The organism is Pseudoduganella sp. GW821-FHT05F09, assembly GCF_059419605.1.
In genome coordinates this window covers 56,557-112,726 of the sequence record NZ_JBWKSD010000003.1, presented here as the reverse complement: position 1 = coordinate 112,726, position 56,170 = coordinate 56,557, and the positions used below count along the sequence as shown (strand labels likewise).

At 66.7% G+C, this 56,170-nt stretch carries 54 protein-coding genes (2 of these 54 running past the window's edge); 37 read left to right on the top strand and 17 right to left on the bottom strand.

All coding sequences use genetic code 11. The features are described 5' to 3' along the window. The 4 genes from AC07S4_RS10290 to AC07S4_RS10275 all read right to left on the bottom strand — a co-directional run. A protein-coding gene (locus AC07S4_RS10290; RefSeq protein WP_494986554.1) for an alpha-amylase family protein crosses the window boundary here: on the bottom strand, positions 1-149 show its 5' end (the start). It extends 1,765 nt beyond the left edge of the window; only the first 149 of its 1,914 coding nucleotides appear in the window; its start codon is at positions 147-149; its stop codon lies off the left edge, out of view. A gap of 25 nt (positions 150-174) precedes the next feature. Continuing rightward, positions 175-2,535, bottom strand: coding sequence for a TonB-dependent receptor domain-containing protein (locus tag AC07S4_RS10285; protein ID WP_494986553.1), 2,361 nt, complete (start codon positions 2,533-2,535; stop codon positions 175-177). Between the two features lie 172 nt (positions 2,536-2,707). Next, complete coding sequence (locus AC07S4_RS10280; RefSeq protein WP_494986552.1) at positions 2,708-3,745, bottom strand: LacI family DNA-binding transcriptional regulator; 1,038 nt, start codon at positions 3,743-3,745, stop codon at positions 2,708-2,710. Positions 3,746-3,763: 18 nt separating this feature from the next. Continuing rightward, the gene (locus AC07S4_RS10275; protein WP_494986551.1) at positions 3,764-4,372 is read right to left on the bottom strand and encodes a glutathione S-transferase family protein; all 609 of its coding nucleotides are present in this window, start codon (positions 4,370-4,372) and stop codon (positions 3,764-3,766) included. A 132-nt stretch (positions 4,373-4,504) separates the two neighbouring features. Here AC07S4_RS10275 and purB point away from each other — a divergent pair, with 132 nt between their 5' ends. From purB to AC07S4_RS10255, 4 genes are all read left to right on the top strand, one after another. Continuing rightward, entirely contained in the window at positions 4,505-5,881 is a 1,377-nt protein-coding gene (gene purB, locus AC07S4_RS10270) for an adenylosuccinate lyase (RefSeq protein ID WP_494986550.1), read from the top strand. A gap of 139 nt (positions 5,882-6,020) precedes the next feature. Next, the gene (locus AC07S4_RS10265; RefSeq protein ID WP_494986549.1) at positions 6,021-6,557 is read left to right on the top strand and encodes a cytochrome b; all 537 of its coding nucleotides are present in this window, start codon (positions 6,021-6,023) and stop codon (positions 6,555-6,557) included. Between the two features lie 25 nt (positions 6,558-6,582). Then, entirely contained in the window at positions 6,583-7,137 is a 555-nt protein-coding gene (locus AC07S4_RS10260) for a YceI family protein (protein WP_494986548.1), read from the top strand. Between the two features lie 36 nt (positions 7,138-7,173). Next, positions 7,174-7,740 carry a YceI family protein gene (locus AC07S4_RS10255; RefSeq protein WP_494986547.1) on the top strand — a complete coding sequence of 189 codons (567 nt, stop codon included), beginning with the start codon at positions 7,174-7,176 and terminating at the stop codon, positions 7,738-7,740. A gap of 51 nt (positions 7,741-7,791) precedes the next feature. On the opposite strand, the gene AC07S4_RS10250 is transcribed toward AC07S4_RS10255, so the two are convergent. After that, entirely contained in the window at positions 7,792-8,952 is a 1,161-nt protein-coding gene (locus tag AC07S4_RS10250) for an AraC family transcriptional regulator (RefSeq protein ID WP_494986546.1), read from the bottom strand. Between the two features lie 216 nt (positions 8,953-9,168). Between AC07S4_RS10250 and AC07S4_RS10245 the strand changes: the two genes are divergently transcribed. Further along, the gene (locus AC07S4_RS10245) at positions 9,169-10,131 is read left to right on the top strand and encodes an HD-GYP domain-containing protein (protein ID WP_494986545.1); all 963 of its coding nucleotides are present in this window, start codon (positions 9,169-9,171) and stop codon (positions 10,129-10,131) included. 6 nt (positions 10,132-10,137) lie between these two features. Here the strand turns inward: AC07S4_RS10245 and AC07S4_RS10240 are convergent, their stop codons facing one another. Together AC07S4_RS10240 and AC07S4_RS10235 are read right to left on the bottom strand one after the other, a co-directional pair. Continuing rightward, the gene (locus tag AC07S4_RS10240; RefSeq protein WP_494986544.1) at positions 10,138-11,256 is read right to left on the bottom strand and encodes an acyl-CoA dehydrogenase family protein; all 1,119 of its coding nucleotides are present in this window, start codon (positions 11,254-11,256) and stop codon (positions 10,138-10,140) included. A 39-nt stretch (positions 11,257-11,295) separates the two neighbouring features. Next, positions 11,296-11,835, bottom strand: a complete 540-nt coding sequence (locus AC07S4_RS10235) for a glycine zipper 2TM domain-containing protein (RefSeq protein ID WP_494986543.1) — start codon at positions 11,833-11,835, stop codon at positions 11,296-11,298. Positions 11,836-12,062: 227 nt separating this feature from the next. On the opposite strand from AC07S4_RS10235, the gene AC07S4_RS10230 reads away from it, so the two are divergent. Further along, positions 12,063-12,332, top strand: a complete 270-nt coding sequence (locus tag AC07S4_RS10230; RefSeq protein ID WP_494986542.1) for a GlsB/YeaQ/YmgE family stress response membrane protein — start codon at positions 12,063-12,065, stop codon at positions 12,330-12,332. 130 nt (positions 12,333-12,462) lie between these two features. Then, positions 12,463-14,619 carry a S46 family peptidase gene (locus AC07S4_RS10225; protein WP_228894014.1) on the top strand — a complete coding sequence of 719 codons (2,157 nt, stop codon included), beginning with the start codon at positions 12,463-12,465 and terminating at the stop codon, positions 14,617-14,619. 88 nt (positions 14,620-14,707) lie between these two features. Here AC07S4_RS10225 and AC07S4_RS10220 read toward each other — a convergent pair whose 3' ends face one another. After that, complete coding sequence (locus AC07S4_RS10220) at positions 14,708-15,025, bottom strand: DMT family transporter (protein WP_494986541.1); 318 nt, start codon at positions 15,023-15,025, stop codon at positions 14,708-14,710. Between the two features lies 1 nt (position 15,026). Then, positions 15,027-15,641, bottom strand: coding sequence for a glutathione S-transferase family protein (locus AC07S4_RS10215; protein ID WP_494986540.1), 615 nt, complete (start codon positions 15,639-15,641; stop codon positions 15,027-15,029). A gap of 89 nt (positions 15,642-15,730) precedes the next feature. Here AC07S4_RS10215 and AC07S4_RS10210 point away from each other — a divergent pair, with 89 nt between their 5' ends. The 6 genes from AC07S4_RS10210 to AC07S4_RS10185 all read left to right on the top strand — a co-directional run bounded on the left by AC07S4_RS10210 (position 15,731) and on the right by AC07S4_RS10185 (position 22,169). After that, positions 15,731-16,639 (top strand): LysR family transcriptional regulator, encoded by a 909-nt coding sequence (locus AC07S4_RS10210; protein ID WP_494986539.1) that lies wholly within the window; start codon positions 15,731-15,733, stop codon positions 16,637-16,639. Positions 16,640-16,677: 38 nt separating this feature from the next. Further along, positions 16,678-17,241 (top strand): NADPH-dependent FMN reductase, encoded by a 564-nt coding sequence (locus AC07S4_RS10205; RefSeq protein WP_494986538.1) that lies wholly within the window; start codon positions 16,678-16,680, stop codon positions 17,239-17,241. 103 nt (positions 17,242-17,344) lie between these two features. Then, positions 17,345-19,033 carry a M14 family zinc carboxypeptidase gene (locus tag AC07S4_RS10200; protein WP_494986537.1) on the top strand — a complete coding sequence of 563 codons (1,689 nt, stop codon included), beginning with the start codon at positions 17,345-17,347 and terminating at the stop codon, positions 19,031-19,033. Between the two features lie 7 nt (positions 19,034-19,040). Continuing rightward, a complete protein-coding gene (locus AC07S4_RS10195; RefSeq protein WP_494986536.1) occupies positions 19,041-21,227 on the top strand; it encodes an FUSC family protein in 2,187 nt (728 codons plus the stop codon). A 72-nt stretch (positions 21,228-21,299) separates the two neighbouring features. Further along, positions 21,300-21,806: a hypothetical protein gene (locus AC07S4_RS10190; protein WP_494986535.1), complete on the top strand. Its 507-nt coding sequence runs from the start codon at positions 21,300-21,302 to the stop codon at positions 21,804-21,806. Between the two features lie 69 nt (positions 21,807-21,875). After that, entirely contained in the window at positions 21,876-22,169 is a 294-nt protein-coding gene (locus AC07S4_RS10185; protein ID WP_494987129.1) for an addiction module antidote protein, read from the top strand. Here AC07S4_RS10185 and lhpI read toward each other — a convergent pair. Next, positions 22,143-23,084, bottom strand: coding sequence for a bifunctional Delta(1)-pyrroline-2-carboxylate/Delta(1)-piperideine-2-carboxylate reductase (gene lhpI / locus AC07S4_RS10180; protein ID WP_494986534.1), 942 nt, complete (start codon positions 23,082-23,084; stop codon positions 22,143-22,145). The two genes, AC07S4_RS10185 and lhpI, sit on opposite strands and share 27 nt — an antisense overlap. Before the next feature lie 84 nt (positions 23,085-23,168). On the opposite strand from lhpI, the gene AC07S4_RS10175 reads away from it, so the two are divergent. Then, complete coding sequence (locus AC07S4_RS10175; protein WP_494986533.1) at positions 23,169-23,492, top strand: YkgJ family cysteine cluster protein; 324 nt, start codon at positions 23,169-23,171, stop codon at positions 23,490-23,492. Here the strand turns inward: AC07S4_RS10175 and AC07S4_RS10170 are convergent. Continuing rightward, on the bottom strand, positions 23,489-25,399 hold the full coding sequence (locus AC07S4_RS10170; protein WP_494986532.1) for a sensor domain-containing diguanylate cyclase: 1,911 nt from the start codon (positions 25,397-25,399) through the stop codon (positions 23,489-23,491). The genes AC07S4_RS10175 and AC07S4_RS10170 overlap by 4 nt on opposite strands. A gap of 182 nt (positions 25,400-25,581) precedes the next feature. Between AC07S4_RS10170 and AC07S4_RS10165 the strand changes: the two genes are divergently transcribed. Both AC07S4_RS10165 and AC07S4_RS10160 read left to right on the top strand, forming a co-directional pair. Beyond that, positions 25,582-25,812, top strand: a complete 231-nt coding sequence (locus tag AC07S4_RS10165; RefSeq protein ID WP_494986531.1) for a hypothetical protein — start codon at positions 25,582-25,584, stop codon at positions 25,810-25,812. Next, entirely contained in the window at positions 25,812-25,937 is a 126-nt protein-coding gene (locus AC07S4_RS10160) for a hypothetical protein (RefSeq protein WP_494986530.1), read from the top strand. The genes AC07S4_RS10165 and AC07S4_RS10160 overlap by 1 nt, the downstream gene beginning before the upstream one ends. A 47-nt stretch (positions 25,938-25,984) precedes the next feature. Here AC07S4_RS10160 and AC07S4_RS10155 read toward each other — a convergent pair whose 3' ends face one another. From AC07S4_RS10155 to AC07S4_RS10145, 3 genes are all read right to left on the bottom strand, one after another. After that, positions 25,985-27,940, bottom strand: a complete 1,956-nt coding sequence (locus tag AC07S4_RS10155; protein ID WP_494986529.1) for a S9 family peptidase — start codon at positions 27,938-27,940, stop codon at positions 25,985-25,987. A 4-nt stretch (positions 27,941-27,944) separates the two neighbouring features. After that, a complete protein-coding gene (locus tag AC07S4_RS10150; protein WP_494986528.1) occupies positions 27,945-29,417 on the bottom strand; it encodes an APC family permease in 1,473 nt (490 codons plus the stop codon). 135 nt (positions 29,418-29,552) lie between these two features. Next, entirely contained in the window at positions 29,553-30,665 is a 1,113-nt protein-coding gene (locus AC07S4_RS10145; RefSeq protein WP_494986527.1) for an NADH:flavin oxidoreductase/NADH oxidase, read from the bottom strand. A 170-nt stretch (positions 30,666-30,835) separates the two neighbouring features. Here AC07S4_RS10145 and AC07S4_RS10140 point away from each other — a divergent pair, with 170 nt between their 5' ends. The 19 genes from AC07S4_RS10140 to AC07S4_RS10050 all read left to right on the top strand — a co-directional run bounded on the left by AC07S4_RS10140 (position 30,836) and on the right by AC07S4_RS10050 (position 48,905). After that, positions 30,836-31,126, top strand: coding sequence for a hypothetical protein (locus AC07S4_RS10140; protein WP_494986526.1), 291 nt, complete (start codon positions 30,836-30,838; stop codon positions 31,124-31,126). 258 nt (positions 31,127-31,384) lie between these two features. Next, a complete protein-coding gene (locus tag AC07S4_RS10135; protein WP_494986525.1) occupies positions 31,385-32,176 on the top strand; it encodes an ABC transporter ATP-binding protein in 792 nt (263 codons plus the stop codon). Positions 32,177-32,206: 30 nt separating this feature from the next. Further along, a complete protein-coding gene (locus AC07S4_RS10130) occupies positions 32,207-33,184 on the top strand; it encodes an ABC transporter substrate-binding protein (protein ID WP_494987128.1) in 978 nt (325 codons plus the stop codon). Further along, positions 33,185-34,021, top strand: a complete 837-nt coding sequence (locus AC07S4_RS10125) for an ABC transporter permease (protein ID WP_161071039.1) — start codon at positions 33,185-33,187, stop codon at positions 34,019-34,021. It begins immediately after the preceding gene. 25 nt (positions 34,022-34,046) lie between these two features. Next, positions 34,047-34,808, top strand: coding sequence for an SDR family oxidoreductase (locus AC07S4_RS10120; RefSeq protein ID WP_494986524.1), 762 nt, complete (start codon positions 34,047-34,049; stop codon positions 34,806-34,808). A 13-nt stretch (positions 34,809-34,821) separates the two neighbouring features. Then, positions 34,822-35,361 carry a cupin domain-containing protein gene (locus tag AC07S4_RS10115; RefSeq protein ID WP_494986523.1) on the top strand — a complete coding sequence of 180 codons (540 nt, stop codon included), beginning with the start codon at positions 34,822-34,824 and terminating at the stop codon, positions 35,359-35,361. A gap of 1 nt (position 35,362) precedes the next feature. Beyond that, complete coding sequence (locus AC07S4_RS10110) at positions 35,363-36,274, top strand: alpha/beta fold hydrolase (protein ID WP_494986522.1); 912 nt, start codon at positions 35,363-35,365, stop codon at positions 36,272-36,274. A 25-nt stretch (positions 36,275-36,299) separates the two neighbouring features. Further along, positions 36,300-37,136 carry an IclR family transcriptional regulator gene (locus tag AC07S4_RS10105; protein WP_494986521.1) on the top strand — a complete coding sequence of 279 codons (837 nt, stop codon included), beginning with the start codon at positions 36,300-36,302 and terminating at the stop codon, positions 37,134-37,136. A gap of 36 nt (positions 37,137-37,172) precedes the next feature. Next, positions 37,173-37,976 (top strand): SDR family oxidoreductase, encoded by an 804-nt coding sequence (locus AC07S4_RS10100; RefSeq protein WP_494986520.1) that lies wholly within the window; start codon positions 37,173-37,175, stop codon positions 37,974-37,976. Further along, positions 37,969-39,651 (top strand): thiamine pyrophosphate-binding protein, encoded by a 1,683-nt coding sequence (locus tag AC07S4_RS10095; protein WP_494986519.1) that lies wholly within the window; start codon positions 37,969-37,971, stop codon positions 39,649-39,651. Before AC07S4_RS10100 ends, AC07S4_RS10095 begins: the two co-directional genes overlap by 8 nt. Before the next feature lie 9 nt (positions 39,652-39,660). Continuing rightward, positions 39,661-40,461, top strand: coding sequence for an aspartate dehydrogenase (locus AC07S4_RS10090; RefSeq protein ID WP_494986518.1), 801 nt, complete (start codon positions 39,661-39,663; stop codon positions 40,459-40,461). A 10-nt stretch (positions 40,462-40,471) separates the two neighbouring features. Continuing rightward, on the top strand, positions 40,472-41,956 hold the full coding sequence (locus AC07S4_RS10085) for an aldehyde dehydrogenase (RefSeq protein WP_494986517.1): 1,485 nt from the start codon (positions 40,472-40,474) through the stop codon (positions 41,954-41,956). Then, the gene (locus tag AC07S4_RS10080; RefSeq protein ID WP_494986516.1) at positions 41,956-42,927 is read left to right on the top strand and encodes a VOC family protein; all 972 of its coding nucleotides are present in this window, start codon (positions 41,956-41,958) and stop codon (positions 42,925-42,927) included. The genes AC07S4_RS10085 and AC07S4_RS10080 overlap by 1 nt, the downstream gene beginning before the upstream one ends. 13 nt (positions 42,928-42,940) lie before the next feature. Then, the gene (locus AC07S4_RS10075; RefSeq protein ID WP_161071049.1) at positions 42,941-43,165 is read left to right on the top strand and encodes a recombinase-like helix-turn-helix domain-containing protein; all 225 of its coding nucleotides are present in this window, start codon (positions 42,941-42,943) and stop codon (positions 43,163-43,165) included. 16 nt (positions 43,166-43,181) lie between these two features. After that, the gene (locus AC07S4_RS10070; RefSeq protein WP_494986515.1) at positions 43,182-44,207 is read left to right on the top strand and encodes a Rieske 2Fe-2S domain-containing protein; all 1,026 of its coding nucleotides are present in this window, start codon (positions 43,182-43,184) and stop codon (positions 44,205-44,207) included. 27 nt (positions 44,208-44,234) lie between these two features. Beyond that, the gene (locus AC07S4_RS10065) at positions 44,235-45,188 is read left to right on the top strand and encodes a PDR/VanB family oxidoreductase (RefSeq protein WP_494986514.1); all 954 of its coding nucleotides are present in this window, start codon (positions 44,235-44,237) and stop codon (positions 45,186-45,188) included. A 120-nt stretch (positions 45,189-45,308) separates the two neighbouring features. Beyond that, positions 45,309-46,397 carry a porin gene (locus tag AC07S4_RS10060; protein WP_494986513.1) on the top strand — a complete coding sequence of 363 codons (1,089 nt, stop codon included), beginning with the start codon at positions 45,309-45,311 and terminating at the stop codon, positions 46,395-46,397. Between the two features lie 85 nt (positions 46,398-46,482). Further along, positions 46,483-48,108 carry a methyl-accepting chemotaxis protein gene (locus tag AC07S4_RS10055; protein ID WP_494986512.1) on the top strand — a complete coding sequence of 542 codons (1,626 nt, stop codon included), beginning with the start codon at positions 46,483-46,485 and terminating at the stop codon, positions 48,106-48,108. Between the two features lie 17 nt (positions 48,109-48,125). Further along, entirely contained in the window at positions 48,126-48,905 is a 780-nt protein-coding gene (locus AC07S4_RS10050; protein ID WP_494986511.1) for an FRG domain-containing protein, read from the top strand. Between the two features lies 1 nt (position 48,906). Here AC07S4_RS10050 and AC07S4_RS10045 read toward each other — a convergent pair whose 3' ends face one another. Beyond that, entirely contained in the window at positions 48,907-49,413 is a 507-nt protein-coding gene (locus tag AC07S4_RS10045) for a DUF1993 domain-containing protein (protein ID WP_494986510.1), read from the bottom strand. A gap of 85 nt (positions 49,414-49,498) precedes the next feature. Here AC07S4_RS10045 and AC07S4_RS10040 point away from each other — a divergent pair, with 85 nt between their 5' ends. Together AC07S4_RS10040 and AC07S4_RS10035 are read left to right on the top strand one after the other, a co-directional pair. Next, positions 49,499-49,954, top strand: a complete 456-nt coding sequence (locus AC07S4_RS10040) for a hypothetical protein (protein ID WP_494986509.1) — start codon at positions 49,499-49,501, stop codon at positions 49,952-49,954. Then, positions 49,951-50,871, top strand: a complete 921-nt coding sequence (locus AC07S4_RS10035) for a DUF2145 domain-containing protein (RefSeq protein WP_494986508.1) — start codon at positions 49,951-49,953, stop codon at positions 50,869-50,871. The genes AC07S4_RS10040 and AC07S4_RS10035 overlap by 4 nt, the downstream gene beginning before the upstream one ends. A 16-nt stretch (positions 50,872-50,887) precedes the next feature. Here AC07S4_RS10035 and AC07S4_RS10030 read toward each other — a convergent pair whose 3' ends face one another. Together AC07S4_RS10030 and AC07S4_RS10025 are read right to left on the bottom strand one after the other, a co-directional pair. Further along, positions 50,888-51,886: a succinylglutamate desuccinylase gene (locus AC07S4_RS10030; RefSeq protein ID WP_494986507.1), complete on the bottom strand. Its 999-nt coding sequence runs from the start codon at positions 51,884-51,886 to the stop codon at positions 50,888-50,890. 4 nt (positions 51,887-51,890) lie between these two features. Beyond that, on the bottom strand, positions 51,891-56,170 hold the 3' portion of the coding sequence (locus tag AC07S4_RS10025) for an NAD-glutamate dehydrogenase domain-containing protein (RefSeq protein ID WP_494986506.1). It continues 457 nt past the right edge of the window; 4,280 of the gene's 4,737 nt are visible here — the last part of the coding sequence; its start codon lies beyond the right edge, outside the window — the gene reads right to left on this strand; its stop codon occupies positions 51,891-51,893.

Sequence of the window (56,170 nt, the reverse complement as noted above, 5' to 3'; positions counted from 1 at the left end):
CCGGGCTGCTGCCCGTACAGGCCGGACAGGCGCTGGTGCAGCACGGCTTCCTGTTCGCCATAGCGGCGCGCGAATTCGGCACGCCGCGCTTCGGGCAGCGCCGGCATGGCGGCCAACAGGGATTGCAAAGGCAGGGACATCTTGGTCATCTTCTTCCAGTGGGTTGCGGGTGAATCAGAAGCTGTAGCTCAGGCTGGCCTTGACGGCGCGGCCGGTGATGGCGCGCGCGGCGTGGCCGTCGCCTTCCACCTCGGTGTAGCCCAGCTTGTTGAACAGGTTGTTGGCGGTCAGCGACAGCACGGTCTGCGGATTGAGCTGGTACTTCACGAACGCATGCACCACGCGGTAGGCCGGCATGGCTATGGTGCTGGCGTCGTCCGCCCAGGAGCGGCCGGTGCCGATGATGCTGGCGCCGACGGTGACGTCGCCGATTTCATAGCTTGGCGCCAGCTGGTACACCACCTTGGCCTGGCGGCGCGGGGTGTGGCCGACCACCGCTTCCTGGCCGGGCGCGGTGCCGGTGATCTCGGCGTCGGTGTAGGTCAGGCCGCCAGTGACGCGCAAACCGCCCATGCTCCATGCGGCTTCCAGTTCGGCGCCCTTGGCTTCGTAGCGGTTGGCGGTGCTGAGCTGCGTGGTCGCCTCGAAATTGCTTTCATTGGTCTTGGCCTGGAACAGCGTGAGGAAGGCGCTGGCGCCGCCCTGGCGCCATTTCACGCCGCCTTCCACCTGCTTCACCGTGTTCAGGCTGACCGGCGCGCTGCCGTCCAAGGGGCTGCCGAACAGGATGCGGTCCGCATTGAAGGACACGCCGTCGCTGACGCGGGCGAACAGCGCCAGGCTGCGCTGCAGCTGGTAGTTGCCGCCCACCGAGTACGAGGTGTGGTCGGCCTTGTAGTTCACCAGTTGCTGCGTGGCGGCCTGGTAGCGCAGCGGGCCGCCGGCGGCGCCGCTGGCGATGTTCGCGCTGCCGGTGGCGCGCTGGTTATCCTTGCGCACGCTGGCGTCGATGTTCAGCGGGCCGCTTTCCCAGCCCAGGTTGGCGTAGGGCGAGGTGAGCTTGTATTCCATGTCCACGGCGCGCGAGCAGCAGGCGCCGAAGGCGGGGCCGATCAGGCCGGGGGTCGCGTTGGCACCGGTGCTGGCCGTTTGCAGCAGCGCCGGGCTGTCGCCCTTGGCCTGCATCAGGTACTCGTTGAAGTTCCAGGTCAGTCCCAGCTTCTGCAGGGAGTTGTACAAGCCGGCCGTGCCGGTCAGCTTGGCGCCGCCGACGGCCAGCGATTTGGACAGCTTGACGTCGTTCAGCGTATTGCCCGCGTCGTCGATGGACGTATTGAACACCACGGCGTTGAAGGCGCGGCCGTTGTAGGCCTGGCCCTTCTGCGGACCGCTGGCGATGGTGTAGCTGCCCATCACCCCATTATTCGAGGGGAACACGCCGATGAAGCGGCCGCTGTTGTCGCTCTTGCGGAAGTTCTCGCTCAGCGTCACGCCCTTGCCCAGGTCCAGCGACAGGGCGACGCCGAAGCTGTCGCTCTTGACGGCCAGGCCGTCGTTGACGTTGCTCGATACCTGGCCGTTGCCCTTGTCCAGCGACACGTCGCGCACCCAGTACGGCGAGTAGAAGCTGACGCTGCGCGGGTCGATGCCCGGAATCTGCGCGATGCGCCCGTTGTTCACCTGCACCGGCACCGGCAGCGCGGTGGGCGACTTGTCGTCCAGGTGCTTGAAGGACAGGCGGATGTAGCCGCGCTCGAATTCATGCGTCAGGTTGCCGCGGATCTGGCCGCCCTCTTCCGTGCTCATGCCGGTGCGGCGGATGCCTTCGCCGGTGCGGTAGTGGCCGCCGATGAAGAAGCGGGTCTTGTCGCTCAGCGGGGCGCCGTAGCTGAAATCGTAGCGGGTCTGGTCGTAGCCCAGGCCGCGCGCGATGCCGATGCTGCCGCCCTTGGTGTCGCCGGTCTTGCCGATGAAGTTGATGATGCCGCCCGGCGAATTGCTGGCCAGGGTGGAGGCCGAGCCGCCGCGCACCACTTCCAGGTGGTCCAGCGTGCCGTCGATCTTCACGTAGCTGTCCGGCGTGATGAAGTTGAAGTCGCCCGACTGCAGGATGGGCAGGCCATCTTCCTGCATCTGCACGTAGCGCGAGCCGCCGGCCGAAATCGGCACGCCGCGCACGGTGATGTTGGCGTTGCCCTCGCCGCCGGACGATTCCGAACGCAGGCCGGGCACCGAGCGCAGCACCTCGGCGGCGCTGGTGGGCGCGGCCAGGGCGATGGTGTCGGGGTCCATGGTGCTGACGGAGACGCTGGACTTCATCTTGGAGCTGCCGCGCGCGGTGCCGGTGACCACCACGCGCTCCATGTTCAGGCCGTCCGCTGCGGCAGCCGGGGCGGCGGCAGGGGTGGCGTTGGCGGCGGCTTCGGTGGCGGCGGCTTCGGTGGCGGCGGACTGGGCGGCGGCGCCCAGGTGCATCAGGGCGGCTGCGACGGCCGCAGCCATGCAACCCAGTTTTGCTGGATGGTTTTGCATCATGTCTCCTGGTTTTTCTCGGTGGCGCCGCATCGTTGGCGGCAAGTCTGCGGTGTGCAGTTGCCTCATTATTCACCAGTTCCAAATTTATTGCAATCGATTGCAATAAATTTTGCACAGACGTTGCAATGCCTTTGTCTTACGCATTGCAAACGGTTGCAGTGTAGGCGGAGAGTCAGGCGCTGGCGCGCTGCACCAGTTCAGTGGGAAGCTGCTGCGAGGCGGCATCATGGCCGTCGGCCAGGGCCAGCAGCGCGCCGACCAGCGCGCGTCCGGCGGCGGCGATGGGCTGGCGCACCGTGCTCAAGGGGGGATGGAAATAGGAAGCCAGCTCGATATCGTCGTAGCCCACCACGGCCACGTCGTCCGGCACGCCGCGTCCCAGCGCGCGCAAGGTGTTGATGGCCGCCATGGCCAGCAAGTCGCTGCAGGCGAACAGGCCGTCGAACTGCGCGCCCCGGCGCTGCAGTTCGCGCACGCCCTCCTCGCCGCCGCCCGGCAGGAAGGACACCGGCACCATCAGCTGCGGATCGGCCTGCAGTCCGTGCGCGGCCAGCGCCTGGCAATAGCCCTGGTAGCGCTGCGCCACCTCCGGCAAATTGGTGTCGCCCAGGAAGGCGATGCGCTTGCGGCCCCGCGCCAGCAAGTGGCCGGCGGCCAGCGCGCCGCCGGCCACGTTGTCGCCGCCGACGGTGCAATATAACTGCTGCGGCAGCTGCGCGCCCCACACCACGATGGGCACGCGGCGCGCGGCCAGCTGGTTCAGCTGGTCATGGTGGCGCCACTGGCCGATCAGGATCACGCCGATCACGCGGCCGCTGTCGAAGGGCTGCGCGGCGGCGTCCAGCGTGCCGGCGTCGACCCGCGTCAGCAGCATGTCCAGCCCCTGCTCGGTGAGCGCGTCGGCCAGGCTGCCCAGCATGGCCAGGAAGAACGGATCGGTGAGCTGCTGGCGGGTGTCCGGGTCGTACGGCACCACCACGCCCACGGTGCGGTTCTGCTTCAGGCGCAGGTTCTGCGCGCCGATGTTGATGGAGTAGTTGAGCGAGCGCGCCAGCTCCATGACGCGCTGGCGCGTCTCGTCGTTGACCAGCTTGCTGCCCGCCAGCGCGCGCGACACGGTGGACGTGGACACGCCGGCCAGGCGCGCGATGTCGGCCATCTGCAGGCGGCGCTGCTGGGCGCTGGGCGCGTCCGGCTTGGTGGGCGGCATGGGGGCGACGGGTTGCCGTTACTGCGGCGCGGTGTCGCGGAACGACGGCCGTTCGGACAGCTTGTCGTACAGGCGCGCCAGGTTGGGATGGGCGCCGCGCCAGTCGATCTCGGGGAAGCGGAAGGCCAGCCAGCCCAGGCAGCAGCCCACGGCCACGTCGGCCAGCGAATAGTGGATGCCGGCGCAATACGGCGACTCGTCCAGCTTGCGCGCCATCTCGGCCAGGCCCAGTTCCACTTTTTTCAGCTGGCGCGCGATCCATTCCTCGCTTTGCTGCTCGGGCGGGCGCTGGGCGCGCTCCAGGCGCATCAGCACGCCGGCGTCGGTCACGCCGTCGGCCAGCGCTTCCCAGCACTTGATGTCGGCGCGGTCGCGGCCGTTGGGCGGCAACAGCTTGCAGACCGGCGTCAGCGTGTCGAGGTATTCCACCATCACGCGCGAATCGATCATGGCCTGGCCGTCTTCCATGATCAGGCAAGGCACTTTGCCGAGCGGATTGACCTCATTGATGCGGGTTTCGGCCACCCACACGTTTTCCAGCTCGAATTGGTAATCCAGCTTTTTTTCTGCAAACACAACGCGCACTTTGCGCACATACGGACTGGCAAGGGAACCAATAAGTTTCATAGGGGCCAACAAGGAAGAAGGTGGGCCCAGTATAGCATTGCCTCCTGCGGGCGGGCGCCGGCGGCGGGGCGCGGCGCGCCAGTGGTAAAATGGCAGACTGCACCGTCTTCCTTAACCTTGCTTCCCGCCTCCATGACTACTACGCCCTATTCCACTTTGTCGGCCCTGTCCCCGCTCGATGGCCGCTACGCCTCCAAGACCGACAAGCTGCGCCCCATCCTGTCCGAGTCCGGCTTCATGCACAACCGCGTGAAGGTCGAGATCAACTGGCTGCAAGCGCTGTCGCAAGCCGGTTTCGCCGAGATCAAGCCGTTCTCCGCCGCCGCCACCGCGCTGCTGGACAAGCTGGTGTCGGACTTCACGGAAGCCGACGCCGCCCGCATCAAGGAAATCGAAGCGGTCACCAACCACGACGTGAAAGCCGTCGAGTACTGGCTCAAGGAGCAAGTGAAGGACGTGCCGGAACTGGTGGCCGCTTCCGAGTTCATCCACTTCGCCTGCACCTCGGAAGACATCAACAACACCTCGCACGGCATGATGCTGAAGGACGCCCGCGACAGCGTGATGCTGCCGTCGCTGAAGGCCGTGATCGCCAGGCTGACCGAGATCGCCCACGTCAACGCCGAGCTGCCCATGCTGTCGCGCACCCACGGCCAGACCGCGTCGCCGACCACGCTGGGCAAGGAATTCGCCAACGTGGTGGCCCGCCTGCAGCGCGCCGTCAAGCGCATCGAGCAGGTTGAAATGCTGGGCAAGATGAACGGCGCCGTGGGCAACTACAACGCCCACCTGTCGGCCTACCCGTCGTTCGACTGGGCCACGTTCTCGCAGAACGTGATCGAGCAGCGCCTGGGCCTGGTGTTCAATCCCTACACCATCCAGATCGAACCGCACGACTACATGGCCGAGCTGTTCGACGCCTTCGCGCGCGTGAACACCATCCTGCTGGACCTGAACCGCGACATCTGGACCTACGTCTCGCTGGGCTACTTCAAGCAGAAGCTGAAGGCCGGCGAAATCGGTTCCTCCACCATGCCGCACAAGGTCAACCCGATCGACTTCGAAAACTCGGAAGGCAACCTGGGCCTGGCGAACGCCGTGCTCAAGCACCTGTCCGAGAAGCTGCCGGTGTCGCGCATGCAGCGCGACCTGACCGACTCGACCGTGCTGCGCAACATCGGCGTGGGCTTCGGCTACACCCTGCTGGCCTACGACAGCTGCCTGCGCGGCCTGAACAAGCTGGAAGTGAACCCGGCCCGCCTGGCGGCCGACCTGGACGCGAGCTGGGAAGTGCTGGCCGAGCCGGTGCAGACCGTGATGCGCCGCTACGCCATCGAGAACCCGTATGAGCAGCTGAAGGAGCTGACGCGCGGCAAAGGCATCTCGAAAGAGGCGCTGCGCGACTTCATCACCGGCCTGGCGATTCCGCAGGACGCCAAGGACCTGCTGCTGGCCATGACGCCGTCCAACTACATCGGCATCGCCGACAAGCTGGCCAAAGCCATCTAAACGCCGCAATGGCGGGTTACGGCGCTGCGCGCCTGACCCGCCCCTTCCGCAACATCCCCCAATCTAAGGTAGTCTTAAGCGCGATTCAGTTTTCTTTGGTATATTAGTCCTAACACGTACTAATTTCTGAAAGACACCGATGCAACGCTACTCCAAAACCGCAATGCTGCTGCACTGGCTGGTTGCCATCCTGATCATCGCCGCCTTCTTCCTGGGGCTGACGATGGTGGATATCAAAGGCTTCTCGCCGACCAAACTCAAGTACTACTCCTGGCACAAGTGGATGGGCGTGACCGTGCTGCTGCTCGCGGCCGTGCGCATCCTGTGGCGCAAGGCCAATGTGCCGCCGCCGCACCCGGCCGGCATGCCGCAATGGCAGGTCCTGGCGGCCGACTATATGCACTACGCGCTGTACTTCTTCATGTTCGCCGTGCCCGTCTCCGGCTACCTGTACACCACGGCCGCCAACGTGCCGGTGGTCTACCTCGGCCTGTGGCAGATCCCGGCCCTGTTCGAAGGCACGCCCGAGCTGAAGGAGCTGTTCAAGCCCATCCATTACTGGCTGAACATGGCCATGGCCGCCGCCGTGCTGGCCCATGCCGGCGCCGCCCTCAAGCACCATTTCATCGACCGCGACGACGTGCTCAAGCGCATGCTGCCGTCCCTGCGCAAATAACCCTTCCACCTACCCAGGAGTCACCATGAACACCACGCAACGCGCCGTACTCGTTTCCCTGCTGGGCCTGTCGCTGGCCGCCAGCGCCGCCGTCCTCAAGACCGACGCCGCCAAGTCCACCGTGTCGGCCACCTTCAAGCAGATGAACGTGCCGATCGAGTCCAAATTCAAGAAGCACAGCATCGCCATCGACTACAGCGCGGCCACGCCGGAAGCCTCCAAGGCCACGGTGGAGATCGACACCGCCAGCATGGACCTGGGCGACGCCGACATGAACAAGGAAGTGGCCAAGAAGGAATGGTTCAACTCGGCCCAGTTCCCGAAAGCCACCTTCACCTCCACCGCCATCAAGAGCGCCGGCGCCGGCAAGCTGACCGTCACCGGCAAGCTGACCATCAAGGGCAAGTCGGCCGACGTGAGCTTCCCGCTGACCGTGAAGGCCGACGGCAAGAACCAGGTCTTCGACGGCTCCCTGCCGATCAAGCGCCTGGCCTTCAATATCGGCGAAGGCGAGTGGAAGGACACCGGCATGGTGGCCGATGATGTTACGATCAAGTTCCATGTAGTGGCAGCACCGTAATTAGCAGCAGCCCCCATCCATCCAGACGGAGACACAATGAAATTCAAAGTTTTGATCGCAGCCCTGATTGCCGCCAGCGCCACCTCGGCCATGGCCGACACCTTCAACATCGACCCGAACCACACCTACCCGAGCTTCGAGGCTGACCACATGGGCCTGTCCGTCTGGCGCGGCAAGTTCGGCAAGACTACCGGCACCGTGGAGCTGGACCGCGCCGGCAAGAAGGGCAGCCTGGACATCGTGATCGACGCCAAGTCCATCGACTTCGGCCTGGAAGCGATGAACACGCACGCGCGCAAGCCGGAAATGTTCAACGTCGAGCAGTTCCCGCAGGTGACCTACAAGAGCACCTCGCTCAAGTTCGACGGCGACAAGCTGGTGGCGGTGGAAGGCAATCTGACCCTGCTGGGCGTGACCAAGCCGGTCACGCTGAACGTGAGCAAATTCAAGTGCATCATGCACCCGCGCCTGAAGCGTGAAGTGTGCGGCGCCGACGCCACCGCCGAATTCAAGCGCAGCGATTTCGGCCTGAACTACGGCCTGCCGAACTTCTCGCCGGAAGTGAAGCTGGCCATCCAGGTGGAAGCGATCAAGGCCCAATAAGCCTCGCCGCGAGCCCTCGTGCACGCCCCCGCCGCCGCAAGGCCGCGGGGGCTAGTCGTTTTTGGACGGCCGGTAATGGCTGGGCGGCGCGCCGGCCCAGGAAACGAATGCGCGCCTGAAATTGGTGGCGTCGCTATAACCCAGGCGCGCCGCGATCTCATTATTACTCAGGCCGCTGGTCTTTAAATAACTGAGCGCCAGCTGCATGCGGTGGCGCGACAGGATTTCACTGTAGGTCGTGCCTTCCGCCTCCAGCCGCCGGCGCAGCGTGCGCGCGTTGACGGCCAGTTCCTGCGCAATCTCGTCTATATTCGGAAACGCCCCCGCGCAGCCCAGCAATATCATCTGCACCGCCCCGGCGGCGGTGGCGTTGCGCGTCATCTTCTGCAGGGACTGCTCGCACAAGTCCAGCAGCATGGCGTGGGTAATCGCATCCGCTTCCGGTCGCTGTTTTACCGTCTGTATTTCGCTGAAAACGATTTCATTTCTTTCCTGCTCAAATAATATATCGCAGTTAAAAAATGCCATATATTCACCGGCATGCGGCGGGGCGGGAAAGCGCAAGCGGATACTATTAAATTCAAAACCATCGCCATATAAATCCCGCGTCATGGATTTGAAACACGACATTTTCAGCTCGATAATAAACTGGTATAAAGGATCGGTCGGGGCGCAAGCCAGATTCGGTTCAAACTCCCATTTGGCCCAGCCGCCGCTGCCGGCATAGCGCATGGTGGTCAGCGGATCGATAAGGCGGTTGTATTTGAGGACGGTTTGCAGCAGCGCGACGCGGCTGGGGCTGCTCAACAGGGCAAAGCCGAAAATACCGCAGGCGGAAGCGTTGAAGCAAGTGCCCACTTGCAGCGAAATGCTCGGTGCGTAAGCGATGGCGTTGCGCAGCACGGCCTGCATCTGGAGCACGGAAAAACGGGTGGAGGCGACCCGGATCTCCTCTGTGCCTATGCCGCTGCCTTCCAGCGCCAGCCGTGCCGGCACGCCGCGCCGCTCCAGCTCGCCGAGCAGGAATACGACCAGGTGGGCGGGGTAGCAGCGCACGCCGTGGCTGTAGGGCGCGGGCGGGGGAAAAGGCGTGGATGGGCTGGATACTGACTGATTCATCTCTCTGTTGACCTGTCCTGAATTGACCTGAAGAATGTCCGGCATAGACCTATGAGTATTTCCAAAAAGGAAGTATATTGGTCTTTCGTACAATTCAGCGCCAACTGAACCAGGCAAAAATTATAGCATTCCACGCCAAAAGACTTAACAATTTGTATCTTGTATTTTACAAATCACATTAAATAACCCGGCCGGCATTGCTGGCCGGTTTCGCAATTGATCAATTCGATGACTGTTATCAGAGCTTGTCTTTGGGGCTTGTTTGTGATCGCCTTGATACTGATCTGACGCGATTGAAAGAAGCCGGACATGCTCAAGAAAATCACGCGCGAACAGGCCCGCATCGGCATGTACGTCCACCAGCTGTGCGGCAGCTGGTACGCCCATCCGTTCTGGCAGCGCGCCTTCCTGATACGCGACGCGGCCATGCTGGCCCGGATCCAGGGCGGCGAAGTCAAGGAAATGTGGATAGACACCAGCAAGGGCATCGCCGCCGGCGACGGCCCGGCGGAAGCGGCCGCGCTGGTGGCGCGCTCGCGCGCGGCGGTCAGCCGCTTGTTCGACGCGGCCGGCCAGGCCGCCGCCCAGCTGCCCGATTCCTTGCCCTCCGCGCTGCCCGAGGCGGTGTCGTCCGCCCTGCCCGTGGTGGAGGACATCATCGGCTCCATCACCCACCATCCCGGCGCCATGCTGAGCCTGGTGCGCCTGCGCAGCAGCGACGACTACACCTATATGCATTCGGTGGCAGTGTGCGCCCTGATGGTAGCGCTAGCCAAACATATGGGCATGGAGGCCGGCGCGGTGCGCGAGTGCGGCCTGGGCGGCCTGCTGCACGACATCGGCAAGGCGGCGGTGCCGTCCGAGATCCTGAACAAGCCGGACCGGCTGAGCCGCGCCGAGTTTGAAGCCGTCAAGCTGCACCCGGTGGCGGGCCACGCGCTGCTGTGCGCGGCGGGCGGCCTGCCGGACGTGGTCACCGATATCTGCCTGCACCACCACGAGCGCTACGACGGCCGTGGCTACCCGTCCGGCCGGGCCGGCGCGGCCATCAGCCTGGAGGCGCGCATGGGCGCCGTGTGCGACGTCTACGACGCCATCACCTCGCACCGGCCCTACAAGGCGCCGTGGAGCCCGCCGGACGCGCTGCGCCGCATGGCGGACTGGACCCGCGACGGCCATTTCGATCCGGCCGTGTTCGCCGCCTTCGTGCGCTGCCTCGGCATCACGCCGGCCGCGCACTTCACCTGCGCCACCGACCCGCAGGGCGCGTGAGCGGCTTCACGGCAGCAGCAGCGAATGCTGGCTGGCCGTGTGGAAGTCGCGCCAGACGCGGTTGATTTCGCTCGCTTCGTGGGCCGCGTACAGGCCGCAGTAGGGATACAGCTCGTCCACCGCCTGGCGCGACACGGCCACCAGCGCCAGGGACGCCGCCTGCAGCGCGCCGGCGCCGTCCGCATCCAGCTGCGCGCCCGCCGCCACCTGCGCCCAGGCCTCGTCCAGCAGCCGGTAGAAGTGCGCGCGCGCGGCGCCGTAAGCCTGCTCCTTGCTGTGCAGCAGTTCGGCCACGCCGGGCGCCTCCAGCAACGGCAGGCCGGACAGGGAATGCTTGCGGCGGCCGATGGCGGGCCGGGCCAGCTGCATGAAGTGCGCAGCCATGCCGGCCACGTTGGCGGCCAGCGTGACAAAGGCCAGCGAATAGAAGGGGAAACGGTACAGCGGCCCGCGCGAGGTGGCCGCGTCCGGGCGGATGGCGAAGCCGTGATCGCGGTGCAGCCACTGGCCCTCGACGCGGTAGCTGTGCGAGGCGCTGGCGCGCATGCCCACACTGCCCCACGACGGCTCCATCTGCACCTGCGCCGCCGGGATGATGAAGGCGCGGATGCGCGGCGCGCCATGCTCGTCGAGCAGGGGCTGGCCGTGTTCGCGCAGCACGGCGTTCAGCGTGAAATGGGTGGCCATGGGCGCGCCGCTGGCGTAGTCCCAGCGGCCGGTGATGCGGTAGCCCTCGCCTTCCAGCTCGGCATGCCCGGTGGGCGCGCCGCTGCCGCCCACGCATACGCGCCGCGTGCCGATGATGGCGCGCGCCGTCCGCGGCGGCAGGAAGCCGGCGAACCAGCCCGCGCCGGCGCACAGCGTGAGCACCCAGCCCATGCTGCCGTCGACGGCGGCCACCGCTTCTTCCAGCCGCACCGCATCCGGCAAGGCCAGCTCGGCGCCGCCGCAGCTGCGCGGCGCCAGCATCTTCAGCCAGCCGCGCTGGTGCAGCAGGGCTTGCTGGACGGGGTGCAGGAAGCGCGCCGCGTCGGCGGCTGCAGCGTGGCGCAGGATGCGCTGCGCGTCGCGCCCGGCCAGCGGCGCAGCGTGGGGATGGCGGGGAGATGCGGCGGTATCGGTCATGCTGGGCTGGGCGCAGTGGCTAAGCCCAGCATTCTCGCATTATTTCTGCTCAGGCGGCGTGCCGGCCTGGTTGCGCTTGGCCACCTCGTTGCCGATGTAGCCGCCGCCGATGGCGCCCGCCACCGTGGCCAGCGTGCGGCCTTTGCCGCCGCCCACCTGGTTACCCACCAGGCCGCCCACCACCGCGCCTATGCCGATGCCGAGCGCGCTGTTCTGCGGCGCCGGTGCCGGGGCCGGGGCCGGCTGCTGGGCTACCTGCTGGCTGGCCTGCTCCTGCGCCGCAGGCTTGGCGTACTCGTGATGCACCACGGTCTTGTGGTGCACCACTTCCTTGGGCGCGGGGGCGGGAACCGGCGCCGCAGCGGGCTGCGCAGCCAGCGCGCCCGGCGCGGCGGCGCTCAACTCGGCCGGCGAACCTGCTTGCACCGCCGCAGTCACGGGCACGGTCTCCACGCTGGTTTTTGTACCAGGCAGCAAGCCGGCGAAGGCGGCGGCGCCGACCAGGCTGGCGATGGTGACCGAGGCGGCGGCAACAGCCATCAGCGGGTGGATGCGGGTGGTGGTCGAGGTGTTTTCCATTTTTATTCTCCGTAGGACAGGCGCACAATCGCGCCGATACGGTGATAACGCGCCGGAAACGCAGCCGGCTGTTGGAAAAATGTTTCCTGAGTAATCAAATGTAAGCGCCAAGTCAAAGCCGCCTGTGTACGCTGGCGCACGGACCTGCCGCCCCTTCCCACCGAGAATAGCCCCAAGGGCCAGACCCGGCCGGGCTGTCCTGTCAGTCAACCGTGAAGGGGAGCAACATGAACTTTATAATCTGGATCGTAATCGGCGGCATTATCGGCTGGCTTGCCAGCATGGTCATGAAGACCGACGCGCAGCAGGGCATCTTCCTCAATATGGTGGTGGGGATCGTGGGCGCGCTGCTGGGCGGCTGGCTGCTGTCGCCGATGTTCGGCGCCGGCACCATCAACGCCGACGACTTCAGCGCCCTGTCGCTGCTGGTTTCCTTCCTGGGCGCGGTCATCCTGCTCGGCATTGTCAACCTGATATTCCGGGGCCGCCTGCGCTAGCTTCGGCCGGCATGCACAAAAAGCCAACGTTTGTGTTGGCTTTTTGTGCACAGCAACCAAGAATATCGTTGACGGAATAGCACTCCATCAGGATACTCGGCATTTTTCCGCCCCTTGAGTGTCCTATTCAATGAATAAAACCCTGATCGCGCTCGCCATCCTGAGCACCGCAGCCCACGCCGACGAAGGCATGTGGATGCCGCAACAGCTGCCACAAGTAGCCAAGCAACTGAAAGCCGCCGGCCTGAAGCTGGACCCGTCCAAACTGACCCAGCTGACCGAGTTCCCGATGGGCGCCATCGTCAGCCTGGGCGGCTGCTCGGCCTCCTTCGTGTCGCCGCAAGGCCTGGTCGCCACCAACCACCACTGCGTCTACAACAGCGTGGCGCACAACTCCACGCCGCAGAACGACCTGCTGGCCAACGGTTTCCTGGCCAAGTCCTTCGCCGATGAAGTGCCGGCCGTGCCGGGCACGCGCATCTTCGTGACCAAGGAAGTGGTGGACGTCACCTCCAAGATCATCACCCCGGAAGTGGCCAAGCTGAGCGGCAAGAAGCGCAGCGACGCGATCGAGAAGAACCAGAAGGCCATGGTGGCCGAGTGCGAAAAAGACGAGGGCCACCGCTGCACCGTCGCCGCCTACTACGGCAGCCTGGAATACTACAAGATCAAGCAACTGGAAATCCGCGACGTGCGCCTGGTGCACGCGCCGCCGGCCGGCGTGGGCAAGTTCGGCGGCGACACCGACAACTGGATGTGGCCGCGCCACACCGGCGACTACGGCTTCTACCGCGCCTACGTGAGCAAGGACGGCAAGGCCGCCGACTTCAGCAAGGACAACGTGCCTTACGTGCCCAAGCACGTGCTGAAGCTGGCCAAGGAAGGCGTGAAAGAAGGCGACTTCATCATGGTGGCCGGCTATCCGGGCCGCACCAACCGCCACCGCCTGCCGTCGGAAGTGGACTTCACCTTCGGCTGGAACTATCCGCAGTTCGTCAAAGCGTCGGGCGACAACCTGGCCATCATCGCCGCCGAGACCAAGGACAACAAGGACAGCGCGCTGAAATACGCGGGCCAGGTCGCCGGCATCAACAACTACTACAAGAACCGCCAGGGCATGCTGGACTCCTACGCCGGCAGCGACTTCCTGGCCCGCAAGACCAAGGAACACGAAGAGCTGAAAGCCTGGGTCAACAGCGACGCCAAGCGCAAGGCCGAGTACGCGGCCGGCATCGCCCAGGTGGAAGAGCTGATCACCAAGCGCGACGCCAACGTCAAGCGCGAATTCGAACTGAGCTACTCGCAGCCTCGCCTGCTGAGCACGGCCCGCTCGCTGTACCGCCTGGCCCAGGAATCGCAAAAGCCGAACGCCGACCGCAAGGCCGGCTTCCAGGAACGCGACCTGAAGCGCTTCGAAGCGTCGGTCTCGGCACTGGTGCGCAGCTACGACGAGAAAGTGGACAAGGCGCTGGTGCTGCACCACCTGGCCAAGTACGCCGCCATGCCGAAAGCCGAACGCAACGCCAACTGGGACGCCGCCATCGGCATCGTGGACGGCATGGACGCCGCCGCGCTGAAAGCCGCCATCGACAAGCTGTACGCCGGCAGCAAGCTGGGCGACGCAGCCGAGCGCAAGGCATGGCTGGGCAAGAAGCCGGCCGACTTCCAGGCCTCGAACGACAGCTTCATCAAAGCCGCCGTCGCCATGTATGACGTGGCGATGAAGGAAGAAGCGGAAGAAGAAGAGCTGGCGGGCAGCCTGCAGCAAGCCTACTCGAGCTACATGAAGGCCAAGATCGCCTACATGAAGACCAAGGGCCAGGCCGTCTACCCGGACGCCAACAGCACCCTGCGCGTAACCTTCGGCAAGATCGCCGGCCGCCCATGGGGCACGGCCGACGGCACCGCCTGGACCGCGTTCACCACCGTCAAAGGCGTGGCCGCCAAAGCCACCGGCGAAGGCGAGTTCAACGCGCCGAAAGCCCAGCTGGACGCGATCAAGAACAAGGACTTCGGCAAATTTGTCGATCCTGCGCTGAAATCGGTGCCGGTCAACTACCTGGCCACGCTGGACATCACCGGCGGCAACTCCGGTTCGGCCGCGCTGAACGCCAAGGGCGAGTTCATCGGCCTGGCCTTCGACGGCACGCTGGACTCCATCATTTCGGACTGGGACTTCAACAACGCCAACACGCGCGACATCCAGGTCGACCTGCGCTACATGCTGTGGAACATGAAGCACGTGGACAAGGCCGACAACCTGCTGAAAGAAATGGGCGCCGAGTAAGCACAGGCGTCTGACCCGGGGCGGCCACCCGCCCCTTGAAAGCCACGCGCGCCCGACTGCCCGCGTGGCTTTTTTTCGTCCGCACGCATCAGGCCGGGGCCAGCTTCAGGCCGGCGATGCAAGCGATGATGGCGGCGATCAGCAGCAGGCGCAACGGGCTGGCGCTCTCGCCGAAGGCGGCGATGCCGATCAGCGCTGCGCCCGCCGCGCCCAGGCCGGTGAAGACGGCGAAGGCCGTGCCTACCGGGAGCTGCCTGAGCGATATCGCCAGCAGGGCGATGGCGCCGTTGGCGAACACCAGGCCCGCCACGCTGGGCCAGAAGCGGGTCCAGCCTTCGGCGTACTTCAAGGCCACCGCCATCGCGATGTCCACCAGCGCGGCGGCCAGCAGTATCATCCAGGCCATGTCACTGCCCCTTGGCCTGCGCCATGCCGCGCCGCGTGGCGGGACGCTGCGCGATGCGCTCCAGCCATGCGGACACCGCCGGGTACTCGGCCATGTCCAGTCCCAGTTCGTGGTGCGAGGCCAGCCACGGCCAGGTGGCGATGTCGGCGATGCTGTAGCTGCCGCCCGCCAGCCAGGCACGCGAGGCCAGCCGCTGCTCGTACACGCCGTACAGGCGGCGCACTTCGCGGCCGTAGCGCTCCAGCGCCTGCCCGTTGGGCGGTGCGGTGCAAGCGCCGTGGCGGAACCACCAAAGCTGGCCCAGCATCGGCCCCACGCTGCCCACTTGCATGAACAGCCATTGCAGCACCTCGCTGCGCGCCGCGCCGTCCTTGGGCAGCAGGCGCCCGGCCTTGTCGGCCAGGTGTATCAGGATGGCGCCGGATTCGAAGATGGACTGGCCGTCATCGACCAGCAACGGGATCTTGTGGTTGGGGCTCATGGCGGCGAATTCCGGCTGGTGCTGCTGGCCGGCGTTCAGGTCCAGCAGGCGCAGTTCATGCGCCAGTTCCAGCTCTTGCAGGGCGATGGTGATTTTCTGGCCATTCGGGGTATCGGCGGTGTACAGCGTGATCATGGTGCGGCTCCTTGTGTAGTGACGGAGCCAGTATAGGTTCTGCAAAAACGCATTAAAATTAGCAAAAACTGCCAAATGGTTCTGCAAAAATGCACAACATGGATTGGGACGACCTGCGCTGCTTTATCGCCATGTGCCGGGGCGGCAGCGTGTCCGCCGCAGCGCGCGAGCTGGGCGTGAACCACTCGACCGTGCTGCGCCGCCTGGACAGCCTGGAGCGCGACCTGGCCGTGCGCTTGTTCGAGCGCTTCCAGTCCGGCTATGCGATCACGCCGGCCGGCGAGACGCTGCAGGCACGCCTGGCCGGCGTGGAGGAGCAGATCGCCTCGGCCCGCAGCGCCGTCGCCGGCCATGACCAGCAGCTGGAAGGCGAAATCCGCATCACCACCACCGACACGCTGGCGCGCAGCCTGCTCATGCCCAGCCTGGCGCGCTTCCGCCAGCGCCATCCCGGCGTGCGCCTGCAACTGGTGCTGAACAACGCCTTCCTGAACCTGAACCGGCGCGAGGCCGACGTGGCGCTGCGCCCGTCCAACACGCCGCCGGACACCCTGGTGGGCCGCCGCCTCGGCGCACTGTCCAGCGCCATTTACGCCTCGCACGGCTACCTGAAGGCTGCCGCGAAGCGTGGCGTCGGCGGCACAGGCCCGGACCACTGGGCCGCCCACGACTGGATCGGCCTGGATGACACGCTGGCCCACCTAGAGCAGTCCCGCTGGCTGGCGCAGGCGGTGCCGCCCGAGCGCATCCGCATGCGCGTGGACAGCCTGCTGGCCATGGTGGACGCGGCGCGCGACGGCATGGGCATGGCGCCGCTGCTGTGCCACCTGGCCGACGCCGAGCGCCGCCTGCAGCGCGTGGCCGGGCCGGACCCGCGCTTCGACACCGGCCTGTGGCTGCTGACCCACCGCGACCTGAAAGACACCGCGCGCATCAAAGCGCTGACCCGGTTCCTCTACGAAGACCTGGGCGCAGCGCTGGGCGGCGACTTGCGCTAAAGTTAGGCTTGCTCATACACCAACAACAGGAGAACCACATGTCCGCCAAAAAAATCGCCGTCCTGATCGGCAGCCTGCGCAAGGATTCCATCAACCGCAAGTTCGCCCACGAGCTGATCGCCCTGGCGCCCGCCTCGCTGGCATTCGAGTTCGTCGACATCGGCGGCCTGGCGCTGTACAACCAGGACCTGGACGACGAAGGCCAGGCGCCCGCCGCCTGGACCGCCTTCCGCGACACGCTGGCCAAGGTGGACGGCGTGCTGATCGTCTCGCCCGAATACAACCGCTCCATGCCGGCCGCCGTCAAGAACGCGCTCGACGTGGGCTCGCGCCCGGCGGGCAAGAGCATCTGGGGCGGCAAGGCCGGCGGCGTGGTGACGGTGTCGCCGGGCGGCGTGGGCGGCTTCGGCGCCAACCACGCCATCCGCCAGTCGCTGGTGGCGCTCAACGTGGCCACCATGCCCGCGCCGGAAGCCTATATCGGCGGCGCCACCAAGATGCTGGGCGAGGACGGCAAGGTGAACAACGAGCAGACCCGCGAAGTGCTGCGCAAATTCATCACCGCCTACGCCGCCTGGGTGGAAAAGAACGGCCCGCAGTAAGCCGCCGGCGCGGGGGAGCCGCCTCCCCCAATGCTACAATTCGGCTCTGATTCAGCGCCTACCCGGCGCGCTTTCACCACCATACCGCTGAGATCCAGACGCCATGCACCCAGAAATGCTCACGCCCTACGAAAAGGGCAACCGTAACCAGACCACCCTTTGGACCGACTGCATCGCCTTCTACGAGGAGCTGGCGCGCCGCTTCCCGCAGGTGCTGCGCTTTGAACAGATAGGCGTGTCGGACGGCGGCATTCCGGTGCACCGCGGCGTGGTGAGCGCCGACGGCGTGTTCGGCCGCGACGAGATCAAGGCCGCCGGCCGCACCGTCTTCTTCAACAACAACGGCATCCACCCCGGCGAGCCGGAAGGCGTGGACGCCTGCATGGCCCTGGTGCGCGACTTCTGCTACGAGCCGGCCAGGCTGGCCGCGCTGGGCGAAACCGTGTTCCTGTTCATCCCCGTGTACAACGTGGACGGCTGCCTGAACCGCGCCAACACCTCGCGCGTGAACCAGGACGGCCCCGAGCAGTTCGGCTTCCGCGGCAACAGCCGCCACCTGGACCTGAACCGCGACTTCGTCAAGTGCGACACCCTGAACGCCAGGCTGTTCAACCAGCTGATCGCATCGTGGCAGCCGGACGTGATGGTGGACACCCACACCTCCAACGGCGCCGACTATCCGTACACCATGACGCTGATCCACACCCAGGCCGACAAGCTGGGTTACGGCCTCGGCCCCTTCCTGCGCAACACCATGCTGCCCGCCATCTACGCGGAGATGGAGCAGCGCGGCTGGCCGACCTGTCCCTACGTGAATCCGGTGCAGGACACGCCGGACGACGGCATCGCCGAATTCCTGGAAGTGCCGCGCTTCTCCACCGGCTTCGCGGCGCTGCACCACGTGATCGGCTTCATGCCCGAGACGCATATGCTCAAGCCCTTCGCGGACCGCTACGACTCCATGCGCGCGCTGGTGGAAACCACGCTGGCCTTCACCGTGCAGCACGGCGCCGAGATCAAGCGCCTGCGCGCCGAAGCCAAGGCCGCAGGCCGCAAGCAGGCCGCCTGGCCGGTGATGTGGCAGATGGACGAGGACAAGCCTGCCACCTTCCGCTTCAAGGGCTACGCCGCCAAGCGCCATCCTAGCGTGATCGGCAACTACACCCGTTTGTCCTACGACCGCAGCCAGCCGTGGGAAAAGGACATCGCCTACTACAACAGCTTCCCCGCCAGCGTCACCGTGCGCGCGCCGAAAGCCTACGTGGTGCCGCAGCAGTGGCGCGAAGCCATCGAGCGCCTGCAGTGGAACGGCGTGCAGATGACGCGCGTTGAAAAAGCCGAAACGGTGGCAGCGCAGTACTACCACATCGCCTCCGTGCAATCGCGCCCCACCGCCTACGAAGGCCATATGTTCCACGACGGCGTGGAAGTGGAAGCGCGCAGCGGCAGCTTCCAGCTCAGCGTGGGCGACTACATCGTCTCCCTGGACCAGGACAACGCCCGCTACGCGGTCGAGACGCTGGAGCCGCAAGGCCACGACAGCTTCTTCCGCTGGGGCTTCTTCAACAGCGTGCTGGAAAAGAAGGAAGCCTTCTCGGACTACGTATTCGAAGACCTGGCGCTGGAAATGCTGGAGACCGAACCCGAGCTGAAAGCCAAGTTCGAAGCGTGGAAGCAGGCCAACCCGGCGCTGCTGTCCGACCAGGACGCGGTGCTGCACTTCATCTTCCATCACGGTAAACGGCACGCCGAACCGGAATGGCGCCGCTACCCTGTGCTGTCGATCCTGTAAGAGATCGATGCACTACGCACTCAACCTGCGGACCTTCTTCTACAGCCATTACTTCCACCTGGGCCTGCGCTTCGCGGCAGGCCTGGTCGGCGTCACCATCATCGCGCAGCAGTTCGCCGGCATGGCCGTCGCCATGACGGTGTGCATAGGCGCGCTGTGCACGGCGCTGATGGACATGCCCAGTCCGTTGAAGCACAAGTTCAACGAGATGCTGGCGTCGGTGCTGCTGTGTACCGCCGTGACCCTGCTCATCAGCCTGTGCGGCCCGGTGCCGTGGCTGCTGATGACCATGCTGGTGCTGGTGAGCTTCTTCGCCAGCATGATGGTGGTGTACGGGAAGAAGTCCATGCCCCTGCAGCTCGCCACGCTGTTCATCATGACCATGTCCATGGAACACCAGATGACGGCGCGCGAGTCCTTCCGCCACGCCGGCCTGTTCCTGCTCGGCAGCGTGGCCTATCTGGGCTACGCCATGGCGCTGGCCTGGCTGCTGCGCCACCGCATCAAGCAGCAGGTGCTGGCCGAGGCGCTGTTCGAGCTGGCGGCCTATATCGACATCAAGGCCGACTTCTACGACACGCGCTACAACCTCACCGAACAGTTCAACAAACTGGTGCGGCACCAGGCCTTGCTGGCGGACCGCCAGCAAGCCTCGCGCGACCTGATACTGCGCAGCCACCAGAACCGCAAGGACGCCATCGTGGTGCAGATCCACGTCTGCATGCTGGACCTGTACGAGCAGATCCTGTCCACGCACACCGACTACGCCCTGCTGCGCACCCACCTGGCCGACGCGCCGGTGCTGGCAACCCTGCACGACCTGGCCTACAAGGCCGCGCGCGATATTGAATCGGTGGGCTATGCGGTCACGCGCAAGCTGCCGTCGCACGCCGCCATCAGCTACGCGCCGGAGATGGAGGCGCTGGAAGCGGCCATCGCCCAGCTGCAGGCGGACGCCAACGCGGGCAAGCCCGCCGGAGAAGCGCTGGCCGTGCTGCGCGCGCAGCGCAACAAGATCCGCGCCATCATCCGCATGATAGGCGAGCTGCACGTGGCCAGCCAGAAGGAGTACGAAGGCACGCCGTTCTGGGTGGACGCCGACATGCAGCCCTTCCTGTCGCAGCAGAAGTACGAACTGCAGCTGATGCTGTCGCACTTCCGCATGGACTCGCCCATCTTCCGCTTTTCGCTGCGGGTGGCGATGGCGATCGCCGCCGGGCTGGCGGTGGGCCATGTGCTGCCGTATGCGGCGCACAGCTACTGGATCGTGCTCACCATCGTCATCATCCTCAAGCCCAGCTTCAGCATGACCAAGCAGCGGCGCAGCGACCGCATCGTCGGCACCATCATCGGCTGCGTCATCACGGCGCTGATACTGAAGTTTGTGGAGGCGCAGGCCGTCATCATCGGCATCCTGATCCTGGCCACGGTGGCCACGCCCACCTTCATCTATGTGCGCTACCGCTATGCGGCGATTGCGGTGTCCATCATGATACTGCTGCAGATGCACCTGATCGCGCCGGGTAACACCAGCCTGATCACCGAGCGCCTGGTGGACACCTTCATCGGCGCGGCGGTGGCCACCGTGTTCAGCTTCGTGCTGGCCAACTGGGAGTACCAGACCTTGCCGCGCCTGATACGGCAGGTGCTGGACGTGAACCTGCGCTACATGCAGGCCTCGTTCGACCTGCTGCAAGGGAAAAGCCGCAACGACTTCCCTTACCGCATCGAGCGCAAGCGGCTGATGGACAGCCTGGCGGGCCTGAGCGCGGCGCTGGTGCGCATGCTGGACGAACCGGCCAGCAAGCAGCGCGCGGCCGAGGACATCAACCTGTTCATCGTGCAGAACTACCTGCTGGTGGCGCATGTGGCGGCCCTGCGCGCCATCCTGCGGCGGCACGTGAAGGACATTCCGGCGGACGCGGTCAACGCCATGCTGGCGCACAGCCACGCGCAAGTGTTCCATACCCTGTCGCGCGCGCTGGCGCAGCACGGTCAGCCGATGTCGCCGCTGCCGGCGCAACCCACACAACCCGCGCCGCAGCCGGCAGCGGAAACCGGCGCGCAGACCGCCGTCGCCTGGTCCGGCTGGCCGGTGGTGCAGCGGCGCATCCGGCTGCTGCAGGCGGATGCGGACAAGATCATCGTTCACAGCGAGGCGATCGTCCGCAACGTCTCCATCAGCGCCATGTGATGTGTAGCGCACATAGCGCGCGGGAAGACGGGCCTACAATCAGCTAAGCCCAAACTGAACGGAAGCCATCCCATGAAACAGCTGATGCTAGTCTGCAGCGGCCTGCACGCCATGATCGCGCTGCTGTTCGGCGCCGGGGCGCTGTTCCTGGTTGCGATTGCAGCCCGCATGGGCTGGCACGCGGCGGGCGGCGACTTCGGGCTCACGGCGGCGCAGGAAGTGATCGAAGCGATCGGCATCCTGGCCGCCGCCGTGGTGGCGCTGCAAATCGCCGAAACCATCATCGAAGAAGAAGTGGTGCGCGACGCCGACATCAGCGCGCCGACCCGCGTGCGGCGCTTCCTGTCGCGCTTCTTCGTGGTGGTGGTGGTGGCGCTGGCCATCGAAGGCCTGGTCGCCACGTTCCGCGCCGTCCACGACGACGCCGGCGACCTGCTCTACGTCGCCGCGCTGATCGCCAGCGTCGGCGTGCTGCTGGCCTCCTGGGGCATCTTCATCCACCTGAACCGCTCAGCCGAAGAACTCGAACCCGCCGCCATGGAGCAGGCCCAGGCCGAGGACCACAAAGTCCAACCTTGAGTCCCTGCTGACCTTGAATAACCGTATCCCATGGAATACGGTTATTCATATTCAAACTCTAAAGAGCGGATGATGGCTGAGAAATTTTCCCGCTGGGAGCCGGCGGAGGATCTGCAGACCGACGAGGATATTGCGGCTTACTTCGCCATCTGCGTCGAGGAAGATCCCGGCGATGGCAGCCTGATACGCCTGGCGCTGGGCACTATCGCCCGCGCGCGCAGCATGACCCAGCTTGCCAGGGACACGGGGCTGGCCCGCGAGAGCCTCTACAAGGCTCTATCCGCTGAAGGCAACCCGGAATTCACGACCATCATGAAGGTTGTCAAGGCACTCGGTTTATCGTTTGGCCCCGGCCGTGCTTAGCGCGACGCGGGCGGCGGCGAGGTCCCAGGCGGCGCAGCCGACTGTCTTGAAGATCACCGCTTCCTTGTCGGCCATCGGGGATGCGTCCAGCGCCTGGGCGATGCCTTGCACCTGGGACCAGTCGGCGCCGGCTTGCAGCAGGTCGCCGGCTTCGTGGCGGGCGCCTTCGGGGTCGTCGACGTAGACGCGGCTGGCCAGCACGGTGGCGGGGGCGATTTCGGCGACGTCGGGCTTGAAGGCGCCGACGGCGATGATCAGCCGGCCGGCGCGCGCCGGGTGCAGGTAGACCGGCTGCTTGCTGGTGGTGCCGGTGATGACCACATCGATGTCGTCCGCCAGCTCGGCAACGTCGGCCGCCGCCGGCCGGTGCGCCGCATGCAGGTGCTCGGCGATGAAGCGCCCGGCGGAGGCGCCGGTGCGGCCGCCTATGCTGATGGCGGCGTGCGGGTAGACGACGGACAGCGCCTGCGCGTGGTTCAGCGCCTGCGTGCCGGTGCCGACCAGCAGCACGTGGCGCGGCGCGCGGCCCAGCAGCGTGGCGATGCCGAGCATGGACAGCGCGGCCGTGCGGCGCCCGGTGACGGTGGCGCCGTCCAGCGTGAGGACGATGGCGCCGGTGGCGGCGTCCAGCACGCTGACCTGGCCCGCAATGGTGGGCAGGCCGCGCGCGCTGTTGCCCGGCACGACGGTGATCAGCTTGTGGACGGCGATGTCGGGCGCGGTGGCGACCATGGACAGGATCACGCCGCCGCCGGCCAGCGGCACCACTTGCCGCGCCGGACAGGCTATGATGCCCTGCGCGGCCTGAGCCACGGCCAGGCGCAGCGCGTCCACCAGTGCGGGGAATGGAATCAGCGCGGCGGTGTCTGCGGCGCCGAGCGCGGGCTGCGGCTGCGGAGGAAGGGACTGCTGCATGGCGTCTCCAGGTGCGGCGCACGCTTGATCGCGTGCGGCGTCCTTATTATCATAACAGCCAGTATTGTTACCTTGCTATGGAAGATGTCCTCATTCTGTCAGAGCTGTGGCGCATGCTGCGCCAAATTCCGCGTGTCGTTCTATTGGGGTGAAACGGATGCCCATCCGGGCGGCACCGTGCCGCAGCGCATGGTGATCCCGATCTCGCCGCACCTGGTGGCGATGCGCGGCACCGAGCACCGGCCTTCGCGCTGCTCGGCGCTGGAAGGCGAAGTCGGCCAACAGGTCGGCTGTTCCATTTATCCCCTGCGCTCCAGCACCTGCCGCGAGTTCGAGGCGGGCACGCCGGCCTGCAACGCGGCGCGCGCCCATTACGGCCTGGCCGAGATCGAGGCCGAACCGGCCTAGGCGTGGCAGACGCGGTTGCGGCCGGATTCCTTGGCCTGGTACAGCAGCGCGTCCGCCTTTTGCAGCATGGCTTCGGCGGTGCCCACCGCGTAGTCGGCGAACACGCCCATGCTCATGGTGACTTTCAGGCCGGGCTCCACTTCGTGCCACGGGTGCTGCTCGATGATCTGGCGCAGCTTGTCGCACAGCGCGGCCGCTTGCGGCAGGTCGGTTTCCGGCAGCGCCAGCACAAACTCCTCGCCGCCGTAGCGCGCCACCAGGTCGCTCAGCCGCACGTGCTGGCGCAGGATGGCGCCCACCTGGCGCAGCACCGCGTCGCCGGTGGCGTGCGAGTAGTTGTCGTTGATCTTCTTGAAGAAGTCGATGTCGCCGATCACCAGGCTTAGCGGCCGCTTGTGGCGCACGGCCTGGTTGTACAGGCTGTTGGCCTGCTCGTCGAAGTGGCGGCGGTTGTACAGGTTGGTCAGCGCGTCGCGGATGCTCAGTTCCCGCAGCTGGTCGGCCTGCTCCAGTATGGTCTGGTGCGACGCTTGCAGTTCTTCGTGGCTGCGCGCCAGCTGTTCGCTCATTTCGTTGAAGGCGCTGGCCAGCGTGGCCACTTCGTCCTTGCCCTGCACCGGCACTTGCTGGCGCAGGGAGCCGCCGTGCATGGCGCGCACCGCGTTGGTGAGGTGGCTCAGGCGGCTGCTCAGGCCCCGGCTCAGCGCCAGGCCGAGGCCCAGCGCCAGCACGGCGGCGCCGGCGGCGCCCGCCGCCAGCGAGGAGCGCATCGCGTCCAGGAATTCGAGTTCCTGGCGGGTGGGCGTGACCACGCCTTCGGTGGAGACGTAAGCGGCCACTTTGCCGTTCACTTCGATCGGGCGGGCTTGGGCGCGGGCGCCTTCGGGCAGGATGGTGTCGCGGCCGTATTGGCCGGCGCCCAGCAGCACTTTGTAGTCGGCGTCGGTCAGCACGAAGCGGTAAGGGTGGGCGTCGCGCTGGCGGTCGGGGCCGCCACGGCCGCGTTCGGGATCGCCGTCGGGACCGCGCGGGCGCGGGCCGTCAGGGCGGTCGCCGCCTTCGCCGCGCGGGCCGTCGCGCTGGGCGTCCGGCTGGCCGTCGCGCGCGGCATCGGGCTGCTGCGGGCCGTGGGCGGGCGGCGACTGGCGGGCGGCGGCGCGCCAGATGCGGGGCGCGGCCAGGTCGTCCGCCTGCGATGAACGCTCGGCAGCCGGCTGCGCGCGGGTGTCCGGCGCAGCGCGGCGGTCGTCGGACTCGGGACGGCGGGGCGCGGGCTGGCCACGGCGCTCGTCGGAGTCGGGGCGGCGGCCGTCGGGCGGCGCACGCCGGTCATCGTATTCGGAGCGGCGGCCGTCTGGCGGGCCACTGCGCTCATCGGATTCGGGGCGGCGGCCATCGGGCGGGCCACGGCGTTCGTCGAATTCGGGGCGGCGGCCATCGGGCGGGCCACGGCGTTCATCGGATTCAGGGCGGCGGCCGTCGGGAGGAGCGCGGCGGTCGTCGGGGCGCGGCGGGCGGGCGCCGTTTTCGGCTGGCAGCGCATCTGCGCGCGGGCCGGGCGGCGGGAAGCCGGCGTCGGGCGCGGGCTTCCCGCGCGATTGCAGGTCGATGCCAGGCGGCATACGCTCCAGCAGGTCGCTCGGGCGTTCGCCGTCCGGCGCTGCATCGCCGTGGCGCTCGGTGCGCTGCAGGAAGCGGTCGAACGACTCGGTGGAAATCGCGGTTTTCCAGTCGCCGTACTCGGTCAGGTAGGCCGTCATGTACTTGTGGAAGTGTTCGGCGGCCTGCTTGCTCCGTATGGTGTCGAATTTCTTGTTGACGCTGGCATAAGTCAAGCCACCCACTACCGCCACCGCTGCCAGTCCGGTCAGCAGCAGCGCCAGCATCAATTTGATACGCAAAGACATTCCCTATCCCCTGTTTTTAATTGCTTTTGAGCTATCAATAATACAGCAGAGCCACACCCCTGCGCCTCTCTCTTGCGGAGAGATATAGCGATTATTTATAGGCCACATCACAAATGAAAAGTTTATTTATGGGCGTGCGGCACTTATACTGCACTGCAACATCGCACACATTGGAGCACATTATGAGCACCGCCAGCAATCTGACTTTCGACAGCTTCCCGCAAAATAGCTATTTCACCAACGTTGGCCGCGCAGCACGCGGCCTGGTCGCCGCCCTGCTGGCGCAGAAGCCTGCCGCCGCCCCGGTGCAGCGCAGCACGCCGCAGCCGACCCTGTTCGAGCTGGCTAGCCGCCCGCAGGCGAATATGCCCAACCTGATGAACGAGCTGCACTTCATGGCTTCGCGGGGTTGATGATGGAACTGATCGCACTGTTCACCACCGTCGTCGGCGCCGCCGTCGTGGCCGCCCGCATCTGCCTGCAGCCTGCGCTGGACCGCTCGCTGGAAGAGCTGGAAACGCTGGCCAAGGCGCACTAAGCCGCACCAGGCTTCACCAAGAAAAAACCGGCCGAGGCCGGTTTTTGTCATTTCAGGTAGCGGTCGAACCAGCCTATGGTGCGGCGGCGGATGTCCCGCTGGTTGTCCGGCTTGCGGATCGCGTGGCCCTCGCCTTCGTATATCGTCAGCGAGGTCGGCACGCCCATGGCGCGCAGGCCGTGCCAGAATTCCTGCGACTGCACCGCCGGCGTCTCCACGTCGCGCTCGCCCACATACATCATGGTCGGCGTCTTGGCCGCCTTGATCGATTCGATCGGCGAGGCGGCGCGGTAGATGGCCGGATCGTCATAGGCGGTGGCGCCGAAGAACGGCACCATCCACTGGTCGATGCCGTTCTGGCCGTAGTAGCTGATCCAGTTGGCGATGCCGGCGCCGGCCACGGCCGCCTTGAAGCGCTGGCTGTGCGTGACGGTCCACATGGTCATGAAGCCGCCGTAGGAATGGCCCACCATGCCTAGCCGCTCGCCGTCCACCGGCGCGGCCTTGACCACCGCGTCCACGCCGGCCAGGATGTCGCGCAGGTCGCCGCCGCCGAAGTCGCGCCGGTTGGCGCGCGTGAATTCCTGGCCCTGGCCGTAGCTGCCGCGCGGATTCGGCAGGAAGACGTAGTAACCCTTGGCGGTCAGCTCGCGGATCAGCGGATTGGCCTGCTCGCCGCCGGCCACATAGCGCGGCGACGCGGCGGCGGCAGGTCCGCCGTGCACCTGCACCACCATGGGATACTTCTTGCCCGGCTCGGTCTTCTCCGGTCCCAGCAGCCAGCCCTGCACGCGGAAGGCGTCGCTGCTCCAACCTATGCTCTGCACCGACACCTGCGGCGTGAAGGCCGCGTTGTCCTGCGTGACGGCTTTCAGCTGCGGCAGCCGGCCGGCAACGATGTGCGGCGCGGTGCGGAAGTCTTCCACCGCCGCCGCCGCCATCGTACCGTCCGCGCTGAAGGACATGCGTCCGTCCGCGCCCGAGGTGCTGGCCGGGGCCGACCACAGCACCGCGTGCTTGCCGCCGCTGGTGCTCAGTTCCAGCGCCGCGTGGTCCGCGCCGATCAGCGCGGTGGCCAGCAGGCGCTTGCCGCGCCACGCCAGGCCGTTGAAGCTGCCCGCGTAGCCGGGCGTGATGTTGACCGGCTCGCCGCCCGCCAGCGGCACGGTGTACACGTCGCCGCCGATGGAGCCGAAGTCGCTCATCAGGCCGCCGATATAGGCCACGGTCTTGCCGTCCTCCGACACGTGCGGCAGGTTGAGCTGCGTGTTCGGCGCGGCGATCACGCGCTCGTTCCCGGCCGCGTCGATATGCAGCAGCTTGGCCACCCACCAGTTGTTGTCGCCGTTGCCCTTGGCGCCGGTGGCCACAAAACCCTGCCCGTCCGGCGTCCAGTCGTATTCGTAGATGTAGCTGTCGGCCGGCGACAGCAGCTTCAATGCGCCGCCGGCGGCGGGCACGGTGCCGATGCGCTGCGCATCGTCCACTTCGCCGATCTCGCCCACTTGCGGCGCGCCCGCTTCCACCGCACCCACCTGCTTGCGCGCGTTCAGCGTGGCCAGCAGCGCCAGGCGCTGGCCGTCCGGCGACCAGCGCGCGGTGTTGGCCACGCCCTTGATGGTCAGCAGCTGTTTGGCTTTGCCCTGCTGCGCCACGAACAGCATGGCGGTGCCGGCCTTGCTGTCGGATGCGATGAAGGCCAGGCTGCGGCCGTCCGGCGCCCAGCTCGGGCGGTCGTAGGAGCAGGTGGCGCAAGGGTCGTACTCGTTCAGCACCTTGCCGCTGGCCGCGTCGCGCACCACCACGGTGGAATGCGGACGCTTGGGCAGGCCGCCCGGGTCATTAGCTTCCAGCGCCACCACGCGGTCGCCGGCGCCGGACAAGGCCAGGGCGCGGTAGTCGCGCAGGGCCGGCCCCTCGGCCTGGGCAAGTGCGGCGGACAGCGCAGCCGTGGCCAGGAAAACTGCTTGCGCAGCGACTTTTACCTTCGCTTGGACCTGCATGGGCTTATCCTTTTTTGAGACGCGAGTTGTGGATGCTGTAACCGAAGTAAGTCACCACCGCCACCACCATCCAGACGGTGAAAATCACCTTGGTGGCGTGCGACAGGTTGATCATCAGGTAGGCGCAGGCGGCGATGCTCAGCGCAGGCACCAGGTAGGCGCCGAAAGGCACGCGGAAGCCGCCCTTGGTCGGGATGCCGGCCGCGCGGTCTTTGCGGCGCAGCACAGGCACGGCCACCGAGACGATGATGAAGGCGGTCAGCGTGCCCATGGAGACCATGTCCCACAGGAAGGTGGAGTCCACCAGGCCGGCCACCACGCCCACCACCGCGCTCACGATCAGCGTGTTGCTGACCGGGGAATGGGTAGTCGCGTTCACGGTCTGGAAGGTCTTCGGCACCAGGCCGTCCTTGGAGATGGCGTACAGGATGCGGGTCTGGCCGTAGATGGTCACCAGCGTGACCGAGAACACCGAGATCACGGCGCCGGCCGACAGCACCAGCGCGGGCCAGGCCTTGCCCGTCACGTCCTGCAGGATCACCGCCAGGCCGGCCGCCTGGCCTTCGAATTTGTGCGCGGGCTGCGCGCCCATGGCGGCCATGGCCACCAGCAGATAGAACACGGTGACGATCACCAGCGCGGCCAGGATGCCGATGGGGACGTTGCGCTTGGGGTTGCGCACTTCCTCGCCGGCGGTGGCGATGGTGTCGAGGCCGATAAAGGAGAAGAACACCGTGCCGGCGGCGGCGGCGATGCCGGTGGCGCCCGGCAGCCACTCGCCCGGCGTGGCCTTGATGAAGGGCGTGAAGTTCTTGGCGTCGAAGCCGCTGAAGGCGATGGCCACGAAGAAGATCAGGATGGCCAGCTTGACCATCACCATGATGGCGTTGGTGGTGGCCGACTCCTTGGTGCCGCGCACCAGCAGCACGCAGCACATGGCCACCAGCACCATGGGCGGCAGGTTGAAGTGGCCGGCGTTCCATGCCCAGCCTGTGGGCGTGGCCAGTATCATCGGCGTGCGCAGGGTCTCGGGGATCTGCCAGCCGATGGCGTTGACAAGGAAGTTGTTCAGGTAGTCCGACCATCCTATCGCCGTGGCGCTGGCCGCGAGGCCGTATTCCAGCAGCAGGCAGAAGGCCACGATGAAGGCCAGGAACTCGCCCACCGTGCTATAGGCGAAGGAGTAGGCGGAACCGGAAGCGGGAATGCGGAAGGACAGTTCGGCGTAGCACAGCGCCGTCAGGCCTGCGGTCAGCGCCGCCAGCAGAAACGACAGCACCACCGAAGGACCGGCCTTGGGCACCGCCTCCACCATGGTGAAGAAAATGCCGGTGCCAATAGTGGCGCCCACACCTATCATGGTCAGCGAGAACAAGCCCATGGACCGGCTCAGGCCTCCGGGTAGCGAGTCGCCCTGTTCGGCATGCAGACCTACCGGTTTGGTACGGGTCAGTTTCTGGACCAGCGTTTGATTCACAGGCATTCCTTGGTGATGATGGGTACGGTAAAAAACAAGCGATTATAGGGCTTTACGCGGCGCCCGCCACGATGAATTTTGTACAAGAATGGCAACAATGTTGTTGGGCTGGGACGCTTTCGGCCCGCGCCGCCGTCAGCGCTGGCCGAGGCGGGTGGAGCCGAACAAATCCTTCAGCTCGCGCGGCTGCGAGCGCCAGTACTGCGGCGGCGCCTGCACCTGCGCGCCCAGCCTGGCCGCCGCGTGCCACGGCCAGCGCGGGTCGTACAGCATGGCGCGCGCCAGGGCCACCACGTCCGCATCCTCCTGCGCCACGATGGATTCGGCGTGCTCGGGTTCCGTCACCAGGCCCACGCCTATGGTGGGCAGGCCGGTGGCGTGCTTGATGCGGCGCGCGAAATGGATCTGGTAGCCCGGCCCCAGCGGAATCTGCTGCAGCGGCGACACGCCGCCGCTCGACACGTGGATGAAGTGCGCGCCGGCCTGCTGCAGCTCGCGCGCAAAGGCCACGCTTTGCTCGATGTCCCAGCCGCCCTGCACCCAGTCCGAGGCCGAAATGCGCATGCCCACGCAGACCGACTCCGGCACCGCCGCCCGCACCGCGCGCAGCACCTCCAGCGGGAAGCGCATGCGGTTCTCCAGCGAGCCGCCGTATTCGTCCGTGCGCTGGTTGGACAGCGGCGACAGGAACTGGTGCAGCAGGTAGCCGTGCGCGCCGTGCAGCTCGATGCCTTCGATGCCCAGCGCATGCACGCGGCGCGCGGCGGCCACGAAGTCGTCCTTCACTTTCCGCAGGCCGGCCGCGTCCAGCGCCAGCGGCGGGTGCTCGCCGGCCGCATGCGGCACGGCGGACGGCGCCACGGTCTGCCAGCCGCCCTGCGACGGCGGCACGCTGGCGCCGCCCTCCCACGGCCGCTGGCTGGACGCCTTGCGCCCCGCGTGCCCCAGCTGCACCGCCAGCGGCATGGATGAATATTTGCGGATGGCCTGCACCACCGGCGCCAGCGCGGCCTGGTGCGCGTCCGACCACAGGCCCAGGTCCCAGGCCGAGATGCGGCCCTCGGGCGAGACGGCGGTGGCCTCCGTCATCAGCAGGCCCGCGCCGGACAGGGCCAGCTGGCCCAGGTGGATCATGTGCCAGTCCGTGGCCAGGCCGTCGTCGGCCGAGTACTGGCACATGGGGGCGATGGCGATGCGGTTGGCCAGCTTCAGCGGGCCGAGTGCGTAGGGGGTGAACAACTGGCTCATGGCGGCCTCCAATGGGAGAAAAAGGGAGAAAAAGGGAGCAAAAACAGCCAGTGTAACGCCACTTCAAGGCCCCGGTTACAGTTGCTTACTTTTGATACAGGGCCATGTATAGCTTGGGGCGTGGGGGATAGCTAATCTTGAGTCTCAGCAAAAAACAAAGGGAGATCATCATGGCGATCATCAAAAAAATTCCAACCGTCAGCAGCAGCTACTCGGCGCTGGGCATCGTTGCGGCGATCTCCGTCATCGCGCTGTGCATGGCCGGCAGCGCCGCCATTGCCGGCTGGCTGCCGGGCCAGCACCGCGCGGCCGACGGCGGCGATGATCTGCCACAGGTTTCCTCCGCCCCGCAGGCGACTCCGATTGCGGCTCCGGTTGCAGCACCCGCTGCTGCCCCGGCGCCCGACCGCTCCATGCAGCCGCGCGCGCGCCGCGCCGCGCACGTGACTTCCACAACCTAAGTCACAAAAACAACAAGCCGCCGCCGTGCGTCCGCGCGGCGGCGCAGCCTGAAAAGGGGACCTTCCATAGGGAAGCGTCCCCTTTTTTGCGTCCAGCCGCGCCTGCCCAACTTTTACTCATTGTTTTACCTATGAAACGATGATTTTTATTTGAGACAAAACGCTGGATTTGTGAAAAATGTCTGCTATATTTCAATCACATTACAACCCACATACGAAGCGCTGTTTTATATGTGGAACACATGAATTGTGAGAGAAATGATGATCGAAATCGAATTCCGCAACGTCGGCAAGAGTTTCATCGACCGGCAAACCTCACAGCCGCGTTCTGCGGTTACCAACGTCAACATTTCTATCCGCAGCGGGGAAGTCGTCTCCATCATCGGCCCGTCCGGCTGCGGCAAAAGCACGCTGCTGAACATGGGCGCCGGCCTGTACCTGCCCACCTCGGGCGAGGTCTACGTGAGCGGCGAGCTGGTGACCAAGCCGGTGAAGAAGGTGGCCTTCATGCTGCAGAAGGATTTGCTGATGCCCTGGCGCACCATCCGCGCCAACGTGGCGCTGGGCCTGGAGATCGACGGCGTGTCCGCCAAGGAGCGCGACCAGGTGGCCAACGCGCTGCTGGCCAAGTGCCACCTGAAAGGCTTTGAAAGCCACTACCCCTACCAGCTGTCCGGCGGCATGCGCCAGCGCGCCGCGCTGGCCCGCACCCTGGCGGTGGACCCGCACGTGCTGCTGCTCGACGAGCCCTTCTCCGCGCTGGATGCGCAGACCAAGATGATCCTCCAGCAGGACCTGGCGCAGATGCTGTACGAGAAACAGCGCACCGCGCTGTTCATCACCCACGACCTGATTGAAGCGATTGCCCTGTCGGACCGCCTGCTGGTGATGAGCGAACGCCCCGGCACCGTGATCGAGGAAATCATCGTCGATCTGCCGCACCGCAACGATCCGCTGGCGCGCCGCAAGCTGCCCGAAATCGGCCCCCTGGCGGGACGCCTGATGGAGCTGCTGAAAGTGGGCAAGGACCAGGAAGCCGAACTGCACTAACTTTTCACGAAATCAGGAGCGTATATGAGCATGCATAAAATCCTCGCCTCGGCCGCCTGCGCCGTAGCCATGGCCTTCGCCGCCGCACCAGCCATGGCGGCGCCTGAAGAAGTCACCTACCTGCTGCCGGCGCCGCCGAACACGCCGGCCTTCGCGCCGTGGATGATCGCGCAGCAAAAGGGCTACTACGCGGAAGAAAACCTGAAGGTGACCTTCGTCGCGGCCAAGGGCGGCGTGGACGTGGCCAAGCAGATCGGCGCGGGCAACGCGGTGATCGGCGGCGCCATCGGCGACACGCCCATCATCGTGCGCGCCAACGGCGTGCCGGTGAAAGCCATCGCGGTGCTGGGCGCGGGCTCGCTGACCATGGTGGGCGTGCACCAGGGCGGCGGCATCAAGTCGCTGGCCGACCTGAAAGGCAAGACCATCACCGTCATGTCCTACACCGACACCACCTACTACGCGCTGCTGGGCAATATGAAGCACGTGGACCTGGGCAAGAGCGACGCCGCCATCCAGGCCGCCGGCCCGTCGGGCGTGTGGCAGGTGTTCGCGGCCGGCAAAGCGCAGGCGCTGGCCGGCGTGCCGGACTGGATCGTCAGCGCCACCGACGCCGGCGCCAAGGTGGACATCATCGAAACCAATGGCTTCAAATCCATGGCCCAGGCCATCCTGGCTTCCGACGACACCATCAAGAACAAGCCGGAGCTGCTCAAGCGCCTGGTGCGCGCCACGCTGCGCGGCATGGAAGACATCATGAAGGATCCGAAGGCCGCCACCGCCGCCTACGTGGAAGCCGTCCCTTCCTACAAGGGCAAGGAAGCCAGCATCGAGCAGATCTTCAATATGTACCGCAAATACGTGTACGCCAACCAGAAGCCGCTGGGCCAGATCGACGCGGCGCGCATGGAGTCGGTGCAGAAGTTCTACGTCAGCGAAGGCATCGTCTCCAAGGCGGCCCCCGTCAACGACCTGTTCACCAACCAGTTCATCGGGACGGCGCGCTAAATGGACACCGCAACCTCTATCACGCCAGCCATGAGCACGCCCGCCAAAGCCGCCCCGCTGCTGAGCGAAAAAACGCGCACCGTGCTGGGCAGCCTGCTGGTGCTGGCCATCTTCCTGGCGGCCTGGGAATGGGGCCCGGGCGCACTGGGCATGCCTGAATTCATCCTGCCGCGCTTCTCGCGCGTGCTGCAGGAGTCGCTCTTCATGTGGAAGAACAGCGACCTGCTGGGCCACTTCGGCATCACCGCCATGGAAGTGGTGATCGGCTTCGCGCTCGGCTCCCTGCTCGGCCTCGCGGTCGGCGTGGCGCTGGGCCTGTCGCCGCGCGCCGAAGCCATGCTGTCGCCCTACATCCTGGCGCTGCAGATCGCGCCCAAGGTCGCCTTCGCGCCGCTGTTCGTCATGTGGCTGGGCTACACCATCTACCCCAAGATCATCGTCGCGGTGCTGATCGTGTTCTTCCCGGTGATGATCAACGTGCTGTCGGCCATCCGCACGGTGGACCCGGACATGGTGAACCTGGTGCGCACGCTGAACGCCTCGCGCTGGCAGATCTTCTGCCTGGTGGAGTTCCGCTCCGCCATGCCGGCCCTGTTCTCCGGCCTGCGCATCGCCTCCACGCTGGCCGTCATCGGCGTGACGGTGGGCGAACTGGTGGGCGGCAACCAGGGCCTGGGCTTCCTGCTGGTGGACGGCGAAGGCCAGGGCAACACGGCCGCCGTGTTCGTCGCCATCTGCGCGCTGACGCTGACCGGCATCGTCACCTACGGCGCGGTGGTGTGGGCGGAGCGGCGCGTGCTGCACTACCTGCCCAAAGCCGCCACCAGCACCAAATGAACCAGCAAGCAACAAGGAGCGACAGATGACTACTACCCAACTCCTGGCCGGCCGCAAGGTGCTCGTCACCGGCGCGGCGCGCGGCCTGGGCCTGGCCTTCGCCACCGCCATCGCCGAAGCCGGCGCCAGCGTGGCCCTGGCCGACATCCTGCACGACACGCTGGCCGCCTCGGTGGCGGCGCTGCGCGAACGCGGCCTGCAGGTGCACGGCCTGCCGCTCGACATGGCGGACCCGGCCTCGATCGAAGCCTGCGCCGCCGCGGCCGTGGCCCAACTGGGCGGGCTCGATGGCCTGGTCAACAACGCCGCCATCACCAACTCCGGCGGCAAGTCGTCCGAGCAGATCGACATCGCCATGTGGGACAAGGTGATGGACGTGAACGTGCGCGGCACCTGGCTGATGAGCAACGCCTGCCTGCCCGCGCTGCGCGCCTCCGGCAGCGGCGCCATCGTCAACCTGGCCTCGGACACGCCGCTGTGGGGCGCGCCCAACCTGATGGCCTACGTGGCCAGCAAGGGCGCCATCATCGGCATGACCCGGTCGCTGGCGCGCGAGGAAGGCGCCCACAACATCACCGTCAACGCGGTGGCGCCGGGGCTGACCAAAGTCGAAGCCACCGAATACGTGCCGGCCCAGCGCTACCAGACCTACCAGGACGGCCGCGCCCTGCAGCGCCTGCAGCTGCCGGAAGACGTGACGGGCGCGGTGCTGTTTGCGCTGTCCGGCCTGTCCCGCTTCGTCACCGGACAAGTCCTTGCCGTCAATGGCGGCTTCGTTATGAACTAAATCAGGAGTAATTATGAGCGACGCATCCGAACAAAAGCAGATCCAGCGCAGCTGGGACCAGCCGCAAGGCGCCTCCTTCGAGGAATGGATGAACACGCGCGTGGCGCGCTTCTCCACCCGCAAGTACGACTGGAACGCGCTGAAATTCCAGGCCGACTACGACCCGAAATACCGCCGCGCGCAGATGCGCTACATCGGCACCGGCGGCACCGGCGTGGCCAACGACAGCAGCGTGATCCCGTCCGAGCACTTCACCTTCTCCACCATGATCATCCCGGCCGGCCACGAAGGCCCGCCGCACCTGCACGTGGACGTGGAAGAAGTGTTCTTCGTCCTGCGCGGCAAGCTGAAGCTGGTGCTGGAAAAGGACGGCGAGCGTTTCGAGACCATCCTGACCGACCGCGACGTGGTGTCGATTCCGCCCGGCGTGTACCGCGAAGAGATCAACATCGGCGAGGAAGACGCGCTGATGTGCGTGATGCTGGGCGCGCAAAAGCCCGTCACGCCAACCTATCCGCCAGAGCACCCGCTGGCCAGCATCAAGCGAGGCTGAGATGAACTTCGCCGGCATCAGCGCCAAGGCCCCGGAAGCGGACGGCTTGCAGCACGCCCTGTCCCTGCTGGAGCGCCATTTCGCGGAGCGCACCGTGGCCGTCGAAGGCGGCGTGGCGAGCTACCGCGAGATCGCCCCGGCGCCGGGCGTGCCGCCTGCGCCAGCGGTCGTGCTGCTGCACGGCATAGGCTCGGGCGCCGCCTCCTGGCTGCCTTGCGCGCTGGAGCTGGCCGCCGCCGCGCCGGGCGCGCGCATCATCGCCTGGAACGCGCCCGGCTACGGCGCTTCCACGCCGCTGCCTTCCGCCCGCCCCGGCGCGGACGCCTACGCGGCCCGCCTGCGCCAGATGCTGCAGGCCCTGGGCGTGCTGGGCGCGCACGACAGCGGCCGCATCACGCTGGTGGGGCATTCGCTGGGCGCCATGATGGCGTCCGCCTACGCGGCGGCCCATCCCGCCACGCTGGACAAGCTGGTGCTGCTCAGCCCTGCGCGCGGCTACGGCCAGGCGGCGCGGCTGGAGCACGGTGCGCAAGTGGCGCGCGAACGCCTGTCCACCGTGGGCGAACTGGGCGTGCACGGCATGGCCACGCAGCGCTCCGCCCGCCTCCTGTCCGGCAACGCCAGCACCGCGCAGCGCGACTGGGTGCGCTGGAATATGGCGCAGCTGAACCTGCCCGGCTACACGCAGGCGGTGCATCTGCTGTGCGGCGACGCCATCGAGAACTACGCGCTGTCCGGCGCCGTCTGCGCAGTGGCTTCGGTCTACTGCGGCAGCGCCGACAACGTCACCACGCCGGACGACTGCCGCCTGGTGGCCGAACGCCACGGCCTGCCCTTCGCACTGATAGACCAGGCCGGCCACGCCTGCTACGTGGAGCAGCCATCCGCTGCCATGGCCGCCATCCTGAACTGACCACTACAACATAACGGGACAAAAAATGAACACCAAGCCTGAACAAGCGGAAGACGACAGCGCCGACAAATACACGGTGCCCGGCCTGGAACGCGGCCTGCGCCTGCTGTGCGAATTCAGCCGCAACGAGAAGACCCTGTCCGCGCCGGAACTGGCCAAGCGCCTGGACGTGCCGCGTTCCACCGTGTTCCGCCTGCTGACCACACTGGAGCGCATGGGCTTTGTCGAACGCGCCGAGGGCGGCCGCGACTACCGCCTCGGCATGGCCGTGCTGCGCATGGGCTTTGAATACCTGGCCTCGCTGGAGCTGACCGAAATCGGCCGCCCGCTGCTGGAGCGCCTGCGCGACGAAATCGGCTACTCCACCACGCTGGTGGTGCGCGACGCGCGCAACATCGTCTACGTGGCCAAGTCCAGCACCCCGGCGCCTTTCGTCAGCACCGTCAACGTCGGCACCCGCCTGCCGGCCCACGCCACCGTGCTGGGCCGCGTGCTGCTGCAGGACCTGACCCTGCCGCAGCTGCGCGAGCTGTATCCGGAAGAGCACCTGAAGGTGTATTCGGACAGCACCCCGCACACCGTGCTGGACCTGTTCAACCTGCTGCAGCAGGACCGCGAGCGCGGCTACGTATGGGAGCAAGGCTTCTTCGAGCGCGGCATTTCCACCATGGCCGCGCCGGTGCGCGACCACAGCGGCAAGGTGGTCGCCGCGCTGGGCGCCACCATCCCCGACCAGCACATCGGCGCTGAACAGCTGGAGCGCATCGTGGCCCAGGTGCGCGGCAGCGCAGGCGAGCTTTCGCGCCTGCTGGACCACGCGCCGACCGAAACCGCGCAAATCGTCAACCTCTGGCAGCGTTGATCTAACTCACGCAGCGCTGATTTTACGGAGCACACAATGAGCATGACCAATCTTGCAGGCCGGGTGGCGGTGGTGACGGGCGGTTCGTCCGGCATCGGCTACGCCACCGTGGAACTGCTGCTCGAAGCCGGCGCCGCCGTGGCCCTGTGCGGCCGCGACGCCGCCCGCCTCGACACCGCCGCGACGAAGCTGCGCGAGCGCTTCCCCGCCGCGCGCCTGCTGGCACAAAGCTGCGACGTGCTGGCGCCGGAACAGGTGGCCGCCTTCGCCGCCCGCGTGGAGCAGGAACTGGGCGCCGCGTCCATCCTGGTCAACAACGCCGGCCAGGGCCGCGTATCGACCTTCGCCGACACGGCGGACGAAGCGTGGATGGAAGAACTGCGCCTGAAATTCTTCTCCATCATCCACCCCACCCGCGCCTTCCTGCCGCAGCTGAAAACCTCGGCCGAAGCGGCGGTGGTCTGCGTGAACTCGCTGCTGGCGGTGCAGCCGGAGCCGCACATGGTGGCCACCTCCGCCGCGCGCGCCGGTGTGCACAACCTGGTGCGTTCGCTGGCCACGGAATTCGCGCCGGACGGCGTGCGCGTGAACGGCATCCTGATCGGCCTGGTGGAATCGGGCCAGTGGAAGCGACGCTTCGACGCCCGTCCCGAGGAAGACCAGCACCTGGACTGGGCCGCGTGGACGCGCCGCCTGGCACAGAAAAAACAAATTCAAATCGGCCGTCTCGGCCTCCCCGAAGAAGCAGCGCGCGCCATCATATTCCTGGCCTCTCCGCTCTCTTCCTACACTACCGGCAGCCATATCGACGTCTCTGGAGGACTTTCACGCCATGTCTAATACCAAACAAATCACCGTCGGCGGCGCCATCGCCGCTTTCCTCGAACAGTGCGGCGTCAAAGCTGCCTTCGGCGTGATCTCCATCCACAACATGCCCATCCTGGACGCCTTCGGCGAACGCGGACAGATCCGCTTCATCCCGGCGCGCGGCGAAGCGGGCGGCGCCAACATGGCCGACTCGTATGCACGCAGCACCGGCGGCCTGGGCGTATGCCTGACCTCGACCGGCACGGCGGCGGGCAACGCCGCCGGCGCCATGGTGGAAGCGCTCACCGCAGGCACGCCGCTGCTGCACCTGACCGGCCAGATTGAAACGCCTTACCTGGACCAGAGCCTGTCCTATATCCACGAGGCGCCGGACCAGCTGACCATGCTGAAGGCCGTGTCCAAGGCCGCCTTCCGCATCCGCAGCACGGACACCGCGCTGAGCACCGTCAAGCAGGCGGTCCAGATCGCGCTGACGCCACCCATGGGTCCCGTCAGCGTGGAGATCCCTATCGACATCCAGGCCGCGCTGATCGACATGCCGTCGGACTTCCAGCCGCTGCCCATCCAGCGCAACGAACCGTCCGTGCACGCGCTGGACGAACTGGCCGCGCAGCTGAAAAAAGCCAAGCGCCCCATGCTGTGGCTGGGCGGCGGCAGCCGCGGCGCATCGAAACAAGTGCAGCGCCTGCTGGACATGGGCTTCGGCGTGGTCACCACCACCCAGGGCCGTGGCGTGGTGGCGGAAGACGACCCGCGTTCTCTGGGCGCCTTCAACCTGCACAAGCCGGTCGAGAACTTCTACCAGACCTGCGACGCCATGCTGGTGGTGGGCTCGCGCCTGCGCGGCAATGAAACGCTGAAGTACGAACTGAAGCTGCCGCGCGCGCTGTACCGCATCGACGCCGATCCCGCCGCCGAAGGCCGCTGCTACAAGAGCGACTACTTCGTCTGCGGCGACGCCGAGCTGGCGCTGGAAGCGCTGGCCGACCGCCTGGAAGGCAAAATGCAGGTGGACCCGGGCTTCATCGGCGACCTGCAAAAAGCCCGCGACACCGCCGTGGCGGGCCTGGTTGACGGCCTTGGCCCTTACAGCGCGCTGGTGGACCAGCTGCAGCAAGCCGCCGGCCGCCGCTTCAACTGGGTGCGCGACGTGACGGTGTCCAACTCCACCTGGGGCAACCGCTACCTGCGCATCTTCGATCCGCTGGCAGGCGTGCACGCGCTGGGCGGCGGCATCGGCCAGGGCCTGGCCATGGGCATAGGCGCAGCCATCGGCGCGACCGTCACCAACTCGGGCAAGAAGACCTTCACGCTGGCCGGCGACGGCGGCTTCATCCTGAACCTGGGCGAGCTGGCGACTGCCGTGCAGGAAAAGGCGGACATGGTCATCGTGCTGATGAACGACAAGGGCTACGGCGTGATCAAGAATATCCAGGACGTGCAGTACGGCGGCCGCCGCCATTACGTGGACCTGCACACGCCGGACTACGCCGAGCTGTCGCACTCGCTGCAGCTGCGCCACGCCCGCGTGAGCAACCTGGCCGATGCAGGGGCGGCGCTGCGCACCGCGCTGGCCGAACCAGGCCCCTTCCTGCTGGAGATCGACATGCTGTCGATCGGCAGCTTCAAGACCGCCTTCGCCGGTCCTCCGGTGAAAACCGAAACGCCTGCCGAAGCCACCGCTTAAGGAACCGCCATGCTGCATGTATCGATGATAGGTTGCGGCGCCATCGGCGTCGGCGTGATGGAGCTGCTCAAGACGGATCCCGAGGTGGTGTTCGACCTGGTGATCGTGCCGCAGTCCGGCCTGGAACACGCCGGCGCCACGGTGCGCGAGCTGTGCCCGCACACCCGGGTGGACGTGGGCCTGAAGGGCAGCCGTCCCGACCTGCTGATCGAATGCGCGGGCCACCTCGCCATCGAGGAGCACATCATCCCTGCGCTGGAGAGCGGCATTCCATGCATGGTGGTGTCGGTGGGCGCGCTGTCCGAATACGGCCTGGCTGAAAAGCTGGAGCAGGCGGCGCAGCGCGGCAAGACCCAGGTGCAGCTGCTGTCCGGCGCCATCGGCGCGATCGACGCGCTGTCGGCGGCGCGCATCGGCGGCCTCGATTCGGTGGTGTACACCGGCCGCAAGCCGCCCGGCGCGTGGAAGGACACCCCGGCCGAAAAGGTGGTGGACCTGGACACGCTGACGCAGGCCACCGTGATCTTCGAAGGCACGGCGCGCGAAGCGGCGCGCCTGTACCCGAAGAACGCCAACGTGGCGGCCACGCTGTCGCTGGCGGGCCTGGGCCTGGACCACACGCAGGTGCGCCTGCTGGCCGACCCCGGCGTGACGGAGAACGTGCACCACGTGGAAGCGAGCGGCGCCTTCGGCGGCTTCGAGCTGACCATGCGCGGCAAGCCGCTGGCGGCCAATCCCAAGACTTCCGCGCTGACGGTATTCAGCGTGGTGCGCGCATTGAACAACCGCGCGCACGCCCTCTCGATCTAAGGGAAGACAGATGAACCCGAACATCACTCAACAAATCTGCGTCGCAGGCGAATGGCGCCTCGGCGGCGGCGACAAGTACGCCACGCTGTATCCGGCCACCGGCGAACCGGTGGCCTACCTGAACGCGGCCAGCGTGGCCGACGTGAACGAAGCCATCGAGCGCGCCGACCATGCCTTCCGCACCAGCGGCTGGGCGCAGCGCAAGCCGCACGAGCGCGCCGCCGTGCTGAACAAGGTGGCGCAGCTGATACGCGAACGCGGCGAGGAACTGGCGCAGATGCAGCGCCTGGACAACGGCAAGCCGATCACCGAAACGCGCAACCTGGTGGCCAGCGCCGCCGCCACCTTCCAGTTCTTCGCCGCAGCCTGCGAAACGCTGGAGGAAACCATCACCCCGGCGCGCGGCGACAACCTCACCATGAGCGTGTACGAGCCCATGGGCGTGGTGGCCGCCATCACGCCGTGGAACTCGCCCATCGCCAGCGAAGCGCAGAAGATGGCGCCCGCGCTGGCGGCCGGCAACGCCGTGGTGGTCAAGCCCGCAGAAGTGACGCCGCTGGCCGCGCTGGAACTGGCGCGCATCTGCATCGAGGCCGGCGTGCCGGCTGGCCTGATCAGCGTGTTGCCGGGCAAAGGCTCGGTGATCGGCGACGCCATCACCCTGCATCCGCTGGTCAAGCGCGTGTCCTTCACCGGCGGCACCAGCACCGGCAAGCACATCGCCCATATCGCGGCCGACAAGATGATGCCGGTGTCGCTGGAACTGGGCGGCAAGTCGCCCACCATCGTGTTCGAGGACGCGGACCTGGACCACGCGGTGGCCGGCGTGCTGTACGGGATCTTCAGCAGCTCGGGCGAATCGTGCATCGCCGGTTCGCGCCTGTTCGTGGCGCACAGCATTTACGACAGCTTCATGGAGCGCCTGGCCGCAGGCGCCGCCGCGCTGCGCGTGGGCGACCCGGCCGACGAGAACACCCAGCTCGGCCCGCTGATCACCGCGCGCCACCGCGACAGCATCGAGTCCTATGTGGCGCTGGGCGTGGCCGAGGGCGGCCGCATCCGCGTGGGCGGCATGCGTCCGCAAGGCGCGGCTTTCGACAAGGGCAACTACTACCTGCCGACCATTATCGAAGGCGTGCAGAACGACTGGCGCATCTGCCAGGAAGAGATCTTCGGCCCGGTGCTGGTGGCCATGCCCTTCACCGACGAGGAAGACCTGATCAGGCAGGCCAACGACAGCGTGTACGCGCTGGCGGCCGGCATCTGGACCCAGGACTACAAGAAGGCCTGGCGCTACGCCCGCGCGGTGCAGGCCGGAAACGTGTGGATCAACACCTATAAGCAGTTTTCGATTTCGACCCCGTTCGGCGGCTGGCGCGACAGCGGCCTGGGACGCGAAAAGGGCCGTCTCGGCATTCTGCAATACATGGAACAGAAAAGCGTCTACTGGGGCATGAACGACATGCCGCTGCCGTGGGCGCAGGGAGCGAAATAATGGATGTCCTTGGCATTGATGAAATCACCTACGGCGCGGACGACCTGCCCGCCTGCAAAACCTTCTTCTCCGACTGGGGCCTGAAGCTGGTGGAAGAAAACGAAGGCCTGCTGGCATTCGAAACGCTGAACGGCTGCCGCGTGCTGGTGCGCCGTTCGGACGACCCGGCGCTGCCGCCCGCCATCGAAGCCGGCCCGACGCTGCGCGAAGTGGTGTGGGGCGTGTCCTCGGCTGAAGTGATGGACCGCTTCGGCGCCATCGTGCGCGGCCTGCCCGGCGCATACGAAGACGCTGCCGCCGGCCGCATCGGCTGCACCGACCCGAACGGCCTGGCCGTGCGCTTCCAGGTGAGCCGCAAGCAGGACGTGGACGTGGAGTGCGCCGAGATGAACACCTGGTCGCACCGCCCGCGCGTGAACCAGCGCAGCCCGGCCTACGAACGCGCCACGCCTATCGAAGTGGGCCACGTGGTGTTCTTCGTCAAGGACGTGGCGGCCTGCGAAGCCTTCTACCGCAAGCACTTCGGCTTTGTGCAGTCGGACAGCTACCCCGGCCGCGGCGCCTTCCTGCGCTGCGCCGACGTGGGCGGCCACCACGACATCTTCCTGCTGCAGACGCCGGACCCGAAAGCTGGCCTGAACCATGTGGCATTCACCGTGCGCGACATCCACGAAGTGTTCGGCGGCGGCATGCATATGTCGCGCCAGGGCTGGGACACGCAGCTGGGACCGGGCCGCCATCCGATTTCATCGGCCTATTTCTGGTACTTCAAGAATCCGGCCGGCGGCTTGATCGAGTACTACGCCGACGAAGACCAGCTGGACGAGCACTGGGAACCGCGCGAATTCGAACCCGGCCCCACGGTGTTCGCCGAGTGGGCCATCGAAGGCGGCCTGGATGGCAACACGCGCCGCCAGCGCAATGCCAAGGCCCCCGAAGGCAAATTCCTGACCGACAAACCAAAGTCCTGAACGGAGACTCATCATGCAAGAACGTTATCTCACCGTGCACCAGACCCGCCGCCGTGAACCCACCGGCTACGAGGACCTGCTGGGCGATTCCATCGAGCGCGCTTTCGCGTCCGGCATCGCCGACCTCGCCGCGCTGGTGGCGCACCTGAACCGCACCGGCCCCGGCTTCCCCGGCGGCGGCGCGTGGACCGAAGAAGGATACCAGGCCGAAGTTGCGCGCCTGGCCGCTGAATGCTGAACAGGAAGGACAAGCCATGAGAACCGTAGCCAACGACCCAGTAGACGCCGTCCTCGCAGCCGGCCTGAAAGACCTGTGGTATCCAATCTGCCCGTCCGGCTTTGTGGCCGAGCGCCCCGTCTCGCTGCGCCGCCTGGGCCGCAAATTCGTGCTGTGGCGCGAAGCGAGCGGCAAGCTGCACGCGCTGGAAGACCACTGCCCGCACCGTGGCGCGCCGCTGTCCAAAGGCATCGCGCTGGGCGACCGCATCGCCTGCGGCTACCACGGCGTGCAGGTGCGCTTTGACGGCGTGGTGACCAGCGTGCCCGGCAGCCCGGGCTGCAAGCTGGAAGGCGCAAAAGCCACCCGCTCCTTCCATGTGCAGGAAGCGGCCGGCGCCATCTTCCTCTACAACGCCAGCAAGGACGTGGACCAGCCGCCGCCGCTCGAGCTGCCGCCCGAGCTGACCGCGCCCGAGTACTCCAACTTCCTGTGCTACGCCGAGTGGAACGGCGACTACCGCTACGTGCTGGACAACGTGCTCGATCCGATGCACGGCACCTTCCTGCACAAGCAGTCGCACTCCATGGCCGAAGGCGAGTCGACCGCCGCCTTCCGCGTGCGCGACACCGACACCGGCTTCGTCTTCGAGAAGGAAGGCCAGCGCGGCGTGAACTTCGACTGGACCGAATACGCCGAAACCGGCATCCAGTGGATGCGCCTTGAAATCCCGTATCCGAAGACCGGCGGCCCGGGCGGCAACTTCATCATCATCGGCGGCTATGCGCCGATGGAAGAAGGCGCCACCGCCGTGTTCTTCTGGCGCGTGCGCAAGGTGGAAGGCTGGCAGCGCGACACCTGGCGCTTCCTGTACAAGAACCGCCTGGAAGCGCGCCACTGGCACGTGCTGGAGCAGGACCGCGAGATCCTGGAGGCCATGGAGCCGGACGCCAACCAGCGCGAGATGCTGTACCAGCACGACATGGGCATCGTGCGCCTGCGCCGCCATCTGCGCGGCCTGGCCAAGGCGCAGATCGCCGCCGCCGAAGAGAAGACTGCCTAAGACATCAGAGTATCGGGAGCAATCGCCATGAGTAACAGTCAACAGATCACCGTGCGCGTGCAGGCCATGCGCTTTGAAGCGCAGGGCATCGTCAGCGTGGAGCTGGTGTCGCCGGAAGGCGCGGAGCTGCCCGCCTTCGCGGCCGGTTCGCACATCGACCTGCATCTGCCCAACGGCGTGGTGCGCAGCTACTCGCTGTCGAACTCCCCGCTGGAGCGGCGCCGCTACGTGATCGGCGTGCTGCATGACCGGAACTCGCGCGGCGGCTCGCGCTATGTGCACGAGCAGTTGCGGGTGGGCTCCACGATACAGATAGGCGCGCCGCGCAACAACTTCCCGCTCGACGAGACGGCCGCGCACACGGTGCTGATCGCCGGCGGCATCGGCATCACGCCCATCTACAGCATGCTCAACGAGCTGCGCCGCATGGGCAGGTCGGTGGAGCTGCTGTACTGCGCGCGCAGCCGCAAGGAGGCTGCCTTTGTCGACCAGCTGGTGGCCGAAGGCCGCGCGCAAACCCACTTCGACCAGGAAGCGGGCGGACCGCCGGACCTGCGCGGCTACCTGGCCAGCAAGTCCGCAGCGGCGCACTTCTACTGCTGCGGGCCCACGCCGATGCTCAATGCTTTCGAGAGCATCTGCGCGGAGCTGAAGCTGCCCAATGTGCACATCGAACGCTTTGCCCCGGCCGAGCCGGTGGTGGCCATGCAGGGCAGCGAGTACGAATGCCAGCTGGCCAAGTCGCAGAAGATGGTGATGGTCCCGGCCGGGAAATCGCTGCTCGACGCGCTGCTGGAAGCCGGCATAGACGTGGACCACAGCTGCCGCGAAGGCGTGTGCGGCTCGTGCGAAACGGCGGTGCTGGACGGCGTGCCGGAGCACCGCGACGGCGTGCTGACCAAGGCCGAACGCGAGTCGGGCAAGACCATGATGGTCTGCGTGTCCGGCTGCAAGGGGAAGCGCCTGGTGCTCGACCTCTAACGCCGCAGCCCCGCGCCCTACCGGCAACCGGCCGGTTTTTTTTGCGCCCAATTCAAGTTTGAAACGACGTTTTATCCATGAAACGCGGCTCGTGCCGCCCATAACAAAAGGGGAGTTCCGATGAAGAAGCACATCTTGAAGAAGCACATCTACGTAGCAGCAGCAGCCGTCGCCGCCATGGCCGGCGGTGCAGCCCAGGCGCAAAGCAATGTCACCATCTACGGCAGTCTGGATGCAGGCGTGGCTTACGTGAGCAACCTGAATGGCCAGTCCACCGTGCGCGTGGACCAGGGCACCATGCAGCCGGACCGCTTCGGCTTCCGCGGCGTGGAAGACCTGGGCGGCGGCCTGAAAGCCGTGTTCCAGCTGGAAGGCGGCTTCGCCACCGACACCGGCGCCAGCATCAACGCCAGCAAGATCTTCAACCGCACCTCCATGGTCGGCCTGTCCGGCAATTTCGGCAGCGTCACCCTGGGCAATATGCCGGACATCGTGTTCGACTACGCGGGCAAATTGAGCAACGGCTTCCAGCTGACGAACTTCTACCTCTTCCACCCCGGTAACCTGGACACGCTGGCCAACACCTACCAGTTCACCAACGCCGTGCGCTACACCTCGCCGTCGATGAACGGCCTGACCGTAAGCGCCATGGTGGGCCTGGGCGAGCAGCCGGGCGACAGCAGCAAGGGCCGCAACACCAGCGCCGGCGCCAGCTACGTGAACGGTCCGCTGCGCCTGGCGCTGGCCTACAGCAAACAGAACGACCGCGCGGCGGGCTATGCGGGCGCCTTCCTGTCCACGCTCAACCTGGGCAACGCGGGCACGGTGTTCAGCAGCCTGACCACCTGGGCGGCCGGCGGCGGCTACAAGGTTGGCGACTGGCGACTGAACGCGCTGTACACGCAGAACACGGTGGACCTGCCTGCGTCCAGCTTCAAGCAGAAGAACGCGGACCTGGGCGCGGCCTGGAACTACAACCCGCTCAACACGCTGAACATCGGCTTCACCAACTCCAAGCTGGGCGGCGCCAAGTACAACCAGTTCAGCATCGGCAACGCCTACGCGCTGTCCAAGCGCAGCGAGTTCTACGTGCAGGCGGCTTACCAGAAGGCCAGCGGTACGGCGCGCTTCGCGCTGCAGAACAACACCGGCGCGGCTGACGGCAAGAACCAGCTGGTGACCACGGTGGGCGTGCACCACTCGTTCTGACCTTGTCCTGATCCCTGTCCGCACTACCACGCCGCGCCGTCCGGGCCTAGCCACGGACCGCGCGGCGTTCTCCATGGAGCTACACATGTTTGCAAACCTCAAAATCGGCACCCGACTGGCGGCGGGCTTCGGCGCGGTCATCGTGCTGCTGGGCGGCATAGTCCTGGTGGCGGTGCAAAGCCTGGCCAGCCTGCACCAGGCCACCAGCGAAATCGTCGACGACCGCTATCCGCAAGTGGTGCTGACCACCAGCCTGCTGATGCAGGTGAACGAAAACGCCATCTCCATGCGCAATATGCTGCTGGCCGATAACCCGGACATGCTGAAGACGGAAACGGCCTCCATCGCGGCGGGCGAGAAAGCCATTGCCGATGGGCTCAACAAGCTGGAAGGCATGCTGTCCAGCGACGCGGGGCGCAAGGCCTACAAGGACATGCAGGCGCTGCGCGCCAAGTACCAGGCGGGCCAGGCCGAGTTCATGAAACTGGCGGGCAGCGGCGGCACCATAGACGCGTCCACGCTGCTCATGACCACACTGCGTGAAGACCAGCTGGCCTACACCGCGCGCATGAAGGGCTTCCTGGCCGGCGGCGGCAAGCTGATGGAAAAGAGCGGGCGCGAAGCGGCGGAGCTGTACCAGCGCAAGCGCCTGCACATCCTGCTGCTGGCCGGCGCGGCGTGCGTGCTGGCGGTCGGCTTCGGGCTGTGGATCACGCGCTCCATCACCGGCCCGCTGCACGAGGCGGTGCGGGTGGCGCGCACCGTGGCCAGCGGAGACCTGAGCAGCGACATTCAAGTGCGCTCGCAGGACGAAGTGGGCCAGCTGCTGCAGGCGCTCAAGGAAATGAACGGCAGCTTGCGCAACATCGTCAGCGAAGTACGCAGCGGCACGGACGCCATCGCCGGCGCGGCCAGCGAGATCGCGCAGGGCAACCTGGACCTGTCCGGCCGCACCGAGCAGCAGGCCAGCGCGCTGGAGGAGACCGCGTCCGCCATGGAAGAGCTGTCGGCCACGGTGAGCCAGAACGCGGAGCATGCGCGGCTGGCGCGCGAGCGCGCGCACGGCGCGTCCGGCATTGCCACGGGCAGCAGCTCGGTGGTGGAGCAGGTGGTGGCGACGATGGACGCCATCAGCGCATCCTCGCGCCAGATTGGCGATATCATCGGGGTAATCGACGGCATTGCGTTCCAGACCAATATCCTGGCGCTCAACGCCGCCGTGGAAGCGGCGCGCGCGGGCGAGCAGGGACGCGGCTTTGCGGTGGTGGCGTCCGAAGTGCGCACGCTGGCGCAGCGCTCGGCGGCGGCGGCGAAGGACATCAAGCACCTGATCGACGCCTCCACCGCCAGCGTGACGAGCGGCGGCAAACTGGCGCAGCAGGCCGGCGCGACCATGCATAATGTGGTCAGCAGCGTGGCGCAGGTGGCCGATTCGATCAGCGAGATTGCGTCGGCCAGCGCCGAGCAAAGCAGCGGCCTGGCGCAGGTGAACCAGGCGGTGGTGCAGATGGATGAAACCACGCAGCAGAACGCGGCGCTGGTGGAGCAGGCAGCGGCGGCGGCGCAGGCGCTGCAGGACCGGGCGGCGGAACTGGCGCGGCTGGTGAGCGTGTTCCGGCTGAACGCGGGCGACGGCGTGCATGGGCTGGCGCCGCGTGCGGCGGGTTACGCCGCTGCGCGTCTAACCCGCCCTACGGAAGTACTGCTGTAACCGGCAAAGGAGAGCAAATGGAACAGATCAGCGTCAGCAACTGGAACGAGTTCATGGCCCTCAGCGCGGAGCTGGACGGCTGGGCGTTCCGTGGCCAGCAGGAGGTGCGCTGGCCGCTGATGACGTCATTGTCGCGCTACCTGAGCGCCTACATCCCCGACCGCGCCAGCTGGCGCGCGCGCGAGGAACGCGCCATCCGCATCTTCCGCCGCAAGGCGCACAACTACCTCACCGACCCGTCGGTGCTGGACAACGCGCTGCGCTGCCTGGCGCTGATGCAGCACCACGGCGCGCCCACCCGTTTGCTGGACTTCACCAAGTCGCCCTTCGTGGCGGCCTTCTTCGCCCTCGAGCGCGCCACCGGCGACGCCGCCGTGTACGCGCTCAACACGCCGCGCCTGTGGACCGCCGCGCCGCACACCGATCCCGGCATGGACCGCGACCATATCGACCCGCGCGAGAGCGGCAACTTCACGCGCTTCTATCTGCCCAACAGCCACGCCATCATCTGGATAGGCGAGCCAACCGAGATGGACCGGCGCCTGGTGGCGCAGTCCGGCACGCTGGTGGTGCCCGGCATGCTGGACAAGCCGCTGGACGAGATCCTGCCCGCCTACGGCGACAGCGGCGCCCTGCTCAAGCAGATCGTGCTGCCGCAGTCCATGCGCGACGAGGCCATGAAAGCCCTGTACCGCATGAACATCACCAACGCCACGCTGTTCCCGGACCTGGACGGCCTGGCGCGCTCCATCGGCATGGAGCTGGAGATGGTGTGGCCGGTGGCGGCGGGCAGCTGAATCAGAAAGGCCCGAGGTAATCCAGCTTGCCGATCTTCACGCCCTGCGCACGCAGAATGCCGTAGGCGGTGGTGATGTGGAAGTAGAAGTTAGGCAGCGCGAAGCTGAGCAGGTAGCTCTGGCCGGTGAAGGACTGGCTGAAGGCGCCGAAGGCCAGCGTCACTTCGCGCCCATCCGCGCCGTCGAACTGCGCCTGCGGCAGGCTTTCCAGATACGCGATGGTCTTGGCGATGCGCTCCTGCAGCTGCTGGAAGCTGGCCTCGTTGTCTTCGAACTTGGGCGCATCCACGCCGCACAGGCGCGCCACGCACAGCTTGGACGCGTCGCTGGCGCGCTGCACCTGCGCCGACAGCGGCAGCATGTCTTCGGCCAGGCGCGCGCCCAGCAGCATGTCCGGCACCATGCCGCTGGCGTCGGCATGCTCCTCGCCCTTCTTCAGCAGCGAGGACAGCACGTTGAGGCCGCGCACAAACACCGGAACCGACACCTGGTACATGGATAGGGACATGGCTTTTCCTTGGATAGTAGTGACCGGGAAATCATACGTGTATTATCTGGTTTTCGCTCGCAGCAGCGTAATTAAAGGACTGACAATGAAGTTAGCAACGATATTCAAGGCGGCCGCGATGTCGGCAGCCGCCACCCTGGCCATGAACGCGCAGGCCGACAGCTTCGCTTCGTCCGCATCGAGCGCAGGCTCCGCATCGAGCGGCAGCATCTCCACGTCGCTGAACGGTTCGAGCAACAGCTCCAGCGGCGACAAGAAGACCGCCGGCGGCCCTTACCACATCATCCAGATGGCAGCGGCGCCGGGCAAGGCCAACACCACCCGCCTGACCATGCAGCACGACGCCAGCGGACAGCAGCTGGTGCTGGACCTGCCTGCGGCCATCGCCGCCAAGGAAGGCCTGGAGCTGGGCGGCGTGGTGCTGACACAGCCGCGCTCCTACGGTTTCGAGTTCGCGCATGCGGACACGCAGAAAGCCTTCTTCCTGGTGCTGGAAGACGACTGGCACGGCGAACTGGCAGCGCGCCCCGTCAATCTGTGAGCTTTTCCCGCCTGGCGGCACGCGCGCTGAGCGCATGTCTGCTGAGCTTATGTGCGCTGGGTTGCGCGCTGCCGGTGGCCGCCACGGCGGGCACCTTCTGCGACCGCGCCAACGCCCTTACCGCCGGCGAGCAGGACCGCCTGCTGCGCTTTGCCGCCGTGGTGCGCGAAGAACTGGGCCAGCCGGGCGGCAGCGCCGCGCTGGTCAGCCGTTCCGGGCTTGACCTGTCCCGCTTCGACATCCGCTACTCGCACGCCTCGATCGGCTGGCGCGGCGACAGCGGCGCCTGGACCACGCGCCAGCTCTACTACTCGTGCGACGAAAACCGTCCACGCATCTTCGACCAGGGCGTGGCCGGCTTCGTCATGGGCACGGACGATCCCAGGCTGGGCTACATCTCCGTGGTGCGCCTGCCTGCGGAAGCGGCCAATGCGGCGCGCCTGGCGTCGCTGGACGGGCAGATAGCGCTTGGCCTGCTGGCCGGCACCTACAGCGCGAACGCCTACGCCTTCGGCCTGCAATACCAGAACTGCAATCAATGGGTGGCCGAACTGCTGGCTGCGGCGTGGGGCAACCTCGCCACCGGCGACGGCGTGCGCACGCGCGCGCAGGCGTGGCTGCGCGAAGCGGGCTATGCGCCGCAGGGTGTGGATGTGAACTCGCCCTTCCTCATGCTGGCCTCCTACTTCGTGCCGCATGTGCACCTAGACGACCATCCGCCGCAAGACCGCTATGAAATGAAGCTGAAAGTGAGCCTGCCGTCCACACTGGAGGCCTTTGTGCAGCAGCGCTACCCGGACAGCGAACGCACGGAGATCTGCCACAACGCGCGGCAGATCGTGGTGCACAAGGGCTGGACGCCGGCCGCCGCAGGCTGCGAGGCCGGACCGGGCGACCGTGTGATTATGTTGAACTGAGCTGGACCAAGCCGCGTTAAGAGAGCCGCACCACCATCAGGCCTGCGCGCAGGCCGATGCGGACATCGGGATTGGGGAAAACCACCATCTCTTCCGGGTGCTGCACGGTGTAGACGGTGTCGCCGTCGCGTGCGATTTCGTCGCCCTGCTTGAGCGGCGTGAAATTCCAGGTGTCCTTGCCGAACGCCATCCGGAACTGGTCGCTCAGCTTGATGATCTGGCGCGCGGTGGCGTACACGTGGGGCGCCTGCTTCGCGTGCTTCGGCGCCGCGCCGCGCAGCAGATCGTCCAGCGCCTGGGAGGCCTCGGTGAACTGCTCCAGATTGTTCTCGCCCAGCGTGCCTATGCGGCCCAGCTCTACGGTGGTACCGGCCGCCGCGTGGTGCTCGGCCGAGTAGTAGCTATAGGTTCCCACCGATGCAGGATTCATGATGACGGCGCCTATCGCCGCCTGCCCCAGCCAGGCTATCAGCTTTTCGCGCGCGCCGTCCTCGATGATTTCGGGGACGATGGCGAAGGTCGGGTAAACCGACGGGCGGATGGCGGTGTGCAGGTCCAGGTGCCAGCGCACCGGGCCTGCGTCCTTGAAGAAGGCGCTGGTGGCGGCCACCATCGCGTCGGCGCGCGCAGCTTCCGCCGTGCCTTCCAGCGTGCCCCGCTCGGCGCGGAACATGCGGTTCAGGTCCGCGTCGATGAAGCGCTTGCCGGCGCGGATGGCGCCGATGTTGCCGACGCAGAGCATCAGGTCCACCGCCAGCGCGGAGGCGCTGGTCTCCACGTCGCGTGAAAGAGCGTCCAGCAAATACGCCACCACTTCGATCGGACCGGTCTCGTCGCCGTGCACGCCGACTGAGACCAGCACGGTCGGGCGGGCGGCATCAGCTTCCGCGCGCTTCACCGTCAGGATGCCGTCGGCCGGCTGCGCCACCGTAAAACCGGCCGCCGCGAAGCGGGCCGCGACGGCGCTGAAGTCCGCCTCGGCCAGCGCCCGCACTGCTTCTGGCAACATCGCCATGCGCTTACGCAGCCAGCGGAACGGCGTTGGCCGCTTCGGACAGCGCCCACACGTCCAGCATCGCCTGCTCCAGGTCCGCCGAGGTGGCGTAGCCGGACAGGCCCAGCGTGTTGGTCACGACTTCCACCGCTTCGGTGGCGTCGTGGCCGTTGGTGGCGCGGGCCAGCACTTGCGTCAGCAGGCGCTGCTGGGTGCGGCGCAGCGCGTGCTGGGCGTAGCTGCGCAGCTGCTCTTGCGAGCGGGTTTGCGCAGGCAGCTTCAGGCCGCGTTCCAGCGTGTCGATGCCGGCCTGGCTGCGCAGGGCCATGCCCACTTGCAGGAAGGCTGGCAGGTCCATGCCGCCCGGACGCTTGACCGACAGCGCCGCGAACACGAAGGCTGCCACGGCCTCAACCGCATCCACCGCTTTCCATGCGTGGACGAACGCTGGGCGCAGGCCCGGCGTGGTGTCGGCTTCGGACTGGCCATCGGCCGGCACCAGTTTCTTCAGCATGTCCGGCTGGGCGAACAAGCGGGTCAGTTCGTCCACGCCGCCGGCGGCGCGCAGCTGCTCGCCCGGCACCGACAGCACGCCCTGGATCACGGCGCGCTGCAGGCTGCGGGTGCGGCCATCGACCTTGATCGACACCGCGCGCGGCACGCGCAGCGCGTCCGCATCCAGCGCTTCGAACACCGGCGCCAGGTTCAGCGCGGACCATGCCTGGCCCCAGGCCAGGATCACGTCCGCCTCGCCGGCGCTGTGTTCAGCGGCCAGTTCGCGCAGCATCAGCGGACCGCAGCGGTTCACCGATTCGTTGGCCAGCACGGTGGCCAGGATGGCGTTGGCCAGCGGGTGCGCCAGCGCAGGACGGGTAGCCACCAGCAGGTCCGGGAAGTAAGGCTTCAGCACCGCCTCGGCCCAGCTTTCCTCCGTCAGCGGCAGCGCGGACAGCATGCGCTTGTAGCGGTTCTTCACGTTGGCAATCACCACCGCCAGCTCCGGCGTGGTCAGGCCACGGCCGTCAAGCTTGCGGCGCGCCAGTTCGGCCACGCTCGGCAGCTGCTCCAGCTCGCGCGACAGCGCACCCTCTTCCTCCAGGCTGGCGATCAGCGCGGCATAGCCGTCCTGCACCGCCGCGTCGGACTGGGCCTGCTGCTCGCGCACCAGCAGGTGGGTTTGCAGCGTGTTGTCGCGCAGGACCAGGCGTTCGATGTCGCCGGTCATTTCGTTCAGGATGCGGTTGCGGTCCGTTTCGGACAGCTGGCCGGCGTTCATTTCCACGTCCAGCCACATCTTCGCGTTCACTTCGTGGTCCGAGCAGTCCACGCCGGCCGAGTTGTCGATCGCATCGGTGAAGATGCGGCCGCCGGACAGCGCGAACTCGATACGGCCGGCCTGGGTCGCGCCCAGGTTGCCGCCTTCGGCCACGATCTTGCAGCGCAGCTCATTGCCGTTGACGCGGATGTTGTCGTTGGCGCGGTCCTTCACTTGCGCATGCGACTCGGTGGACGACTTGATGTAGGTGCCGATGCCGCCGTTGTAGAACAGGTCCACCGGCGCCAGCAGGATGCGGTGCATCAGCTCTTCAGGCGACAGTGCGGTTTCCTCGATGTCCAGCGCGGCGCGGATCTGCGGCGACAGCTCGATGGAACGGGCGCTGCGCGGGAAGACGCCGCCGCCCTGCGAGATCAGGTCCTTGTTGTAGTCTTCCCACGAGGAGCGCGGCAGCGCGAACATGCGCTGGCGTTCGGCGAAGGAGACGGCGGTATCCGGATTCGGGTCCAGGAAGATGTGGCGGTGGTCGAACGCGGCCAGCAGCTTGATCTGGTTCGACAGCAGCACGCCGTTGCCGAACACGTCGCCCGACATGTCGCCCACGCCCACCAGGGTGAACGGCGTGGTCTCCATGTTGTGGTCCATCTCGTAGAAGTGGCGCTTCACGGCTTCGAACGCGCCCTTGGCGGTGATGCCCATCTTCTTGTGGTCGTAGCCGTTCGAACCGCCCGAGGCGAAGGCGTCGCCCAGCCAGAAGCCGCGCTGCACGGCGATGCCGTTGGCGATGTCGGAGAAGGTCGCGGTGCCCTTGTCGGCCGCCACCACCAGGTAGGGGTCGTTACCGTCGTAGCAGATGGTGTCGGCAGGCGAGACGATGTTGCCCAGCACGCGGTTGTCGGTCACTTCCAGCAGGCTGGAGATGAACAGGCGGTAGACTGCTTCGCCTTCGGCGGCGATGGTCTCGCGCACGGCGTCCTTCGGCATCATCTTGCAGACGAAGCCGCCCTTGGCGCCGGCCGGCACGATGACGGCGTTCTTCACCATCTGCGCTTTCACCAGTCCCAGCACCTCGGTGCGGTAGTCTTCCATGCGGTCCGACCAGCGCAAACCGCCGCGCGCCACAGGGCCGCCGCGCAGGTGCACGCCTTCAAAGCGGCGCGAGAACACGAAGATCTCGCGGAACGGACGCGGCTCCGGCACCAGCGCCAGGTTGCTGGTGTCGAACTTGAAGATGATCTTGTCGCCCTGCTGATTATTCTGGTAGTAGTTGGTGCGCAGCGTGGCGGCCACCAGGTCCACCATGGCGGCCATGATTTCTTCGGTGTCCGCGTGGTTCACGGACGGCAGGCGCGCCTTGAGGGCGGCCAGCTTGTCCAGCACCGCCGCGCGTTCGCTTTCAGGCAGCGCGGGATTGAAGCGCTGCTCGAAGGCGTCCACCAGCTCTTTCACCAGCAAGGGCTGCTTGCGCAGCGTTTCGGCCACATAGCGCACGGAGAAGCGGCTGCCCGCCTGGCGCCAGTAGCTCGCGTAGGCGCGCACCAGCTGCACCTGGCGGGTGCTCAAGCCGCCTTCGATGACCAGGCCGTTCAGGCGGCCGTCTTCGGCTTCGTTGTTGAACAGCGACGTGACCAGGTCCTGCACCACTTCGGCCACGCCGGGCTGCGCCAGCTTGGCGGCGCTGTCCGCGTCCACCAGCAGGCTGGTGACGAAGTGGCGCTTGCCGTCGGCGGCGTGGATGGCGTAGGTCTGCTCACGGTCAATCGCCACGCCGGCGTTGTGCAGCGCCGGCAGGATGTTGGACAGCGACGGCACGCGCTCCACCGAGTACAGGCGGATGGTGGTGGCGGCGCTGTCGGCCGAAGCCAGTTCCACGCGCGCGGCAACGCGGCCCGCTTCGCCCTGGCGCAGCATGGCGCCCAGGTCATGGAAGGCCACGGCGGGCGCGGTGGCGTTCACGTAGTCCACCGGCAGCGTGGCGCACAGCTTGCGCAGGCTGGCGCGGGTGCTTTCTTCGAACACGGCGTCGGCCAGCGCGGAGAAGCTGTTGTGCCAGCCGTCCAGGATGGACAGCAGCGGACGCTGGATGTCCGACTCGAGGTCCAGCGGGTAGCGCGCGGCGTGCGCGATCAGGTAGACGCGGGCCAGCGGGCCGTCAGCCACCAGGGTTTGCGAGCTGACGTGCGAAGCGCCCGAGCTTTGCTGCAGGGCCTTGGCCAGCGCATGCGCCACCGAGGCGCTGTAGCGCTCGCGCGGCAGGTAGACCAGCACGTTCAGGTGGCGCGCGTACACGTCGCGGCGGGCGAACACCTTGGTGCGCGGCTGCTTGTACAGCGACACAACAGCGCCACATACATCGGCCAGCCATTGCGGTTCCGCTTCCAGCGCTTCGGTGCGCGGCAGCGATTCCAGGATCTCGACGAATTTCTCGGCGCGGAAGCCTTCCTTGCGCACGCCTGCGATCTGCAGCACTTGCGCAATGCGGCCGCGCGCGAACGGCATGCGGGTCAGCGGGGTAATGGTGGCGGCGCGGGTGAACAGGCCCACGAAGCAGTGCTCGCCCAGGATGGCGCCGTTGGCGTCGGTGTTGCGCACGCCGATGAAGTCCAGCTGCTGGTCGCGGTGCAGCGTGCCTTCCACGTCGGCCTTGACGATGGACAGGGTGTGCGGGCGCTTGGACAGGGTGTCGAAGTCGCCGGGGATGCTGGCCAGGCAGGTGCCGTAGACCGGGTGCGAGGTGTCCTGCAGCACGCCGATGCGGCTGGGGATGTCGCGTTCCAGTTCGCGCACGCCCGGCTTCACCTGGTAGTAGGCGTAGCCGAATGGCTCGAAGCCTTCAGTGCGCGCCCAGTCCAGGAAGGCGGCCACTTCCTGGCCCTGCTCGCCGCCGTTGGCGGCAGCGGCCGCGCCCACGCTGGTGAAGCGCTCTTTCATGGCGTCCAGGTCGCGGCGCACCACGGCGGCGTCGCGCGCCACCATTTCCAGGCGCGCCACCAGGGCCGCCAGGTCGCCTTCGGCGAGGTCGTCGGCCA

Coding starts and splice junctions, on each gene's coding strand:
- AC07S4_RS10285 (WP_494986553.1), bottom strand. CDS start 2,535: ATGATGCAAAACCATCCAGCAAAACTGGGTTGCATGGCTGCGGCCGTC.
- AC07S4_RS10280 (WP_494986552.1), bottom strand. CDS start 3,745: ATGCCGCCCACCAAGCCGGACGCGCCCAGCGCCCAGCAGCGCCGCCTG.
- AC07S4_RS10275 (WP_494986551.1), bottom strand. CDS start 4,372: ATGAAACTTATTGGTTCCCTTGCCAGTCCGTATGTGCGCAAAGTGCGC.
- purB (WP_494986550.1), top strand. CDS start 4,505: ATGACTACTACGCCCTATTCCACTTTGTCGGCCCTGTCCCCGCTCGAT.
- AC07S4_RS10265 (WP_494986549.1), top strand. CDS start 6,021: ATGCAACGCTACTCCAAAACCGCAATGCTGCTGCACTGGCTGGTTGCC.
- AC07S4_RS10260 (WP_494986548.1), top strand. CDS start 6,583: ATGAACACCACGCAACGCGCCGTACTCGTTTCCCTGCTGGGCCTGTCG.
- AC07S4_RS10255 (WP_494986547.1), top strand. CDS start 7,174: ATGAAATTCAAAGTTTTGATCGCAGCCCTGATTGCCGCCAGCGCCACC.
- AC07S4_RS10245 (WP_494986545.1), top strand. CDS start 9,169: ATGCTCAAGAAAATCACGCGCGAACAGGCCCGCATCGGCATGTACGTC.
- AC07S4_RS10240 (WP_494986544.1), bottom strand. CDS start 11,256: ATGACCGATACCGCCGCATCTCCCCGCCATCCCCACGCTGCGCCGCTG.
- AC07S4_RS10235 (WP_494986543.1), bottom strand. CDS start 11,835: ATGGAAAACACCTCGACCACCACCCGCATCCACCCGCTGATGGCTGTT.
- AC07S4_RS10230 (WP_494986542.1), top strand. CDS start 12,063: ATGAACTTTATAATCTGGATCGTAATCGGCGGCATTATCGGCTGGCTT.
- AC07S4_RS10225 (WP_228894014.1), top strand. CDS start 12,463: ATGAATAAAACCCTGATCGCGCTCGCCATCCTGAGCACCGCAGCCCAC.
- AC07S4_RS10220 (WP_494986541.1), bottom strand. CDS start 15,025: ATGGCCTGGATGATACTGCTGGCCGCCGCGCTGGTGGACATCGCGATG.
- AC07S4_RS10215 (WP_494986540.1), bottom strand. CDS start 15,641: ATGATCACGCTGTACACCGCCGATACCCCGAATGGCCAGAAAATCACC.
- AC07S4_RS10210 (WP_494986539.1), top strand. CDS start 15,731: ATGCACAACATGGATTGGGACGACCTGCGCTGCTTTATCGCCATGTGC.
- AC07S4_RS10205 (WP_494986538.1), top strand. CDS start 16,678: ATGTCCGCCAAAAAAATCGCCGTCCTGATCGGCAGCCTGCGCAAGGAT.
- AC07S4_RS10200 (WP_494986537.1), top strand. CDS start 17,345: ATGCACCCAGAAATGCTCACGCCCTACGAAAAGGGCAACCGTAACCAG.
- AC07S4_RS10195 (WP_494986536.1), top strand. CDS start 19,041: ATGCACTACGCACTCAACCTGCGGACCTTCTTCTACAGCCATTACTTC.
- AC07S4_RS10190 (WP_494986535.1), top strand. CDS start 21,300: ATGAAACAGCTGATGCTAGTCTGCAGCGGCCTGCACGCCATGATCGCG.
- AC07S4_RS10185 (WP_494987129.1), top strand. CDS start 21,876: ATGATGGCTGAGAAATTTTCCCGCTGGGAGCCGGCGGAGGATCTGCAG.
- lhpI (WP_494986534.1), bottom strand. CDS start 23,084: ATGCAGCAGTCCCTTCCTCCGCAGCCGCAGCCCGCGCTCGGCGCCGCA.
- AC07S4_RS10175 (WP_494986533.1), top strand. CDS start 23,169: ATGTCCTCATTCTGTCAGAGCTGTGGCGCATGCTGCGCCAAATTCCGC.
- AC07S4_RS10170 (WP_494986532.1), bottom strand. CDS start 25,399: ATGTCTTTGCGTATCAAATTGATGCTGGCGCTGCTGCTGACCGGACTG.
- AC07S4_RS10165 (WP_494986531.1), top strand. CDS start 25,582: ATGAGCACCGCCAGCAATCTGACTTTCGACAGCTTCCCGCAAAATAGC.
- AC07S4_RS10160 (WP_494986530.1), top strand. CDS start 25,812: ATGATGGAACTGATCGCACTGTTCACCACCGTCGTCGGCGCCGCCGTC.
- AC07S4_RS10155 (WP_494986529.1), bottom strand. CDS start 27,940: ATGCAGGTCCAAGCGAAGGTAAAAGTCGCTGCGCAAGCAGTTTTCCTG.
- AC07S4_RS10145 (WP_494986527.1), bottom strand. CDS start 30,665: ATGAGCCAGTTGTTCACCCCCTACGCACTCGGCCCGCTGAAGCTGGCC.
- AC07S4_RS10140 (WP_494986526.1), top strand. CDS start 30,836: ATGGCGATCATCAAAAAAATTCCAACCGTCAGCAGCAGCTACTCGGCG.
- AC07S4_RS10135 (WP_494986525.1), top strand. CDS start 31,385: ATGATGATCGAAATCGAATTCCGCAACGTCGGCAAGAGTTTCATCGAC.
- AC07S4_RS10130 (WP_494987128.1), top strand. CDS start 32,207: ATGCATAAAATCCTCGCCTCGGCCGCCTGCGCCGTAGCCATGGCCTTC.
- AC07S4_RS10125 (WP_161071039.1), top strand. CDS start 33,185: ATGGACACCGCAACCTCTATCACGCCAGCCATGAGCACGCCCGCCAAA.
- AC07S4_RS10120 (WP_494986524.1), top strand. CDS start 34,047: ATGACTACTACCCAACTCCTGGCCGGCCGCAAGGTGCTCGTCACCGGC.
- AC07S4_RS10115 (WP_494986523.1), top strand. CDS start 34,822: ATGAGCGACGCATCCGAACAAAAGCAGATCCAGCGCAGCTGGGACCAG.
- AC07S4_RS10110 (WP_494986522.1), top strand. CDS start 35,363: ATGAACTTCGCCGGCATCAGCGCCAAGGCCCCGGAAGCGGACGGCTTG.
- AC07S4_RS10105 (WP_494986521.1), top strand. CDS start 36,300: ATGAACACCAAGCCTGAACAAGCGGAAGACGACAGCGCCGACAAATAC.
- AC07S4_RS10100 (WP_494986520.1), top strand. CDS start 37,173: ATGAGCATGACCAATCTTGCAGGCCGGGTGGCGGTGGTGACGGGCGGT.
- AC07S4_RS10095 (WP_494986519.1), top strand. CDS start 37,969: ATGTCTAATACCAAACAAATCACCGTCGGCGGCGCCATCGCCGCTTTC.
- AC07S4_RS10090 (WP_494986518.1), top strand. CDS start 39,661: ATGCTGCATGTATCGATGATAGGTTGCGGCGCCATCGGCGTCGGCGTG.
- AC07S4_RS10085 (WP_494986517.1), top strand. CDS start 40,472: ATGAACCCGAACATCACTCAACAAATCTGCGTCGCAGGCGAATGGCGC.
- AC07S4_RS10080 (WP_494986516.1), top strand. CDS start 41,956: ATGGATGTCCTTGGCATTGATGAAATCACCTACGGCGCGGACGACCTG.
- AC07S4_RS10075 (WP_161071049.1), top strand. CDS start 42,941: ATGCAAGAACGTTATCTCACCGTGCACCAGACCCGCCGCCGTGAACCC.
- AC07S4_RS10070 (WP_494986515.1), top strand. CDS start 43,182: ATGAGAACCGTAGCCAACGACCCAGTAGACGCCGTCCTCGCAGCCGGC.
- AC07S4_RS10065 (WP_494986514.1), top strand. CDS start 44,235: ATGAGTAACAGTCAACAGATCACCGTGCGCGTGCAGGCCATGCGCTTT.
- AC07S4_RS10060 (WP_494986513.1), top strand. CDS start 45,309: ATGAAGAAGCACATCTTGAAGAAGCACATCTACGTAGCAGCAGCAGCC.
- AC07S4_RS10055 (WP_494986512.1), top strand. CDS start 46,483: ATGTTTGCAAACCTCAAAATCGGCACCCGACTGGCGGCGGGCTTCGGC.
- AC07S4_RS10050 (WP_494986511.1), top strand. CDS start 48,126: ATGGAACAGATCAGCGTCAGCAACTGGAACGAGTTCATGGCCCTCAGC.
- AC07S4_RS10045 (WP_494986510.1), bottom strand. CDS start 49,413: ATGTCCCTATCCATGTACCAGGTGTCGGTTCCGGTGTTTGTGCGCGGC.
- AC07S4_RS10040 (WP_494986509.1), top strand. CDS start 49,499: ATGAAGTTAGCAACGATATTCAAGGCGGCCGCGATGTCGGCAGCCGCC.
- AC07S4_RS10030 (WP_494986507.1), bottom strand. CDS start 51,886: ATGGCGATGTTGCCAGAAGCAGTGCGGGCGCTGGCCGAGGCGGACTTC.